This window comes from Oceanicola sp. 22II-s10i (assembly GCF_002210105.1).
GTDB lineage: Bacteria > Pseudomonadota > Alphaproteobacteria > Rhodobacterales > Rhodobacteraceae > Pseudooceanicola.
In genome coordinates this window covers 110,496-168,166 of sequence record NZ_AQQU01000005.1, presented here as the reverse complement: position 1 = coordinate 168,166, position 57,671 = coordinate 110,496, and the positions used below count along the sequence as shown (strand labels likewise).

The 57,671-nt window shown below is 66.8% G+C and carries 46 protein-coding genes and 1 tRNA gene (2 of these 47 cut by a window edge); 29 read left to right on the top strand and 18 right to left on the bottom strand.

What is annotated here, in order from left to right; translation table 11 throughout:
• Together ATO6_RS14275 and ATO6_RS14270 are read left to right on the top strand one after the other, a co-directional pair.
• Positions 1-1,230 carry the 3' portion of an ATP-binding protein gene (locus ATO6_RS14275; RefSeq protein ID WP_088624692.1) on the top strand. It extends 771 nt beyond the left edge of the window, so the window shows 1,230 of its 2,001 coding nt (coding positions 772-2,001); its start codon lies off the left edge, out of view; its stop codon occupies positions 1,228-1,230.
• 282 nt (positions 1,231-1,512) lie between these two features.
• Positions 1,513-2,160, top strand: a complete 648-nt coding sequence (locus ATO6_RS14270; RefSeq protein WP_141102005.1) for a helix-turn-helix domain-containing protein — start codon at positions 1,513-1,515, stop codon at positions 2,158-2,160.
• A 16-nt stretch (positions 2,161-2,176) separates the two neighbouring features.
• On the opposite strand, the gene ATO6_RS14265 is transcribed toward ATO6_RS14270, so the two are convergent.
• The 5 genes from ATO6_RS14265 to ATO6_RS14245 form a co-directional block, all read right to left on the bottom strand.
• A complete protein-coding gene (locus ATO6_RS14265; RefSeq protein WP_088624690.1) occupies positions 2,177-3,451 on the bottom strand; it encodes a cytochrome P450 in 1,275 nt (424 codons plus the stop codon).
• Positions 3,452-3,648: 197 nt separating this feature from the next.
• Complete coding sequence (locus tag ATO6_RS14260) at positions 3,649-4,236, bottom strand: GNAT family N-acetyltransferase (protein ID WP_217899006.1); 588 nt, start codon at positions 4,234-4,236, stop codon at positions 3,649-3,651.
• A complete protein-coding gene (locus ATO6_RS14255) occupies positions 4,233-6,131 on the bottom strand; it encodes an acyl-CoA synthetase (protein WP_088624688.1) in 1,899 nt (632 codons plus the stop codon). Before ATO6_RS14255 ends, ATO6_RS14260 begins: the two co-directional genes overlap by 4 nt.
• Before the next feature lie 136 nt (positions 6,132-6,267).
• A tRNA-Gly gene (locus tag ATO6_RS14250) sits at positions 6,268-6,341 on the bottom strand.
• Between the two features lie 246 nt (positions 6,342-6,587).
• Positions 6,588-7,628: a Hint domain-containing protein gene (locus ATO6_RS14245; protein WP_088624687.1), complete on the bottom strand. Its 1,041-nt coding sequence runs from the start codon at positions 7,626-7,628 to the stop codon at positions 6,588-6,590.
• 586 nt (positions 7,629-8,214) lie between these two features.
• Between ATO6_RS14245 and ATO6_RS25565 the strand changes: the two genes are divergently transcribed.
• The 5 genes from ATO6_RS25565 (at position 8,215) to ATO6_RS14220 (ending at position 14,503) form a co-directional block, all read left to right on the top strand.
• Entirely contained in the window at positions 8,215-10,572 is a 2,358-nt protein-coding gene (locus ATO6_RS25565; RefSeq protein WP_088624686.1) for a hypothetical protein, read from the top strand.
• Positions 10,573-10,838: 266 nt separating this feature from the next.
• Complete coding sequence (locus ATO6_RS14235) at positions 10,839-11,852, top strand: phosphotransferase (protein WP_088624685.1); 1,014 nt, start codon at positions 10,839-10,841, stop codon at positions 11,850-11,852.
• Complete coding sequence (locus ATO6_RS14230) at positions 11,842-13,056, top strand: GNAT family N-acetyltransferase (protein WP_141102003.1); 1,215 nt, start codon at positions 11,842-11,844, stop codon at positions 13,054-13,056. Before ATO6_RS14235 ends, ATO6_RS14230 begins: the two co-directional genes overlap by 11 nt.
• A 348-nt stretch (positions 13,057-13,404) precedes the next feature.
• On the top strand, positions 13,405-13,800 hold the full coding sequence (locus tag ATO6_RS14225; protein ID WP_088624683.1) for a TadE/TadG family type IV pilus assembly protein: 396 nt from the start codon (positions 13,405-13,407) through the stop codon (positions 13,798-13,800).
• The gene (locus ATO6_RS14220) at positions 13,787-14,503 is read left to right on the top strand and encodes a pilus assembly protein TadG-related protein (RefSeq protein ID WP_088624682.1); all 717 of its coding nucleotides are present in this window, start codon (positions 13,787-13,789) and stop codon (positions 14,501-14,503) included. The genes ATO6_RS14225 and ATO6_RS14220 overlap by 14 nt, the downstream gene beginning before the upstream one ends.
• A gap of 1,125 nt (positions 14,504-15,628) precedes the next feature.
• Here the strand turns inward: ATO6_RS14220 and ATO6_RS14210 are convergent.
• Positions 15,629-16,399 (bottom strand): L,D-transpeptidase, encoded by a 771-nt coding sequence (locus ATO6_RS14210; RefSeq protein ID WP_088624680.1) that lies wholly within the window; start codon positions 16,397-16,399, stop codon positions 15,629-15,631.
• Between the two features lie 198 nt (positions 16,400-16,597).
• Between ATO6_RS14210 and ATO6_RS14205 the strand changes: the two genes are divergently transcribed.
• Positions 16,598-18,634: an NADH:flavin oxidoreductase gene (locus ATO6_RS14205; protein WP_088624679.1), complete on the top strand. Its 2,037-nt coding sequence runs from the start codon at positions 16,598-16,600 to the stop codon at positions 18,632-18,634.
• A 105-nt stretch (positions 18,635-18,739) separates the two neighbouring features.
• Positions 18,740-19,054: a SemiSWEET family sugar transporter gene (locus ATO6_RS14200; RefSeq protein ID WP_088624678.1), complete on the top strand. Its 315-nt coding sequence runs from the start codon at positions 18,740-18,742 to the stop codon at positions 19,052-19,054.
• Between the two features lie 4 nt (positions 19,055-19,058).
• Here ATO6_RS14200 and ATO6_RS14195 read toward each other — a convergent pair whose 3' ends face one another.
• Both ATO6_RS14195 and ATO6_RS14190 read right to left on the bottom strand, forming a co-directional pair.
• On the bottom strand, positions 19,059-20,189 hold the full coding sequence (locus tag ATO6_RS14195; RefSeq protein WP_088624677.1) for an acyl-CoA dehydrogenase family protein: 1,131 nt from the start codon (positions 20,187-20,189) through the stop codon (positions 19,059-19,061).
• Positions 20,190-20,197: 8 nt separating this feature from the next.
• On the bottom strand, positions 20,198-21,733 hold the full coding sequence (locus tag ATO6_RS14190; protein WP_176440938.1) for a class I adenylate-forming enzyme family protein: 1,536 nt from the start codon (positions 21,731-21,733) through the stop codon (positions 20,198-20,200).
• A gap of 297 nt (positions 21,734-22,030) precedes the next feature.
• Here ATO6_RS14190 and ATO6_RS14185 point away from each other — a divergent pair, with 297 nt between their 5' ends.
• The 7 genes from ATO6_RS14185 (at position 22,031) to ATO6_RS14155 (ending at position 28,261) form a co-directional block, all read left to right on the top strand.
• Positions 22,031-22,525 carry a MaoC family dehydratase gene (locus ATO6_RS14185; protein ID WP_088624675.1) on the top strand — a complete coding sequence of 165 codons (495 nt, stop codon included), beginning with the start codon at positions 22,031-22,033 and terminating at the stop codon, positions 22,523-22,525.
• A 1-nt stretch (position 22,526) separates the two neighbouring features.
• The gene (locus ATO6_RS14180) at positions 22,527-23,765 is read left to right on the top strand and encodes an acyl-CoA dehydrogenase family protein (RefSeq protein WP_088624674.1); all 1,239 of its coding nucleotides are present in this window, start codon (positions 22,527-22,529) and stop codon (positions 23,763-23,765) included.
• Positions 23,762-24,241, top strand: a complete 480-nt coding sequence (locus ATO6_RS14175; RefSeq protein WP_088624673.1) for a MaoC family dehydratase — start codon at positions 23,762-23,764, stop codon at positions 24,239-24,241. The genes ATO6_RS14180 and ATO6_RS14175 overlap by 4 nt, the downstream gene beginning before the upstream one ends.
• A gap of 1 nt (position 24,242) precedes the next feature.
• The gene (locus ATO6_RS14170) at positions 24,243-25,481 is read left to right on the top strand and encodes a CaiB/BaiF CoA-transferase family protein (RefSeq protein ID WP_088624672.1); all 1,239 of its coding nucleotides are present in this window, start codon (positions 24,243-24,245) and stop codon (positions 25,479-25,481) included.
• Between the two features lie 75 nt (positions 25,482-25,556).
• Entirely contained in the window at positions 25,557-26,468 is a 912-nt protein-coding gene (locus ATO6_RS14165; protein WP_088624671.1) for a CoA ester lyase, read from the top strand.
• Positions 26,469-26,594: 126 nt separating this feature from the next.
• Entirely contained in the window at positions 26,595-27,476 is an 882-nt protein-coding gene (locus ATO6_RS14160; RefSeq protein WP_088624670.1) for an alpha/beta hydrolase, read from the top strand.
• Entirely contained in the window at positions 27,473-28,261 is a 789-nt protein-coding gene (locus ATO6_RS14155; RefSeq protein WP_176440937.1) for an SDR family NAD(P)-dependent oxidoreductase, read from the top strand. The genes ATO6_RS14160 and ATO6_RS14155 overlap by 4 nt, the downstream gene beginning before the upstream one ends.
• A gap of 169 nt (positions 28,262-28,430) precedes the next feature.
• On the opposite strand, the gene ATO6_RS14150 is transcribed toward ATO6_RS14155, so the two are convergent.
• Complete coding sequence (locus ATO6_RS14150; RefSeq protein WP_088624668.1) at positions 28,431-28,757, bottom strand: YnfA family protein; 327 nt, start codon at positions 28,755-28,757, stop codon at positions 28,431-28,433.
• A 106-nt stretch (positions 28,758-28,863) separates the two neighbouring features.
• On the opposite strand from ATO6_RS14150, the gene ATO6_RS14145 reads away from it, so the two are divergent.
• A complete protein-coding gene (locus ATO6_RS14145) occupies positions 28,864-30,651 on the top strand; it encodes a gamma-glutamyltransferase family protein (protein ID WP_088624667.1) in 1,788 nt (595 codons plus the stop codon).
• Positions 30,652-30,690: 39 nt separating this feature from the next.
• Entirely contained in the window at positions 30,691-31,860 is a 1,170-nt protein-coding gene (locus ATO6_RS14140; RefSeq protein ID WP_088624666.1) for an aminoacetone oxidase family FAD-binding enzyme, read from the top strand.
• Positions 31,861-31,864: 4 nt separating this feature from the next.
• Here ATO6_RS14140 and ATO6_RS14135 read toward each other — a convergent pair whose 3' ends face one another.
• Positions 31,865-32,893 carry a type VI secretion system-associated protein TagO gene (locus tag ATO6_RS14135; protein WP_088624665.1) on the bottom strand — a complete coding sequence of 343 codons (1,029 nt, stop codon included), beginning with the start codon at positions 32,891-32,893 and terminating at the stop codon, positions 31,865-31,867.
• Positions 32,894-33,042: 149 nt separating this feature from the next.
• Between ATO6_RS14135 and ATO6_RS14130 the strand changes: the two genes are divergently transcribed.
• Positions 33,043-33,699 (top strand): SGNH/GDSL hydrolase family protein, encoded by a 657-nt coding sequence (locus ATO6_RS14130; protein ID WP_088624664.1) that lies wholly within the window; start codon positions 33,043-33,045, stop codon positions 33,697-33,699.
• A 4-nt stretch (positions 33,700-33,703) separates the two neighbouring features.
• On the opposite strand, the gene ATO6_RS14125 is transcribed toward ATO6_RS14130, so the two are convergent.
• From ATO6_RS14125 to ATO6_RS14100, 6 genes are all read right to left on the bottom strand, one after another.
• A complete protein-coding gene (locus ATO6_RS14125; protein WP_088624663.1) occupies positions 33,704-36,148 on the bottom strand; it encodes a CaiB/BaiF CoA-transferase family protein in 2,445 nt (814 codons plus the stop codon).
• Between the two features lie 10 nt (positions 36,149-36,158).
• A complete protein-coding gene (locus tag ATO6_RS14120; protein WP_088624662.1) occupies positions 36,159-37,025 on the bottom strand; it encodes an SDR family NAD(P)-dependent oxidoreductase in 867 nt (288 codons plus the stop codon).
• A gap of 79 nt (positions 37,026-37,104) precedes the next feature.
• Entirely contained in the window at positions 37,105-37,968 is an 864-nt protein-coding gene (locus tag ATO6_RS14115; protein WP_088624661.1) for a MaoC family dehydratase, read from the bottom strand.
• A gap of 15 nt (positions 37,969-37,983) precedes the next feature.
• Positions 37,984-39,114: an acyl-CoA dehydrogenase family protein gene (locus ATO6_RS14110; protein ID WP_088624660.1), complete on the bottom strand. Its 1,131-nt coding sequence runs from the start codon at positions 39,112-39,114 to the stop codon at positions 37,984-37,986.
• A 15-nt stretch (positions 39,115-39,129) separates the two neighbouring features.
• Positions 39,130-40,317 (bottom strand): acyl-CoA dehydrogenase family protein, encoded by a 1,188-nt coding sequence (locus ATO6_RS14105; RefSeq protein ID WP_088624659.1) that lies wholly within the window; start codon positions 40,315-40,317, stop codon positions 39,130-39,132.
• Between the two features lie 760 nt (positions 40,318-41,077).
• Positions 41,078-42,289: an iron-containing alcohol dehydrogenase gene (locus ATO6_RS14100; RefSeq protein ID WP_088624658.1), complete on the bottom strand. Its 1,212-nt coding sequence runs from the start codon at positions 42,287-42,289 to the stop codon at positions 41,078-41,080.
• A gap of 245 nt (positions 42,290-42,534) precedes the next feature.
• Here ATO6_RS14100 and ATO6_RS14095 point away from each other — a divergent pair, with 245 nt between their 5' ends.
• The 5 genes from ATO6_RS14095 to ATO6_RS14075 all read left to right on the top strand — a co-directional run bounded on the left by ATO6_RS14095 (position 42,535) and on the right by ATO6_RS14075 (position 49,179).
• Complete coding sequence (locus ATO6_RS14095) at positions 42,535-44,586, top strand: ABC transporter substrate-binding protein (protein ID WP_088624657.1); 2,052 nt, start codon at positions 42,535-42,537, stop codon at positions 44,584-44,586.
• Positions 44,587-44,690: 104 nt separating this feature from the next.
• Positions 44,691-45,701, top strand: coding sequence for an ABC transporter permease (locus ATO6_RS14090; protein ID WP_088624656.1), 1,011 nt, complete (start codon positions 44,691-44,693; stop codon positions 45,699-45,701).
• A 115-nt stretch (positions 45,702-45,816) separates the two neighbouring features.
• Complete coding sequence (locus ATO6_RS14085; RefSeq protein ID WP_088624863.1) at positions 45,817-46,998, top strand: ABC transporter permease; 1,182 nt, start codon at positions 45,817-45,819, stop codon at positions 46,996-46,998.
• A gap of 157 nt (positions 46,999-47,155) precedes the next feature.
• Positions 47,156-48,163, top strand: coding sequence for an ABC transporter ATP-binding protein (locus ATO6_RS14080; protein ID WP_176440936.1), 1,008 nt, complete (start codon positions 47,156-47,158; stop codon positions 48,161-48,163).
• Complete coding sequence (locus tag ATO6_RS14075; protein ID WP_088624655.1) at positions 48,160-49,179, top strand: ABC transporter ATP-binding protein; 1,020 nt, start codon at positions 48,160-48,162, stop codon at positions 49,177-49,179. The genes ATO6_RS14080 and ATO6_RS14075 overlap by 4 nt, the downstream gene beginning before the upstream one ends.
• A gap of 89 nt (positions 49,180-49,268) precedes the next feature.
• On the opposite strand, the gene ATO6_RS14070 is transcribed toward ATO6_RS14075, so the two are convergent.
• Positions 49,269-49,751, bottom strand: coding sequence for a GNAT family N-acetyltransferase (locus ATO6_RS14070; RefSeq protein WP_088624654.1), 483 nt, complete (start codon positions 49,749-49,751; stop codon positions 49,269-49,271).
• A 48-nt stretch (positions 49,752-49,799) separates the two neighbouring features.
• Here ATO6_RS14070 and ATO6_RS14065 point away from each other — a divergent pair, with 48 nt between their 5' ends.
• A complete protein-coding gene (locus tag ATO6_RS14065) occupies positions 49,800-51,299 on the top strand; it encodes an alkaline phosphatase family protein (protein WP_176440935.1) in 1,500 nt (499 codons plus the stop codon).
• 347 nt (positions 51,300-51,646) lie between these two features.
• On the opposite strand, the gene ATO6_RS14060 is transcribed toward ATO6_RS14065, so the two are convergent.
• Positions 51,647-53,212 (bottom strand): 2-isopropylmalate synthase, encoded by a 1,566-nt coding sequence (locus ATO6_RS14060; RefSeq protein ID WP_088624652.1) that lies wholly within the window; start codon positions 53,210-53,212, stop codon positions 51,647-51,649.
• 410 nt (positions 53,213-53,622) lie between these two features.
• Between ATO6_RS14060 and ATO6_RS14055 the strand changes: the two genes are divergently transcribed.
• The 4 genes from ATO6_RS14055 to ATO6_RS14040 form a co-directional block, all read left to right on the top strand.
• Positions 53,623-54,288 (top strand): SDR family NAD(P)-dependent oxidoreductase, encoded by a 666-nt coding sequence (locus ATO6_RS14055; RefSeq protein WP_088624651.1) that lies wholly within the window; start codon positions 53,623-53,625, stop codon positions 54,286-54,288.
• Positions 54,282-55,811, top strand: coding sequence for a cryptochrome/photolyase family protein (locus tag ATO6_RS14050; protein ID WP_088624650.1), 1,530 nt, complete (start codon positions 54,282-54,284; stop codon positions 55,809-55,811). The genes ATO6_RS14055 and ATO6_RS14050 overlap by 7 nt, the downstream gene beginning before the upstream one ends.
• A 64-nt stretch (positions 55,812-55,875) precedes the next feature.
• Positions 55,876-57,162 carry a lipoprotein-releasing ABC transporter permease subunit gene (locus ATO6_RS14045; protein WP_088624649.1) on the top strand — a complete coding sequence of 429 codons (1,287 nt, stop codon included), beginning with the start codon at positions 55,876-55,878 and terminating at the stop codon, positions 57,160-57,162.
• A protein-coding gene (locus ATO6_RS14040) for an ABC transporter ATP-binding protein (protein ID WP_088624648.1) crosses the window boundary here: on the top strand, positions 57,155-57,671 show its 5' portion. Its footprint extends 167 nt past the window's final position; 517 of the gene's 684 nt are visible here — the first part of the coding sequence; its start codon is at positions 57,155-57,157; its stop codon lies off the right edge, out of view. Before ATO6_RS14045 ends, ATO6_RS14040 begins: the two co-directional genes overlap by 8 nt.

Sequence of the window (57,671 nt, the reverse complement as noted above, 5' to 3'; positions counted from 1 at the left end):
CTGGGCGGCGCTCCTCTGTTCCGCGGCGATTTCGGCAGGGTGCCGGGGGATCCGGTGTTCGATCAGGCGGGGGTCATGCGCGTGACCCTGCGCAACGGCGACGGACCCGAGCTTCTGGCGGCGCACCAGTGGTTCCGCGCCGGCGGGGGCGAGGGGGCGATGCGCTGGCTCGTCATCGCGGGCGAACCGGTGCGTGTCGCCCTTGCGCCGGTGGCCACGCAGGTCACCGTCATCGCGGCGATCATCGTGCTGGTGACCTGCCTCGCCTGCGCCGCCGGATGGTTGTTCGCGTCGCGCCTCGGCGCGCAGGTGGACCGGGTGGCGCAGGCCGCCCTGCGTGCGGCGGCGGGTGACCTTACCCAGACCGCGCAGGTCGCCGGACCCTACGAGGTCGCGGCGCTGGCGCGGGCTTTCAACGTGATGACCGCCCAGATCGGCACCCTGCTGGAAATCGAGGCTGACATGCGCAGGGCGCTCACGCAGGCCAACACCGGCCTCCAGCTCGCCAATACCGAGCTGGAGGGGTTTGCCCGCATCGCCGCCCACGACCTGCGCACCCCGCTCCGCGCTCTCGGCACGCTGACCCAGTGGATCGAGGAGGATATGGAGGACCTGCCCGATGTGGTGGCGGGGCACCTCAGCGACATGCACCACCAGGTCGGCCGGCTGGAGGCGCTGACGGACGGGCTGTTGCAGTATTCGATCCTCGGCAGCGACCGCCGCGCGCCGGACCGGTTCGATGCCGCCACGCTTGTGTCCGAGGTGATCGGCGGACTGGCGCTACCCGCTTCCTTCACCGTCGCGACGGCGGTCGAATGCCCCGAGATCGTGGCGGTGCCGACCGAGGTCGAGATCGTCCTGCGCAATCTGGTCCAGAACGCCGTCCGGCACCACGATCGCGACGCCGGTGCGATCACCATCCGCATCCGCGATCTGGGCGCCGAGTTCGCGGTCGAGGTCGAAGATGACGGTCCCGGCATCCCGGAGGAGCATCACCAGCGGGTGCTGCAGCCGCTTCAGACCCTCGGGGCACGGCGGGGACAGGCGGGGTCGGGGCTGGGGCTGGCCTTTGTCGCCCGGATCGCCGCCCGCTGGTCCGGTCGGGTGGAAATCCTGTCGTCTGAGGGACGGCGCGGCACGACCGTGCGCCTGATCCTGCCCGCGGTGCCCCGTGACGCTTGGCGGCCGCCGGACTCCGCCGCAGGCGCGACCGCGCCGCGTGCCGCCTGAGGCGCGGTGCCCTGGTGCGGTCCCGGCGCGTTACGATCTCCGTGGCATGAACGCGCCCCGGCTCACCCGTGTCCCGAGACCGCGCGGACCCGCGTGGCGTGATCTGCGATCCCCGCGCCCGTGTTTCGCAATGACTGACCCACCGATCCGGTGATGGCACCTCTTCTGGACCTCGCATCATATGCGGGGCCATCCGCGACCAGATTGATTTCATGCGGGGAGACAGGTATTAAACACAACATGTGGTAGCCCATAACCGGGGCGAGGCGAGGGGCAGGGCACGTGAGCGGCGGACGCAGTTACCAGGACGGTTGCCCGGTGGCCAGCGCGCTCGATCTGCTCGGCGAACGCTGGGCCCTGCTTGTGATCCGTGAGCTGATGTTCGAGCCGCGCCGCTTTTCCGATCTCAGGGCCGACCTGCCGGGCATCGCGACCAATATCCTGTCCCGTCGTCTGACCGAACTGACCGAGGCCGCACTGGTGCAAAAGCTGCCGCCCGACCATGGTGCCGGAGGCGGGGCCTATGCGCTGACAGAACAGGCCCGCGACCTCGCGCCGGTGTTCAAGGTGCTGGGCCGTTGGGGCCTGCGCGCACCCAATGCCGCCGGGTTGGCCCCGATGTCCCCCGCAGCCGCGGCCCTCGCGCTGACGCCCCTGTTTCGCCCGCAGAAGGCGCGGGGGCAGAGCCTTTGCATCGTGCTGTCGATGTCCGGCCGGGCGTTCACGGCCCGCGTCGCCGAGCGCAAGCTGGAGGTCGAGGCGGGCGCGGCGTCAGGGGCCCAGGCCCGGATCGAGGGCCCGCCCGCGGCGGTCCTGATGAGGCTGTCAGGTGACGGAACGGCAGCGGCCGACGGGGTCACGACCGACGGAGACCCAAGGGCCATAGAACGGTTCGCGGCATGTTTCCGGCAGATCGCCGGGGCGGAGTGACCTCCGCCCGCTTGGCTCAGTTCCGTGCGGGGATGCGCACCGGCAGGGTCTCGTAACCTTTGACGAACACCGAATGGGTGCGCGTCGGTTCCTCGACCAGTTCGATGACGGGGAACCGCTTCAGGATCTCTTCCCACAGGATCGTCAGCTGCAGCTCCGCGACGCGGTTGCCGAGGCAGCGGTGGATGCCGAAGCCGAAGGACAGGTGCGCCTTGGCGATGTCGCGACCGATGATGAACTCGTCCGGGTTCTCGATCCGGTCGGTGTCGCGGTTGCCCGAGGCATACCACATGATGACCCGGTCGCCCTTGCGGATGGTCTGGCCGTGCATCTCCACATCTTCCTGCGCGATCCGGGCCATGTGGGCCAGCGGGGTCTGCCAGCGGATCGTCTCGGAAACCATCTGGGGGATCAGCGAGGGATCGGCGCGCAGGCGGTCGTACTGGTCCGGGAACTTGTTCAGCGCATAGACCGAGCCCGACAGCGTGTTCCGCGTCGTGTCGTTGCCGCCCACGATCAGCAGCACCACGTTGCCGTGATAGATGTTCTTGGGCATGTCGCGCGTGCCCTCGCCATGCGCGAGCATCGAGATCAGGTCGAAGGACGGCGGCGCCGCCTTGCGCTGTTCCAGCAGCTCGTCGAAGGCGGTGAAGCACTCCATCGTCTCGTAGAACTTCTGGTCCCAGTCCTTGACCGGGCCGTGCGGCGGGGTGTTGGTGATGACGTCGGACCAGTGGGTCAGCTTGCGACGGTCCTCGAACGGGAAGTCGAAGAGCGTGGCCAGCGTCATGGCCGTGTATTCCTTGCTGACCAGATCGACCCAGTCGAAGGTTTCCCCGACGGGCAGGCTGTCCAGCAGCTTTTCGGCCCGTTCCCGCAGCAGCACGCGCAGCTTGTCGAGGCTGGGCGGCGTGAAGGCCGGCGCCACCTGCTTGCGCTGCGTGTTGTGCTCGGGATTGTCCATGGTGATGAAGCCCGCGCCCTTGGTGCCGCGGGTTTCGGAATATTCGCGACCCTCGGGGGTCTGCAGCGTGATGCCTTCGGCCGAGGAGAACCGGCGGTGATCGGTGTCGATCGCCATGATGTCTTCGTAGCGGGTCACCGACCAGTGCGATTCATAGCCGCCAGTGTTGCACCAGTGAACGGGTGCCTCTTCGCGCAGGCGCTGGAACCAGGGCCAGATCGTCTCGTTCGCAAACCGCTCGGGCTGCGCGACCGTGAACTGGTCGAGCGGCGTCGCATAGGCCGCCTCGCGGCTTTCGTCGAGCGAGCTGTGAAGTGCGTCTTTCATTGCTGGCCTCCCTTCCGGCACCATTCCAACGCAATGGAACAGATCCCGAGTGAACCAAGCCGAACGGCGTCCGACAAGGAGAGATTGGTCACAATCCGCGGAAGGGCGCTTATGACGGACAGGCGGGCGGGGGTGCGAAAGAGGTTAAGGCACTGACTCAAAAGGAATGCCCTGATACGGCGATGGCTCTTGTGACTTTACGTCAACGTCAGCCGCTTCTCCATCAGGTAGGCATGGGTCGCCTCGGGGGCCCAGTCACTAGGGACCAGTTCGGCAACATCCGCGTCCCGGTAGCCCAGATCGAAGTAGAGCGGCCGGGCCGCGTCGTTCGAGGACAGGGCGATCAGCGTCAGGCGGGGCAGGGCGCGGTCGCGGGCTTCGGCCTCGGCCTGCAGCATCATCGCGCGGGCCAGTCCTGCGCCGCGCGCCTCGGGCTGGACCGCCACGCTGTCGACATAGAGCGATCCGGCCGTGCCGGGCAGCAGCGACAGGATCGGGCGCAGCGGCACGGGGGTCTCGTCGTTGATCACGGGCGGGTCCATGTCCTGAAAGATCAGGATCGCCCCGGCGGCCCGCCCGCCGGTTTCCGCAACCCGCCAGTTGCGCCAGCACAGCTTGTCCGCGTCGTCACAGATCCGCGCCCGCGTATCCAGACCCCAGGCCTCGGCGGCCGCTTTCGGGTCGGGGATGGCCGCGCGGCGCAGGATGCTGCCGAAATGTTCGCTGGCCGTGGCCTTGGCCCAGACCAGCAGATCGGCGTCGTCGGCTACGGCGGGCCGGATCACTCCGCCCATTTCCACGGACGGGTGAAGGTCCCGATCAGCCCGTCGATCGCCGCCTCGTCCGCATCGCCGGTCTTGCGGATCATCGCCGTCAAGCCGAGCTTCTTGTCATCCACGACGCGCACCACTTCGGCGGGAATGCCCGCTTCGGTCAGCGCGGCGTTGTAGACGCGGGTGATCGCCATCTTGCGAAGGTCCGGCTTGAAGACCTTGCCGACCGCGGTCTTGGGCAGTTCGTCCATGACCTCGATATGCTTGGGGATCGCCGCGCGTTCATGCACGTGCCGTTCGGCGTGCTGCGTCAGTTCCTCGATCGTGACATCCGATCCGGCCACCAGTTCGACATAGACGCAGGGCAGTTCGCCCGCCCGCGCATCCGGCTGGCCGATGGCGCCCGCGAAGGCGACGGCGGGATGCGACAGCATGGCGTCCTCGATCTCGGCCGGGTCGATGTTGTGCCCGCCGCGGATGATGAGGTCCTTGGCGCGCCCTGTGATCCACAGGTAGCCGTCCGCGTCGACGCGCCCGAGGTCGCCGGTCCGGAGATAGAGGCGGTTGGTGTCGGGCAGGCCGTGGTAGAGGTCACGGTTCTTCAGTTCTTCGGTATAGGTCGAGCCTTCGTTGACACCGGGGTTCGAGACGCAGATCTCACCCACCTCGTCCACGCCGCATTCCCGCGCCTCGGGGGTGGTGTGGTCGATGATGCGGACGTCGCAATAGGGGAAGGGTATGCCGACCGAACCGATCTTCTTTTCCCCGTCGACCGGGTTACAGGCGACGAGGCAGGTCGCCTCGGTCAGGCCGTAGCCCTCGACGATGTTGATGCCGGCGGCCTTCTCGAACCGGTTAAACAGTTCGGCAGGAAGTGGGGCCGAGCCCGAGAAGGCGGTCTTGACGGTCGAGATGTCGGCGTCCACGGGGCGCTGCATCAGGGCCGAGATCGCGGTTGGCACGGTGATGATGAAGGTGATCTTCCAGCGCTCGCACAGCTTCCAGAAGTTGTCGAACACGCCATCGCCGCGATAGCCGGCCGGGGTCGGGAACACGACATGCGCGCCCGAGGATATGGCGGCCATCATGATGACGTGGCAGGCAAAGACGTGGAACATCGGCAGCGGACAGATGATGTTGTCCGTTTCGGTATAGAGCAGCGTGTGCCCGATCCAGCCGTTGTAGATGATGCCGGAATACTTGTGCTGCGCGACCTTGGGCATGCCCGTGGTGCCGCCGGTGTGGAAATAGGCCGCCACCCGGTCGCCGGTGCTGTCGGGGAAGCTCAGCGTCTTGGGCTGGCGCGCGATCTCGGCGTTGAAGCCTTTGACGTCCGCATGATGCTTGCCCGGCACCTTGGGGCGGATCAGCGGGACGATCCAGCTCTTGGGCGGGGTCAGGTAGCGGTTCAGGTCCACGGTCAGCACGGTGTGGACGTTGGGAGCGTGGCGCACCGCCTCGGCCGTTTTCTGGGCGATGTCCGTCTTGGGGAAATTGCGCAGGGTGACGACGACCTTGGCGTTCGTCTCGCGCAGGATGGCGCCGATCTGTTCCGGCTCCAGCAGCGGGTTGATCGGGTTGACGATCCCGGCGATGGCGCCCGCGATGGTGGCGATCACCGTCTCGGTCGAGTTCGGCAGGATCAGGGCGACCACGTCATCCTCGCCCACGCCGAGCGACCGGAACAGGTTCGCGGCCTGGCAGACCTTGTCGTGCAGTTCCGACCAGGTGAGCGTCTCGGCCTTGTCGTCGGGCCCGGATTCCAGCTGAAAACTGATCGCATTGTGCGAGGGGAACTTGCCCGCGGTCCGCGCCAGCAGGCCATAGAGGGTGGCCGGGACGTCGCGCTCCTGCCAGGGCATTTCGTTTTGAATCGCAAGCGCATCCGCGCAGCTGGCGAACGTCATCGTATCTCCTCCCCTTGGTGCCCGCACTTCCAGCGGGTCCATGGAAGATGCGTGCCGCAAAGGGTTAATGCAAGATTGACGCCGCGGCGATCGGGTGGATGTGCGGTTTTGCAGGGCGAGAAATCGGGGGAGAAGCTGGAGCGGGTAGCGGGAATCGAACCCGCACGACTAGCTTGGAAGGCTAGGGCGCTACCATTACACCATACCCGCTCGATGGAATGGACGAGTATTTTATCGCCGGTCCGTGGTCAAGAGTCTGCTCTTGAACAAACGGCTTGTGGCTTCCTCGACCAAGGTGGCGAGGTGGTGCCGAGCGCGAAGCCAATGGGGTTTGGGGTCAACACGGGAAGGTAGCAAAGCCAGCCCACGCTAGAGGACAGAAGGAATCGCCGGGATAGAGGTCTGAGCCAGGTCATGCCGCCAGAGGTCAGGACAGACCTTGCCACGAGGCAACTGTCAGGCGCAGACCGGGAGTGTATGGAAGTTCACCCGCGCATCGGACAGGCGTCGCCGGACGTCCTGCACCTTCATGCAATTTCTGGCCGGGGCCATAATGTCTGCGCCCATCCGTTTTCCTGCGAATACGGCCCTCAGGGCGGAACTTTGCAATGCGTTGAGACCGCGCTGCACCTGCTGCCCGATCAGCAGTGACTCCGTGAGCGCGCCGTTTGATGTGACGATCTCGTGCTGGTCAAAGGCGAAATGGACCCATGTGACCTGCTTCCGGCCGCGCATCTCCCGTATCCCGCGGTATCCGATCAATGCCTTGGCGGGAACGAGCGCCTCGGTACGAAAGATGTCCTCGAGCTGACCCATGCCGCCGACGAAAATGCGGTGCTGCGGCGACACGACCAGATCGCGGGACGGCGTGCGTCGACCGAGCGAGCCCGCCGGGATCAGTATGGGCATCTGGGGCCCCGCGCTCTGCTGCAGATCGTGTAGGCTCCGTCGCCTCCACTGCACGCGCATCGGCCCGTGGTCCAGGGTGCTGACCCAGTCACCGGGCTTCAGGTCCTCGACGCGGCGGGCTCCGGCAGGTGTATCGATTAGGGTGCCGGCGGCGAAACACGGGATCGTGCCGGGATTTGGCGAGCTCTGCGCAAAATAGGTCGCGCCGCCATCATCGGTCTGCAGCGACTGGCCGCCTGAGGTGATGCTGCCCAGGTTGGTGCTGGTTTCTCCGACGGCCGGACCGTCCGTGGCGGTGACCGTTGCATCGGAACTGAGGAACTGGATCACGTTGCCGCTGTCGTCCAGCAGCGCGACGGCCCAGTTCTTGCCCATGTCGGGCAATCCGTCGGACACGTTGACGAGGTAGCCATCGTTGCCGCCGGTATGGGCCACGAACTGGCCGGCGAGCGACTGCGTGTAACGCAGCTTGCCCGTTCCGTCGTACACCGCGACGAGATAGCCCGACAGGTCCTCGTCATTCGTGGCTACAATTTCGACGAAGTCGGCGTTGTTCTCGAAACGGATCTCCGAGATGTACACAGTCATGACCGGCAAGCGACACGCATTTCGTTTCCTCAATCGCTACAAATAACACTCGTTCACACAACTTTGCATTAACTGGAAACACTGTGGCGAAAATAAGGCGAAGGCGCCTTGTTTTGGCGGATTCAAAGGTGAATTGGGAATGTGCATTTGGTGCGGAGTTGGAGTTATCACCCAGGTTCATTCGCCTGAAGATAGATGTCAGTGCCCGAAGCGATCTGTGTGAATCCAAGTCTGTCCCGTCAAGCCACTGGCGTGAATGGCAAAGGGTCTCGCCGAAAGTTTTCTGGCATATCCCCCGATTCGGGGAGGGACCGGGTTTCGCCGGTTGTCCGGTTTCTGGCGTCAACAGGCGAGGCTTCACAATCCCATCAAGTTCTCGTTGTCCATGTATCGAGAACAGTCTCTGCTTCGGGGATTAATTGTGGTCAAAAATAATGTAAATCTCTGAGTTGAATGTAAAAAATTTGTTAAAAAAGTGTTCGTCTTGTGGCCCTATTACGAGAGACCGGTCGGGATGCCGCGTTAATCAGTTAAACGCCGAGGTGCCACGTCGAAGGCCCTCAGCCGCAGTAGGGTAATTGTCACGATGAAACTCTCCCATATCCATGCACCCAAAACTCACCATGCCAGCGGGCACGATACCGCCAGCTCGACGTCCTCCTACTACAATGGCGGGGTAGAGGGCGGCGCGTTCGAAAGCTGGTATTCGGATCACCTTGCCTCCAAAATCTCCAAGGTCGCCGAGGAGACCGGGAAAGGTCACCACCTGTTCGATCACGCCAAGGATTACCATTCCGGCGATGATTGCGACGATGACCAATCGGACGGGACCGGTGGCACGAAGGGAACCGGTGGGACCAAGGGGTCCAAAGGCACGAAGGGCGAGCACGGGACCAAGGGTTCCGGTGGCACCAAGGGCTCCGGCGGTAGCAAGGGTTCTGACGGGACTAAGGGCTCCGGCGGAAGCAAGGGCTCCGATGGCACGAAGGGTTCGGGCGGCACGAAAGGCTCCGGTGGGACGAAGGGCTCCGGTGGGACGAAGGGCTCCGGCGGGACGAAGGGCTCTGGCGGCACCAAGGGAACTGGCGGAACGAAAGGCTCCGGTGGGACCAAGGGTGATGGAGAGGACTGCGATCCGAAAGGGACGGGCGGCTCCAAGGGCTCGGGTGGCACCAAAGGCTCCGGTGGGACGAAGGGGTCCGGTGGCACTAAGGGCACCGGTGGAACGAAGGGTTCCGGTGGGACCAAGGGTGATGGAGAGGACTGCGATCCGAAAGGGACGGGCGGCTCCAAGGGTTCGGGTGGCACCAACGGCACCGGCGGGACGAAGGGTTCCGGTGGCACCAAGGGCACCGGTGGAACGAAGGGTTCCGGTGGGACCAAGGGCGATGGAGAGGACTGCGAGCCGAAAGGGACGGGCGGCTCGAAGGGCTCGGGTGGCACCAAAGGCGCCGGTGGGACGAAGGGGTCGGGCGGCACGAAGGGCTCGGGTGGGACCAAAGGTTCCGGCGGGGCGAAGGGCTCTGGCGGCACCAAGGGAGCTGGCGGGACGAAAGGGGCCGGTGGGACCAAGGGCGACGGAGAGGACTGCGATCCGAACGGGACGGGCGGCTCCAAGGGTGCGGGTGGCACCAACGGCCCCGGCGGGACGAAGGGTTCCGGTGGGCCCAAGGGCGATGGAGAGGACTGCGAGCCGAAAGGGACGGGCGGCTCGAAGGGCTCGGGTGGCACCAAAGGCGCCGGTGGGACGAAGGGGTCGGGCGGCACGAAGGGCTCGGGTGGGACCAAAGGTTCCGGCGGGGCGAAGGGCTCTGGCGGCACCAAGGGAGCTGGCGGGACGAAAGGGGCCGGTGGGACCAAGGGCGACGGAGAGGACTGCGATCCGAACGGGACGGGCGGCTCCAAGGGTGCGGGTGGCACCAACGGCGCCGGCGGGACGAAGGGCTCCGGTGGCACCAAGGGCTCCGGTGGGACGAAGGGCTCTGGTGGCACCAAGGGATCTGGCGGAACGAAAGGGTCCGGTGGGACCAAGGGCGATGGAGAGGACTGCGATCCGAAAGGGACGGGCGGCTCCAAGGGCTCGGGTGGCACCAAAGGTTCCGGCGGGACGAAGGGCTCTGGCGGCACCAAGGGATCTGGCGGGACGAAAGGCTCCGGTGGGACCAAGGGCGACGGAGAGGACTGCGATCCGAAAGGGACGGGCGGCTCCAAGGGCTCGGGTGGCACCAAGGGCTCCGGTGGGACGAAGGGGTCTGGCGGCACCAAGGGGTCTGGCGGAACGAAAGGCTCCGGTGGGACCAAGGGCGACGGAGAGGCCTGCGATCCGAAAGGGACGGGCGGCTCCAAGGGCTCGGGTGGCACCAAGGGCTCCGGTGGGACGAAGGGGTCTGGCGGCACCAAGGGGTCTGGCGGAACGAAAGGCTCCGGTGGGACCAAGGGCGATGGAGAGGACTGCGATCCGAAAGGGACGGGTGGTTCCAGGGGCTCGGGTGGCACCAAGGGCTCCGGTGGGACGAAGGGCTCTGGTGGCACCAAGGGATCTGGCGGAACGAAAGGGTCCGGTGGGACCAAGGGCGATGGAGAGGACTGCGATCCGAAAGGGACGGGCGGCTCCAAGGGCTCGGGTGGCACCAAGGGCACCGGCGGGACGAAGGGCTCCGGTGGAACGAAGGGCTCCGGTGGCACCAAGGGCTCCGGCGGAACGAAGGGCACCGGCGGAACGAAAGGCTCCGGTGGCACCAAGGGCTCCGGCGCGACGACTGGGTGCGACAGCTCCGGATACGAGCACCATGGTCTGCCGATCTTCACGCATTATGCGGAAGACGGGCACCACGGCTTCGGCGGGGACCTGATGGACCTGTTCTCGAAGGACTGCGAGGAAGACGAGATGCCGAGCGGAAGCTCCTCCGGCGGCACGGCCTGCGAAGAGATCGAGTTCCTCTGATCGGAAACACCCTGGATGGCCCGCCCCGTGCGGGCCATCCGCAAAGCGGCGACAGCCGCCCGCATCGGACCGGGCCGGACCGCAGGTTTCCCGCGTTCCGGGAACCCGCCATCCGGTGGATGGCTCGGACACCCACCCGAGCGCCACGGCTATCGAACAGGCGACCCAAGCCCCCGTTTTTCCTTACTTGCGTCCGAATTTGATGGCTTGATGTCCCCGGTAAGAGTGCCTTCGGAAAAAATCCGAAGTGAAGAGGGTAAGAGCAAATGGCAAAGACGTCCTCCCGTATTCAGAAGATCCTTTCCGCGGCCGAAGCGCATTTTGGCCGTAAGGTCGACGAAGTGACGACGCCGGGGGGCGAGGGGCGTTCAAGCTGCCGCCTGCACTTCGGCAATGTCACGGTGATCGCCACGCTGCGCCCGAACTACCGCCGTGCCCACCTGGAGGCCTACGCGCTTCACCGGCTTGCGCCCCATTGCGACGACGCGCCGAAGGTTCTGGGCGTGGTCGACAAGGTGATCTTCCAGTCCGACGTCGGCAGCCGCAGGCTGAACATGGAAATCGCGCGGTGCAGCCAGTCGCGGCGCATCGAGCTTGCCGAAGAGGCCGTCGGCGGGATCTTCCGGATACAGGCCGCGGCCCGCGCAGCCGGACTGGAAAAGGAAATGCCCCACCTCGGCGTGAATGACGAGTGGCTGGACAACCTGACCGGTGGGCTGGACGCGCTGAACAACTTCTCCTCCGTGCCGGCCGATGTCGTGGATCTCGAGGCGCTTCGGCAGTTGATCGCCACGCCCGCCCGGCAGTTCGTGAAATGGGACTGCCGGTCGGGCAATGCCGCCATTGGCGATGACGACAAGCTGCGCTGGTTCGACTTCGAATACAGCGGCGTCCGCCACGGGGCCGAGGACCTCGCCTGGCTGATCGGCGACGAGGCCTGGCCGCTCCGGCCCGACGTCATGGAAGATATCGTCCGTCAGGCCTTCGACCCGGCGACGGGACACACACTCGATGCCTATCTGGACTATCTTGCCGCCTACACGACCCTGCACTGCCTGCAACGGTTCCGGCTGATCCTCAAGGAAGCGCGCAAGCGGGGCTGGCTGTCCAAGACCAAGGTGCGCAAGTTCGACGATGCCGGCGTGCACCCCGAATTCGCGGCGCATCTCTGTGGAGTCGGGGCGTATTTCGCCGGGCGCAACCGCCTGACCTCGGCCCTCGTCCCGTATTTCGAAGCGGCGGAGCGCGCGTTCAAGGTGATGTTGAAGAATGCAGCTTGATCGACATATGGCCGCGACCGCACAGACGGTCCATGCCGAACGGGGCCTGCATGTGGCCTGCGTCACCACGCTGCCCGGTATCGACGCGATCCGCGAGGAATGGGAGGAGCTGTTCGAGAACGACCCCGACGCGAACGCCTTCCTGTCCTGGGCGTGGCTGCGTCAGACATTCGCCGAGAACCCGTCGCGCTGGCGGGTCCTGACCGCGCGGTCGCGGGCCGACGGGCGGCTGGTCGGGCTGTTCCCGCTGAAGTCCCGGATCCACTGGAGCACATCGCGCAAACGGTTCGAGACCGAACTGGAAGCCGCCGGGCGCCTGTCCAGCAGCAGCTACTCGGGCATGATCATCGCGCCGGACAGGGCGGCCGATGTACTCAAGGCGTTCGGTGAGGCTCTGGCCGACATGCATTGGACGCGGCTGTCCATGCTCTATTTCGTGCCGGAAACGCGGGCGCGGGCCCTCGGCGAGATTCTGGCGGCCTGCGGGCTCGAGGTCGCGTGGCGCGGCTACATGTCCGAGGATGGCAAGACGGACAAGCTGATGTCGGCCAATGTCCCCCTGCCTGCCACCCTGAACGATCTTCTGAACGGCATGCCCGACCGGAAATTCGCCAGGCAGTATATGCAGCTTCGTCGCGACCGGCGCGACTATTCGGTCATGCTCGTGCGCCCCGACAATATCGAGGCGAACATCGGGCGGCTCGGCCGGATGCTGGCGGCAGCCGGTTCCAGATCGGACCGGTCCCGTTTCAGCCGGTACACGCCGACCATCCGCACCGCCTGCGAGGCCGGGGCCCTGTTCATGCCAATACTGGTAAAGGAGCGCAGGATCGTCGCCTTCGCGGCCCATCTCCTCGATCCGGTGCTCGGCGACATGATCCGGATCGTGTCCGGGCGGATGGCGAACGAAGAAGGGGGCCGCGCGGAGCGACTTCTGACCCAGTACGCGATCGAGGCCGCCATCCGTTCGGACTGCTTCGCCTATGATTTCGGACGGGACGAGGCCACGGGGAACGAGGGGTTCTTTCACGAGGACGTCCGCAGCCTCTATATGTCGGTGAAAAAGGATCAGCCGGACGACCTGTCCTGCCTCAGTCCCGACGACGCGGGGCAGGCCCTTGACCGGATCGCCGAGTTCATTCGCAAGGACCGGCACGAGGACGCGCTGGCAGGGACCAGCCATCTGCGCAGGCTGTTTGGATAGGCATAGCGGCCAAAAGCCAAGCGGGTTGTCGCAACTGACGGGTCCGATGCATCCGGGCAGAGTGTCCTTGTCCGGTGTCCCGTTTTTTGCAATTTGAATCGCTTGCCACACTTCCTGCTCAGGTGGTGCCGTTGTTGCGGACGTGTGGGGCGCCGAATGCGCGCGCATTCTGAGCAATCAGAGGGCGAGAAACGCAATTTAAAAAACAAGCTCAGATTGTGGATGCGCGCGGCGCGCCGTTCAGCCGAAAAAATTTCACTTGGCGAACATATGGCCACCATTGTCAGACCATGATTCCGCCATAGTTCGAGCGCCTATTTATTAAGTGTTAATGAGTGAGGTGTTTCTATGCTCAGCAAGTACCTTAAATCGGAAAAAGGCAACGTCACCGTAGAGTTCGTGATCTGGGCGCCATTCTACGTCGCCGCGATTGCGATGACCACGAACGTGGCAATGACGCTCGCGACAATGACCGCGATGGTCGACGTTTCCCGTGACACGGCGCGCCGCGTCTCTGTGGGAGATCTTTCTGCAGAACAAGCCGTCGTCTACGCCGAAGGACGGTTGTCGCCCAGCTACAAGCCTCACATCGAAGTCAATGTCATCGACAACCGCGATGTGAAGGTCGAGATAACTGCGGCCCCCGGCTACATTCTCGTGCCGGCGATGAAGCTGTTCATTCCCGGTGGCCTGAGCGTCAACTACGTGATGAGGAAGGAAGGAACGACACATGTCGGTGTCTGACCTTCTTCGTCGCTACGGCGTCGAACAGCGTGGCAGCGTATCGATCCTGAGCGTCTTCACCGTCTTCAGTTTCTTCGTGATCGGGGGGCTGGCCGTGGATGTGGGGAACGCGTACCGGAACCGTTCGCTTCTCTCGGCGGTGGCGGATGCGGCCTCCACCGCGGCAGCGCTGGATCTTCCCGATACCCATGTGGCCAGAAAAACCGCGCTGGAATACATCAAGAAGAACTTCCCCGACACGAAGCACTCCCAGATCAAGGCGATGACCGATATCAGGTTCGGCGTCTGGGATGGCGAGAAGCGGGTGTTCACCGAAAGCAATGAGACGCCAACGGCCGTGCGGGTGACACTCTCCCGTCAGGCAGGAGGCGCGGGCAAGGTCGAACCGGTCGTCCTTCAGATCATCGGTTTCACAGGTTGGGACATCGGCGAGCCGAGTACGGCGGTCAAGGTGGTCAGCAAGCCGAAGTCGCCGATCGGGGAACTCAGCAAATACCTTCTGTTCTATTCCCAGGGGATATCGACGCCAACTGGCAGGCGGCCAACAAGGGATTTGTGGGCGATGTCGCGGTCAACGGTATCACGGCGTCCGAACGGACGTCCGGTAGCTTCGACTACTTCGGCACCATCTATACAAACGACAAGAGTATCGCTGGATGGAAGGACATCATCGAAAACAACACCTCCAGCGCCAGCGTCCTGATCAACGAAGGTGCGCGTATCGCGAACCTGACCAGTGACTTCGATAAAGCCGTAGGTGCGATCACCGAGATGCCGGTGACGCCAGGTTTCGAGGCGATGACCCCTGCCACCCTGAACGGGCTCAACACGAAGGACGGACAAGCGAAGACCTACGTGATCAACATGGTGGAACTGAAGGCCAGCTCGCCGATCGACATCACCGGTGATCGCGACGACATGTTCTACGTTCGCTGGGATGAGGAACCGCAAACACAGGGGCTTCAGGGGCAGGTCAAGTTCCAGGGCGGTGGCGGGATCAATCCGCTCGGCAATCTGGTGCCAACCAACTTCATCAACCTGGCCGGCGATATCAATTCGTCGGGCGGCGGCAGCAATCCAAGCGGATTGGCCAGCTATCTGGCCGGTATGCCCAACAAGGTGTCCGGAGGCGGCTTTTTCACCGGATATTGGCTGACCGTCGGAAATGCCTCGGGTGAAAGCGCTCCGCTCAGCAATGGCATCTTCGTCGGTGGCTGGTATTCCAATGTCCGCAAGTTCAGCATGACCTCGGGGACAAGCGGCATTTATGTTCCGCCGCCGCAGGTTGGGGAATACTCGGGATTTCTGGAGGCTTCCGGCACGTATCTGGTGGACTGAGTCTCGATTTCCAGACCGTGCGCGTGATGGATGAATGTTGGCTTGGTGCGGTTGAAGCAATTGCCCCATTCCAGAGGAAATGCGTCCAACACCCGCGCGGGCGTGGGATCGGGCCCCTGCGTCCCGACTGTCCATGACCGGTCCTTGTGATTGCAGAATCTCCCTGCTCGAAACGGCAAAACGAAATGAAGAGACATGCTTCACGCTGTGGCAGAACGTGCAGGCCGCCAGAATCGGCCGAAACGGTCGGACGTGTCTCGGAACATGTTTGGCGGAGGTGAGGGGAGGATACCGACTGCGGGTATCGCCCGGCGACCACGGCCCTTTGATTAGCATCAGGGAGACGACTCGTCCGTTTCACGGCAGTCCCCGGATTTGGCAGAGCGCTGCCTGATGACGGGCGGGCGGTCAGGCGGCCCTTCCACCCCCCGGAACGCAAACGGCGGGGCATGGGCCCCGCCGCAGCAGATGTTTCGTCATGCGCCCGCTGTCACTGTGCGGCGCGCTTGCGCTCCTGCTCTTCGACAGCCGCATAGATGACGTTCGGATCGACGATCGTCGGCGGCAGTTCGACGCCGCGGTTGGCCATCGCCTCGCCTTCCAGCGCGACCGATTCATCGTAGGTGCGGACGACGACCTCGGTGCCCATCGGGGTCCGGTCGAACAGTTCGATCACGTCCTGGTTGAACATGCGGATGCAGCCGGCGGTGCTGGAGTTGCCGATCGACGCCATGTCATTGGTGCCGTGGATGCGGAACGCGGTGTCGCGGCCGCCACGGTAGAGGTAGAGCGCGCGCGCGCCGAGCGGGCTGGCCACGCCGCCGGGGATGCCGCCCGCGAAGGGGCCGTAGACCTCGGGCTCGCGGCGCAGCATATTGCGGGTGGGGGTCCAGCCCGGCCAGTGCTCCATCCGGCGGATGGTGGCGCGGCCCTTGAAGCCGCGGCCCTCGCGCCCGACGGCCACGGGGTAGCGGACAGCAGTGCCGTCGCCGTTCACGTGGTAGAGGAACTTGGCATAGGGATCGACGACGATGGTCCCCGGCGCCTCGGTCCCGTTGTAGCTGACCTCGGTGCGGCGGTTCGGTTCGGTCAGATACTGGGAATCGACCGGCGGCAGGGTGATGTCGCCGTCCTGAAGCACGCCGTAGTGTCCGGTTTCCGCCTGCGTCACCGCAGTGTCTTCGTAAGGGCCGCTGGCGCAGGCGGCGAGCGTTCCGATCCCGAGAGTGAGAACGAAAGCGCGGACTATTCTGGTGGTCATGGAACTATCCCCATTGGTCTTTATCGTGCCGGCACCGTCTTGGCAGCAGGCGCCCTGTGGCTGTTGACGGATCGTGCGGCGGATTATGGTCCGGGATCAAGCGTTTGTCGGCACACAGGCAGGTTTGTGTGGCATGTGGGTCTGGTCAGCCCCACCCGGAACCTGTTTCAGTGGGCGCGCACACCGGATGGAGCCCGCATGTCACGCGATCCCCTGCTCGAACCCTACACCCTCAGGCACCTGACCCTGCGCAACAGGATCATGACCACCGCGCATGAACCGGCCTATCCCGAGGACGGCATGCCCAAGGATCGCTACCGGGCCTATCACGTCGAACGGGCGAAGGGCGGGGTGGCGATGACGATGACCGCCGGATCGGCGCTGGTGTCGCGCGACAGTCCGCCCGCGTTCAACAACGTGCTGGCCTACAGGGACGAGGTCGTGGGCTGGATGCGCAGGCTGACCGACGAATGCCACGATCACGGGACGGCGGTGATGATCCAGCTGACCCACCTTGGCTGGCGGTCCCGCTGGGACTGGGGCGACTGGCTGCCCACCGTGGCGCCGGGGCCGCTGCGCGAACCCGCGCACCGGGCCTTCCCCAAGGTGATGGAGGACTGGGACCTCGCCCGCGTGGTGCGCGACTATGCCGATGCCGCCGAGCGGATGCAGGCCGCCGGGCTCGACGGCATCGAGCTGGAGGCCTACGGGCACCTGCTGGATGCCTTCTGGTCGGGGCACCTGAATCACCTCGACGCGCCCTATGGCGGCGATCCCGAGGCGCGGATGCGATTCCCGCTGGAGGTGCTGGCGGCGATCCGCGACAGGGTGGGGCCGGACTTCATCGTGGGCGTCCGGTTCACAGCGGACGACGGGCAGCCCGGCGGGATTTCCGAGGCCGAAGGGCTGGCGATCGGTCATGCGCTCAAGGACAGCGGCATGGTCGATTTCCTGAACGTAATCAGGGGGCGGGTGGACACCGACGCGACGCTGACCGACGTGATTCCCGTGCAGGGGATGCGCAGCGCGCCGCATCTGGATTTCGCCGGGCGCATCCGGGCCGAGGTCGGTCTGCCGACCTTCCATGCCGCGCGAATCCCCGACGTGGCGACGGCGCGGCACGCGGTCGCCTCGGGGCTGCTGGACATGGTCGGGATGACCCGTGCGCATATCGCGGACCCGCATATCGTGCGCAAGATCGCCGAGGGGCGCGAGGACGACATCCGGCCCTGCGTTGGCGCGACCTACTGCCTCGACCGGATCTATGCCGGGGGGATGGCCCTTTGCATCCACAACCCCGCGACGGGGCGCGAGCTGGAGATGCCGCACGTGATTCCCTCCGCCGCGCAGGCGCGCCGGGCGGTGATCGTCGGCGCGGGCCCCGGCGGGCTGGAGGCGGCACGGGTCGCCGCCGAACGCGGCCATCGCGTGACGGTGTTCGAGGCGGCGGCGGAACCGGGCGGCCAGCTGCGGCTGGCGGCGCGGACGCGGCGGCGGTCCGAGATGAAGGGCATCGTCGACTGGCGCATGGCGCAATGCGCTGCGCGGGATGTCGCGTTCAGATTCAACGCCTTGGCGGACGCACCGGATGTTCTGGCCGAAGACCCGGACATGATCGTCATCGCGACCGGCGGGCTGCCCGAAGTTTCGATCCTCGACGCCGGAAACGAGCTGGCCGTAACCGGCTGGGACATCCTGTCGGGCGATGTTGCGCCGGGGGCGGATGTGCTGATCTACGACGACGTGGGCGATCACACCGCGATGCAGGCCGCCGAGGTCATCGCGGCGGCGGGTGGCCGGGTCGAGCTGATGACCCGCGACAGGGGCGTGTCGCCCGAGATCATGGGCATGAACCTCGTCCCCTATATGCGCAGCCTGCAAGGGAAAAACGTGACCTTCACCGTCGCCCGGCGGCTGACCGGGATCACGCGCGAAGGCAATCGGCTGGTGGCGCGGATCGGGACGGATTACTCGGACCACACGATCACCCGCGATTACGACCAGATCGTCGTCAATGCGGGCACGATGCCGCTGTCGGACCTCTATTTCGACCTGCGCCCCGGCGCCCGCAACGGGGGCGAGGTCGATCAGGCCGCGCTGGTCTCGGGCGAGGGCGCACTGTTCCCGGCGCGGCGGGACGGGGGCTATGACCTCTACCGGATCGGCGATGCGGTGGCGGCGCGGAACGTGCATGCGGCGATCTACGACGCGCTGCGTCACGGCATCCGCTGGTAGCGATGCGCGGAATGCGACGCACCGGTGTCGCCGGGGACGTAGCGCCGGAACGGGAAGGGGGGCAAAGGGCATCGCAGCACCCCAACTCCTCCGGAGATCACGCATATGGGCGATCCCGTCGAAATCCTCGGCTACGTCGCGGCCGCGCTCGGCACCGTCAGCTGGCTGCCGCAGACGATCAAGACATGGCGCACCCGTGCCGTTAAGGACCTGTCGTTCTGGGCGCTGCTGCTGGTCTTTGCCACGGTGTCGTCGTGGCTGGTCTATGGCCTGCTGATCGTGAACTGGCCGCTGATCGTCGCCAACGTGATCTGCGTGATCCTCGTCGGCCTGCTGGTCATCGCCAAGCTGCGGTTCGAACCGCGCGCGGTGACACCGGCCGCGGCCCCGGCTGACACCGGGACCGCGCCGCTGGTCTGAAGGCTCAGAGCGTGCGCGAGATGATCTCGCGCATGATCTCGGAGGATCCGCCGTAGATGCGGAACACCCGCGCATCGGCCCAGTCACGCCCGATGTTGTATTCGCGCGTGTAGCCGTAGCCGCCGTGCAGTTGCAGGAAGACGTCCAGCCACCGGCCCAGCATCTCGGTCGACACGAGCTTGGCCTTGGCCGCCTTTTCGGGGCTGATCTTTTCCTCAAGGTGCTGCGCCAGCACCGCGTCGACATAGGTGCGCAGCATGTCGGCCTCGGCCGCCGCTTCGGCCAGGCGGAACTTGTTGGTCTGGAATTCGAACACCGGCTGTCCGAAGGCCTGGCGGGTCTTGGTGTACTCCACCGCCTCGGCCAGCGCGTTCTCCAGCATCGCGGCCGAGCGGATCGCGATGATCAGGCGTTCCTGCCCCAGCTCCTTCATCAGGTAGCTGAAACCCTTGCCTTCCTCGCCCAGACGGTTCGTCACCGGAACGCGCACGTTGTCAAAGAACAGCTCTGCCGTGTCCTGTGCATGCTGGCCCATCTTCTCGATCGAGCGCCCGCGCGAAAAGCCCGCGCGCTCCTCCTCGACGAGGATCAGCGACACGCCCTTTGACCCCGCCGCCGGATCGGTCTTGCACACGACGATGTAGAGCCCGGCGTTGTGGCCGTTGGTGATGAAGGTCTTCTGCCCCGAGATGACGTACTCGTCACCTTCGCGCCGGGCCTGCGTCTTGATGCTCTTCAGGTCCGAGCCGGTGCCGGGTTCGGTCATGGCGATGGCGGTGATCACCTCGCCCTGCGCCATCAGGGGCAGCCATTTCTTCTTCTGCTCTTCGGTGCCGAAGTTCATCAGGTAGGGCGCCACGATGTCGGAATGCAGCGAGAAGCCGGGGCCGCTGGCGTGGATCTTGGCCAGCTCCTCCATCATCACCGCGGAATGGCCGAAATCGCCGCCGCCGCCGCCGTATTCCTCGGGGATGGCGGCCAGCAGGTAGCCGTTCTGCCCGGCCTTGCGCCAGACCTCCTTGGGGACGATGTGGTTGCGTTCCCACTCGTCGTGGTAGGGCGCGATCTCGGTCTCGCAGAAGCGGCGGAAGCTGTCGCGCAGGGCTTCGTGGTCGTCACGGAAAGGGCGGGTCATGGTCGTTCTCACAGTTTCGGCTTGAGGGCGGTCTTGAGGATTTTCCCCGTCGGACCGACCGGCATTTCATCCAGAACGATCACCTCGCTCGGGACTTTGTAGGGTGTCAGGGTGCGGCGCGTGAAGTCGCGCACCTCGGCGGGATCGAGCTTCCGGCCGGGCAGGGCGGTGACGAAGCCCACGATCTCCTCGTTCCCCGGAACGGAACGGCCCAGAACGGCGGCCATGTTGACGTCCGGGTGGGCGGTCAGCGCGGCCTCGACATCGGTCGGGTAGACGTTGAAGCCCGAGCGGATGATGATTTCCTTCTTGCGTCCGGTGATCGCCAGCATCCCGTCGCGCATGACACCGATGTCGCCGGTGGCCAGCCAGCCGCCGTCGCGCATCACTTCGGCGGTGGCCTGCGGGTTGCGGAAGTAGCCCGCCATCATGAACGGTCCGCGCACCCAGATCTCGCCATCCTCGCCGTCGGGCAGGTCGTTGCCCGCCTCGTCCACGATGCGGCACTCGACCCCGGCCTCCAGCTTGCCGACCACGTTCGGCGCGACCTCGGCCCCCGGCGGCACGCGCGAGGCGGGCACGAATTCGGTCGAGCCGTAGCCGTTGCCAAGGATGACCCCCAGCCGGTCCAGTGCCCGCGCCTTGAGCGCGGGGTCAAGCGGCGCGCCGCCGCAGCCCGCGATCCTGAGACGCGCGCCGGACAGGTCGATCCCCTCGCGATCCGCGTGATCCAGCAGGCCGTTGTAAAGCTGCGGAACGCCGACCAGCACCGTCACCTCGCCATCGGCGACCATCCGCACCAGCAGGTCCGGGTCGTGACGGGGCGGCAGGACCATGCGCGCCCCCGCGCAGATCGAGGAAATGACGCTGCCCGACAGGCCGATCTGGTGGCTCATGGGCGAGACGACATAGAACGTGTCCTCGGGCCCGATGGCGCGCGTGAAGCACTGGGATTTCGCCTGCGCAAGCATCGTGTCGTTGGTGATCATCACGCCCTTGGGCGTCCCGGTGGTGCCCGAGGTGAACATGATCATCGCGATGTCCGCGCCGGTGCTGCCGCGGTCCTCGTTCGGCTCGGCCTTCGCATTGCCGGGGAGGACGCGGATGTCGCCGCCCACGGTATCGAGGTTCAGCGGTTTCGCCCCAAGCGCCTCGGCATGTTCGGCGGTCTTGGGCGATCCCTCGGTCGCGAAGACCGACAGCTTCGGGTCGCCAAACCCTTGCAGCACCTCGATTTCCGAGGTCTGCATCCGCGCGTTGACCAGCGTCAGCGAGGCGCCGATGCGGTTCGCGGCAAAGACCAGCAGGACGGCGCCGACCGTGTTCTCGCCGACCGCGAACATGCGGTCGCGGGGCCCGAGGCCGAGGTCCGACAGCGCATCCGCCAGACGCGCCGCGTCGCGGGCCAGTTCGCCGAAGGTCAGCGATACGTCGCGGTTGACGATGGCGACGCGGTCGGGGGCCGTCGCGCCCCAGTGGTCCAGCATCTCGGAAAAGCGACTGACCTCGCCGGCCAGCCAGCCATGGGGTTTGTCCTGTGTCATGTCTCCTCCCACGGTGCGCATTCTGTATCAGGAATGGCTTTCTTTACCAGCATCGCATGATCGTTAGCAAGCTACCAAAATTCATCCGTGGCATCTCCCCCCGGAAAGGTCCGACCTAATTGACGCTTCGGTAAAAAGACTGTTCGATGGGTCAGCATGGCGGACTTACCGCCGCTGGATGCCCGAGGGAGGAGACCCGGCAGCCGTGAACGATGCGCGAGGCGAGGGGCCATTGGCCCGCGCCCGCATCCGTGTCGGCGCCGCTTTCCCGGACGCAGGAGACGCAAGGATGACCGCATGAGCGAGGATATCGTCAACCGCCTCAAGTCCGAGGCGACTTACTGGACCCGTGGCAACCGCTACGGCGACTTTCACGAGGGCCTGCACTTCGACCACCACTGGGGCCGCACGATCACCGAAGGGGACAACACGCTCTTCACCGTGCTGACGATGCACTACAACCCCCGCTACACCAACGCCGAGGCCGCGCGGGCCGAGGGGCATGACACGACGCCGGTCAACCCGCTCTTGGTCTTCAACACCGTCTTCGGCCTGACGGTCGAGGACTGTTCCGAAGGCGGCGGCCCGTTCCTGGGTGTCGACGACCTGGTCTATGGCGCGCCGGTCTATCCGGGCGACACGGTCTATGCCACCAGCGACACCGTCGACTGCCGCGAGAGCGAGAAGCGCCCGGCCTTCGGCATCGTCACATGGGCCACGCGCGGCGTGAACCAGCGCGGCGAGGAAGTGATCCGCTTCCGCCGCACCAACCTCGTCAGAAAGGAGCGCTGAGATGGACGGCACCTATTCGCAGGACGGCAGAGGCTATTTCACCGAGGAGCGGATCATGATCCGCGAGTCGGCGCGTGAATTCACCATGCGGGAGGTCCTGCCGGTCGCCAACGAACTGGACGGCCCGGATGGAGAGATCCCGATGGATCTTCGCCAGAAGATGGCCGACATGGGTTACTTCGGGATTACCATCCCGGAAGAATTCGGCGGTCTCGGGCTCGGAGCGTTCGAATACTGCCTGATTGCCGAACAGCTGGCGCGCGGCTGGATGTCCGTCGCTTCGATCATGGCGCGCGGGCAGGGCGGGATGATCCGCCGGGTGATGACGCCCGAGCAGCAGAAGCAATACCTGCCGCGCGTGGTCCGGGGCGAGTTCCTGAACGCCTCGTCGCTGTCGGAACCGGGGACGGGGTCGGACCTCGCCTCGATTTCCTGCCGGGCGGTCAAGGACGGCGACGACTGGGTCATCACCGGCAACAAGTACTGGTGCACCTTCGCGGACGGATCGGATTTCATGACCGTCTTCGCCCGCACCTCGCCGCCGCCCTCGTCGGACAAGCGGTGGATGGGCATCTCGTGCTTCATGATCGAGAAGCCGCGCGGCGAACTGCCGAAAGGCGTTTCGGGCTCGAAGATCCCCAAGATCGGCTATTTCGGCTGGAACACGCTGGAGCTGTCCTTCGACGGCTGCCGCGTGCCTGCCGCAAACCTTCTGGGGCAGGAGGGCATGGCCTTCCGCATCATGGCCAAGGGGCTGGAGACGGCGCGCGCGCATACGGCCGCGCGGGCCATTGGCCTGGCGCAGGGCGCGCTGGAGGATGCGACGGCTTACGCTCAGGAGCGGATCCAGTTCGGCCGCCCGATCACCGAGTTCCAGGCCATCCGGTTCAAGCTGGCCGAAATGGCCGCCCAGATCGAGGCGGCGCGGCAGCTGCTCTACCATGTCTGCAACGAGATCGACCAGGGCCGCCGCTGCGACAAGGAAGCGAGCATGGTCAAGTACTTCGCGACCGAAATGGCTGAGCGGGTGACCTCCGAAGGGCTGCAGATCCTCGGCGGCGCGGGCTACACCAAGCTGCACGCGATGGAACGCTACTGGCGCGACGCGCGGCTGACGAAGATTTTCGAGGGGACGTCGGAAATCCAGCTCAGGATCATCTCGGACAACATGCTGGGCAAGTCGGACGTGGACAAGTGGATCACCGAAACGGCCTTCGAAAAGGCATGGGGGAACAAATGAGCGGGTCTCCGGCGCCGGTGAGCGCGAACAACTATTTCGAGGATTTCCAGCCCGGTCAGGTCTTTCGCCACGCGCGCGGCAAGACGGTGACCGAGATGGACAACGTCCTGATCACCAACATGGTGATGAACACCGCCGAGGGGCATTTCAACGCCCACCGGATGCAGGGCGGTCAGGGGCATGGGGTGTTCACCGACCGGGTCGTGTTCGGTGGGATCAACCTGTCGATGGTCATCGGTCTGGCCGCGCAGGACACGGCGGAGAACGCGGTGAAGGAGATCGGGATGACCAACATCCGGTTGAAGAACCCGGTCTATCATGGTGATACCCTTTACGCTTTCTCCGAAGTGCTGACGGTCGAGGACGGCGATATCGAGGGCGCGGGCGTGGTCACGTTCCGGCACTACGGCATCAACCAGGAAGACAAGCTCTGCGTGATGGCCGACCGGACCGTCGCGCTGCGGCGGCGGGGCTGAGATGCCGCCCAAGCATTACTCCGGCGCGCTGGAAGGCGTGGTCGTGCTGGACCTGACGATGATGCTGGCGGGGCCCTTCGCCAGCATGATGCTGGCCGATCAGGGCGCGACCGTCATCAAGATCGAACCGGTGGGGGGCGACAACACCCGCCGGATCGGACCGCATATGGAAGGCGAGATCAGCCGCGAGGATGGCGGTTACGGCGGCTACTTCGGTTCGATCAACCGCAACAAACGCTCGATATGCATTGATTTCAAAACGAAAGAAGGCGTGGCGCTGTTCCACGACATGGTCCGGCAGGCCGACGCGGTGATCGAGAACTACCGTGGCGGCGTCGCGGACCGGCTGGGCAACAGCTACGAGGTCCTGCGCGAGGTGAACCCGGCGCTGGTCTACGCCTCGGTCCGTGGCTTCGGCGACCAGCGGGGCGGCAAGTCGCCCTACGGGCACTGGCCGGCCTACGACCCGGTCGCGCAGTCGATGGGCGGGATCATGGCGATCACCGGCGCCGAGCGCGGGGCGATGCCCACCAAGGTAGGTCCTGGCGTGGGCGACATCATTCCGGCGATGTATGCGGCCTTCGGCCTCGTCTCCGCCGTCCTGCGGGCGCGGGCCACGGGCGAGGGGCAATATGTCGACATCGCCATGGTCGACGCGATCATGGCGACCTGCGAGCGGTCGATCTTTCAGCTCAGCTTTACCGGGAACAATCCGGGGGTGGAGGGCAATCACCATCCGCTCTTCGCCCCGTTCGGGCTGTTCCGGGCCAAGGACGGCTGGGTCACGATCACCGCACAGAGCGAGAAGTTCTGGGAGATCCTGACGCGGCTGATCGGGCGGCCCGAACTGGCCGCCGATCCGCGCTATCTGACGGGCGACCTGCGCGGGCAGCACCGCGACGAGGTGATTGCGATCGTGGAGGAATTCACCCTGCCGCGCACCCGCGCCGAGATTGCCGAGGTTCTGGGCGGCAACGTGCCCTTTGGCCCGGTCTACCTGGCCGCCGACCAGTTCACCGATCCGCATTTCGCGGCCCGCGACATGCTGGTGACCTACGAACATCCCGGCACCGGGCGCCAGACCACCATCGCCAATACGCCGGTCAAGATGACCGGTACTCCGGGCGGGGTGCACAGTCGTGCACCGCTGCAGGGGGAGCACACTGATGCGATACTGCAGGAGTTCGGGTTAAGTCCCGAAAGAATATCGGAATTGCGCGCGTCCCGCGTCGTGGAGTGAGGATGCGCGGGGCATTTCACGCGACGCGTTGAAGCCTTCGTGCAACCATTTGAAAATAAGGAAGGATCAGAGATCATGAGCCAACGTCCCAAACGCCTGCGCCGCTGCCAGCTGTCCGTGCCGGGATCGAGCGAGAAGATGATGACCAAGGCCGCCGGCCTCGACGTCGATTACATCTTCCTCGACCTTGAGGACGCGGTGGCGCCCGACGCCAAGCGGCCCGCGCGGAAAAAGATCATCGACGCGCTGAACAACCTCGATTTCGGCAAGTCCACACGCTGCGTGCGGATCAACGACCTGACCACGGAATACGCCGCCGAGGACATCATCGAGGTGATGGAAGGCGCGGGCGAGAACCTCGACGTCATCATGCTGACCAAGTGCCTTGGCCCGGATGACATCACCTTCTGCGACAAGCTGATGTCCCAGATGGAGAAGAAGCTGAAGCTGAAGAAGCGCATCGGTCTGGAGACGTTGATCGAGGAAGTCGAGGCGATGCAGAAGGTCGACGAGATCGCCTGCGCGTCGGACCGGCTGGAGGCGCTGATTTTCGGCATGGGCGACTACTCGGCCAGCCAGGGCGTCAGCACGAAGGACATCGGCGGTGAGTCGGGTTATCCCGGCGACATCTGGCACTACCAGCGGCAGAAGATGACGATCGCCGCGCGGGTGAACCGGATCGACGCGGTGGACGGGCCGTTCGCGAACTTCAGCGACCCGGATTTCTACCGCGAGGAATGCCGCCGGTCGATGATCCTCGGCATGGTCGGGAAATGGGCGATCCATCCCAGCCAGGTCGAGATCGCGCAGGAGGTCTTCTCTCCCACGCCTGAGGATGTGGACCGGGCCCGGCGGATGCGCGAGGCCTTCGATGCCGCCATCGCACGCGGCGAGGGCGCAGCGCAGTTCGAGGGGCGGATGATCGACATCGCCTCTATGCGGATCGTTGACCGGATCGTTGACCGGGCGAACATGATCGGGATGTGAGACGGCGCGGCGATGGGAGGTCCTCGGGTCGTGACCCGAGGATGACGGGCGCAGCTGAACGCCGTCATCGCCGGGCCTGACCCGGCGACCCCGTGCCGCGCGACGAACCTCGGACGGGAGGGGGCGATGCTCTGGCGACACTACGCGACGGCGGAACAGATCAACTGGCAGTATGACGTCGGCACCCACCATCCGCCCGCGCGCGGAGTGATCCGCCGCAAGGAGACGCTCTCGGCCTCCGCCCGCGCGGACTATCCCTGCACGCTGAACGTCCCCTACGGCGACACGGCACGGCAGGTGCTGGACATCTTTCCAGCCGAACAGGAGAACGCCCCGGTCATCGTGTTCATTCACGGCGGCTACTGGCGCAGCGTGACATCGACCAAGGACACATCGTCCTTCGTGGCGCATGGCACCCGGCCGCGGGGCTACACGCTCGTCACCGTGGAATACGATCTCTGCCCAAATGTGACGCTGGAGGCGCTGATCGCGCAGGTCCGCGCCTCGGTCGAATGGGTGATCCGGAACATCTCCGCTCACGGCGGTGATCCGGCGCGCATCCATGTCACCGGCACCTCGGCGGGCGGGCATCTGACCGCCATGGTCGCGGCGACGGACTGGGCGGCGCGGGGCCTGCCCGCCGATGCGGTAAAGGGGGCGACGGCGCTGTCGGGGCTCTATGACCTGACGCCGTTTCAGTGGGGATTTCTGGCCGGGGATCTGAAGCTGGACAAGGCGCGGATCGCCGCCTGTTCGCCGGTGACGCAGGTGCCCGAGGGGGGCTGCCCGATCCAGCTACTCTGGGGCGGGCTGGAGCCGCCGGAGTTCGAGTGGCAGGCGCGCCAGCTGGAGGGCGCGTGGAGCCGCGCGGGGAACCCGGTCGTGACCTGCGCGATCCCGGAGCGGGACCATTTCACGATCAGTTTGGGCTTTCTGGAAGGGGACGACACGGCTTTCGGTCGGGCGTTCTGGCCGTTCGTGGCCCGATGCAACGGAGGGACACCATGAGCCGCGCGATACCGAACCCCGAGGGGCTGCACCTGCACCGGCTGGACGACAAGGTGGCGCTGGTCACGGGGTCGGGCCAGAACATCGGGCGCGCCATCGCGCTGCGGCTGGCCGAGGCCGGCGCGGCGGTGGTCGTGAACGGGGCGCGGAGCCCGGAGAAGGTTGACGAAACGGTGCACCTGATCCGCGAGGCCGGAGGGCGGGCGCATGGCATCATGGCGGATGTCAGCGATGCTGAAGCCGTGGGGCGCATGGTGGCCGAGGCGGCGGAGGTCTTTGGCCCGGTCGACATCGCGGTGTCGAACGTGGGGCGGCGGCTGCACAAGCCGTTCGAGGATATCACCATCGCGGACTGGGACGAGTCGATCCGGATCAACCTGTCGGCGTCGTTCTACCTGGCCCACCATGTCGTGCCGGGCATGAAGGAAAAGGGCTGGGGGCGGATCATCCATGTCTCGGGATATGACGGGTTCACCGGACACCTGACGGAACGCGCCTACAACATCGCGGCGAAGGCCGGGATGCACGGGTTTTCCAAGGCGGTCGGCAAGGAGCTGGGGAAATACGGGATCACCGCGAACACGCTGGTGCCCGGCGCGATCGACACCGACCGGGACTGGTCGCAGTATCCCAACACCCATGTCGACGCCAAGCGCGAGGCGATCCCGCTGAAACGCTGGGGGCATGTGGACGACCTCGCCTATGCGGCGGTCTACCTCTGCACCACGGGCGGGTTCGTGAACGGACAGGCGATCCATCTGAATGGCGGAGATTACATGTTCTGAGGGGGCGCTCGCCGGACCTTACGGTCCGTCTCGCTTCGGGACGGGCGGGGGCGAGGCGGTCCGTGAGGGCCGATGAGCGGTTTGCGCGTGGGACGGGCATCGAGCCCGTCCCATGCGGCCTCCGGCGGGAGTTTATCCGGCCAGATGAAGGGATCGGGCTGGCGCGGGCTCAGCCGCCGCGCGGGCCCCAGAGGATGATGGCAGCGCCGATCAGCGTGACGGTCGCGCCGATGGCGTCCCAGCGGTCGGGGCGCTGGCCCTCGACACCCCAGAGCCAGAGCAGCGAGGCGAGGATGTAGATCCCGCCGTAGACCGCGTAGGCGCGGCCCGCGTGCTCGACCGGGCTGAGCGCGAGGATCCACGCGAAGGCGGCGAGCGAGGCTATGCCGGGGATCAGCCAGAGCGGGTTCTGGCCGAGGCGGAACCACGCCCAGAAGGCGAAGCAACCCGCGATCTCGGCCAGTGCGGCGGTGAAGTAGAGCGACAGGAGATACATCCGCCCGTTATGGCGGCCGCGCTCGTGTTCTGTCCAGCGCAGGGCGGCGCTGGCCCTCGGGCAGGCGGGGTCCTAGAGTAGTCGGAACCACAGCAGAGGCGCCCCCATGACCTTCACCACCCGTCCGCAGATCACCGGCACCTTCGGTGTCGTCACCTCGACCCACTGGATCGCTAGCGCCGTCGGCATGTCGATGCTGGAGCGGGGCGGGAACGCCTTCGACGCCGCCGTGGCGACCGCGCTGACCCTGCAGGTGGTGGAGCCGCATCTGAACGGGCCGCTCGGCGATATGCCGGCGATCTTCCGCAAGGCGGGGGAGGACCGGCCGACAGTGCTCTGCGCGCAGGGGACGGCCCCGGCGGGCGCGACGATCGCGCATTACCGGGCCGAGGGGCTGGACATGGTGCCGGGTTCGGGGATGCTGGCGACGGTCATTCCGGGGGCCTTCGACGGCTGGATGCTAATGCTGCGGGACCACGGCACGCTGGGGCTGCGCGAGGTGCTGGAACCGGCGATCCACTACGCGCGCCACGGGCATCCAATCCTCGCCAACGCGGCGAACGGGATCGCGTCGCTGGCGGACCTGTTCCGCGAGGAATGGCCGACCTCGGCCGCCGTCTGGCTGCCGGGCGGGCAGGCGCCGAAGCCGGGGAGCTTGTTCCGGAACCCGGACCTCGCCGACACCTGGGACCGGGTGCTGGCCGAGGCCGAGACGGTTTCCGGCCGCGAGGCGCGGATCGACCGGGCGCGGGACGTGTTCTATCGCGGTTTCGTGGCCGAGGCGATCGACGCATGGGTGCGCGAGGCCTGCGTGATGGACGCCGCCGGGGGCCGCCGCAAAGGCGTTCTGACCGGGCAGGACATGGCCGGGTGGAGCGCCAGCTACGAGGCGCCTCTGTCGGTGGATTACGGCGACTGGGAGGTTTTCAAGACCGGACCATGGGGACAGGGGCCGTCGCTGTTGCAGGCGCTGCGGCTGCTGGACGGGACCGGCGTGGGCGAGATGGACCCGAACGGGGCCGAGTTCGTGCATACCGTGACCGAGGCCATCAAGCTCGCCTTCGCGGATCGCGAGGCCTATTACGGCGATCCGGCGTTCAATGACATCCCGATGGAGGCGCTGCTGTCGCGCGACTATGCCGATGCGCGGCGGGGGCTGATCGGGGCCACCGCCTCGCGCGAGCAGCGGCCGGGGACGGTGCCGGGGTGCGAGCCCTGGGTGCAGGCGATGCTGGACCGCGCGGCGGCGAAGGTCGAGGAGGCGGGGGCAGGTGCGGGCGAGCCGACCATGGCGCATCTGACGGACCGGCGCGGGGATACGGTGCATCTGGACGTCATCGACGCGGCGGGGAACATGGTGTCGGCCACGCCGTCGGGCGGGTGGTTGCAGTCTTCGCCCGTCGTGCCGGGGCTGGGGATGCCGCTGAACTCCCGCGCGCAGATGTTCTGGCTGGAGGAGGGGCGGCCGTCCTCGCTGAAGCCCGGCGCGCGGCCCCGGACGACGCTGACGCCCTCGATCGCCAGCCTGAAGGGAGAGCCGCGGCTGGCCTTTGGCACGCCGGGGGGCGACCAGCAGGACCAGTGGCAGCTGATCCTGTTCCTGCGGCGGGTGCATGCCACGGCGAACCTGCAGGCCGCCATCGACGCGCCGCTGTTCCATTCGTTCCACGTGCAGGGTTCGTTCTATCCGCGCGCCTCGCGTCCCGGTCACCTGATGGTCGAGCCGTCGTTCGGCGAGGATGTGATCGCGGACCTGAAGCGACGCGGGCATGACGTGGAGGTCGCCGCGCCGTGGACCGTGGGGCGGCTGACGGCGGCGGAACGGGGCGAGGACGGGCTGCTGCGGGCCGCCGCGACGCCGCGGATGATGCAGGCCTACGCCATCGGGCGCTGAGGGGCTTTCCGCCGCGCGGGCCGCGGGGTAGAGGGCGGCATGGTGTATGACGCGATCATCCTCGGGGCCGGCGGGGCAGGGCTGCTGGCGGCGGCGACCGCCGGGCAGGCCGGTGCGCGTGTCGTGGTGATCGACCATGCCGAGAAGGCGGGAAAGAAGATCCTGATCTCGGGCGGCGGACGCTGCAACTTCACGAACATGGGGGTGGAGGCGGGGTGCTATATCTCCCAGAACCCGCATTTCGCCAAGTCGGCGCTCAGTCGCTATACCCAGTGGGATTTTTTAGGACTGGTCCAGGCTTACGGGATCGCGTGGCACGAGAAGACGCTGGGGCAGCTCTTCTGTGACGGCTCGGCCCGGCAGATCGTGGCGATGCTGATGGAGGAATGCCGCAAGGGCGGGGCCGAGGTCGTGCTGAACACGAAGATCGGCGAGATCGGCCATGCGGACGGGCTGTTCCGGGTGGCGGGGCGGACCGCGCGGCAACTGGTGATCGCGACCGGCGGGCCGTCGATCCCCAAGATGGGCGCCTCGGGCATCGCCTATGACATCGCGCGGCGTTTCGGGCTGGAGATCGTGACGCCGCGCCCGGCGCTGGTGCCGATGACCCTGGGCGAGGGGGATGCGGCGTTCAAGGCGATCTCGGGCGTCGCCTGCCCGGTGACGGCGCGGGTCGGGGCGGTGTCCTTCGACGAGGCGGCACTGTTCACCCACCGGGGACTGTCCGGGCCCTCGATCTTGCAGGTGTCGTCCTACTGGACACCGGGCGATCCGGTGGAGCTGAACGTCCTGCCGGGGGCGGGCGCGCTGCTGCGCGAGGCGCGGGCGAAGATGCCGCGCGCGCATCTGCGGGCGGCGCTGTCCGAGCATCTGCCGAACCGGCTGGCCGAGGTACTGGCGGCACGGATCCCGTTGGGGCAGGAGCTGGGGAACACCTCGGACGCCGACATCGACCGGGTGGCCGGGGCGCTGGAGGCGCTGACCTTCCATCCGACGGGAACCGAGGGCTATGCCAAGGCCGAGGTGACGGCGGGCGGGATTTCAACCGCCGGTCTGTCGTCGCGGACGATGGAGGCGACCGCGGTGCCGGGGCTCTATGCCATTGGCGAGGCGGTGGACGTCACGGGATGGCTGGGGGGCTACAACTTCCAGTGGGCGTGGTCGTCGGCGGTGGCCGCCGGGCAGGCGATCGCGGCCCGGCGGGGGTAACCGTTCAGAACGACCAGTTGCAGGTTTCGGCCAGCAGACCCAGCACGCTGCGCAGGCCGGTGATGTCGAAGACCGCGAGGCTGGGGTTTTCGCCGTAGGGCGTGGTCTGCAGCACCAGCCGGTCCTGATCGAGCAGTTCCTTCAGGAAATTGCCTGCCCAGCCGGGGGCGAAGGCTGCCTTGCGGTCGGTGGAGACGCCCCATTTCTCGGTCCGCATGGGAGCCTCACCGACGCGGACGTTGACGTATTTCCACTCGGAATACACATCGCGGCTGTCGTCGCCGAGGTAATCGCCCCAGTTCACGTAGAGCTCGGTCTTGTTCGACTTGCAGCGCGCCACGAGCGTGATCGGTTCGCCCCATCGGGACTGGCCGCTGGTCGCGGTGAGCGCGAGGAAGACGGTCGTGCTGTCGTCGAGCGGGTTCGTTTCGCGGCTGGTCCGCCATTGACTGGCGGAGGGTGCTGGGGCGGGGTCCTGGGCGGCGTCAGGCGTCGCGGTGCCGGCGACTGCGGGCACGGCGGCCGGTTCTGCGTCGTAGCCATAGGTGCCGCAAAGGCCGGGGCTGTTGATATCGTGCGGTGGCTCCTGCCCCTCGAAAGCGGCCATCACCAGCATTGCGTTGCCGAGAATGTCACGGTCTTCGTGAAAGACCAGATAAAGCGGCTGGTCCGTGCCCTCCATCCCGCAGAGGCGGTTGCCGTTTTCCAGGGGACCGGGATCGCCGGCCATGCGAAAGACCTCGGCGGTCTGCTTGCCGGTGCCGGAGACGCTCCAGCTGCGCCATGACGCGCCGACCGAGGTCAGTTGCACCGGCGCTGCCGTCCCGAAGGCGATGGACATCGTGCTGCCCTCGGAGGCGAAGTCCGGGTTGCCCGACAGGGTGATCGGCCCGGTGATCGCGGCGGCGGTGCGGCTGTAGGGTTCGAACGTGCGGGCGTCCTGCCAGACGTGGCGTTCGACGGCGGATTGCGCGTGTGCGTGGCCGCTGAGAATGACGGCCACGGCGGCGAGAAAAACGGGAAGGCGGGGCATTTACGGATCGAACTCTCGGATTGGTCTCAAATTGTTTCAATCAGCCATGTCTTAAGAATGTGGAAATTTCTGGTCGTTCACCCGCGAATTCCTGCCGGGCGGCGGGGGTGTGGCTTGATTGCCGGGGCGTCCGGATCAAGTCACTCCAGATGAGATACATTGTCCTTCTTGTCTTCGGTCTGCTTGCCGCCTGTTCGACCGGCGTGCCGGACGGCGCGCGCGTGGTCGTGGCGGGCGATTCCGTCATGGCATGGAACCGGGTCGCGGGCGGATCGGTCGCGGACCGGCTCCAGTCGAGGCTCGGGGAACCGGTGGGCGATGTGTCGATCCCGCTGGCGCAGGTGACGGGCGGGGTCGGATCGCTGAACATTCCCGCGCAGCTCCAAGGGCTCCGGGTTCCGGTCGTCGTCGTGAACGGCGGGGCGAACGATCTGGGCGTCGGATGCTCCTGCCCCGACTGCGGGGCGGTGCTGGACCGGCTGATCTCGGAGGACGGGCGAAGCGGCGCGATACCGGCGCTGGTGGCGGACCTGCGCGGGCGCGGATCGCGGGTGATCTGGGCGGACTACTACACCTCGCCGCGCTATGCGGGCACGACCTGCGAACAGACCTACCGGGTGCTGGAACGGCGTCTGGGGCGGATGGCTGACGCCGATCCGGGCGTCACGCTGGCCGACATGGACGACGTGTTCAGCCCCGACGACCCGACGCTCTTCGCGGCGGACCGGACGCACCCGTCCGAGCTGGGATCGGACCGGATCGCGGGGCTGATCGCCCCGCTATTGGCCCCGCTTCTGACGAGGTAGGGCGTCAGCCCGCCTTGCGGGCGCTGGTGTCCGGCCAGACCACCGGCTTGGGCCGCGCCGTCGTCGCCTCGGTCCCGATCACGCCGGCCTCTTCCAGCGCGGCGAATTCGGCGTCGGACATGCCCAGTTCCCCGATCAGCACCTCGCGGTTGTGCTGCCCCAGCGTGGGCGCGACCCGCCGGTTGGCATAGCCGCGCTTCGCGTCGCCCTCCAGGTAGATCGGCACCGGCATGACATGGCCGCCGACAAAGGGCCGTTCCAGCGACTCGTAGCGGGTGACGGCCATCATGTGGGGGTCGAGCAATATGTCCATCGGCGCACGGACGGTGCCGGCGGGCACGCCGTTGACCTGCAATTCGTTCATCGCGACCGCCGATTTCACCGTCAGCGCCCAGGCCCGGATCGCCTCTTCGATCTCGTCCTCGCGGGCGCGGCGACCCTCCACCGTGGCGAGCGACGGGTCATCGCCCAGATCGGGACGTCGCATCACGCGGCAGAGCGCCTGCCATTCCTCGGTCGAGCGGACCTCGATCGTCAGGAACTGCTGCGTGCCGAGGCAGGCATAGGTGTTGTGCGGGAAATGGCGCAGGTGGCGGTTGCCGATCCGGGGCAGCTGTTCGCCGGTAACGCCGTAGTGGCAGATATGCGGCGCGAAGAGCGGCAGGATCGCCTGCGCCTGCGCGATGTCGACGTACTGGCCCTCGTCGGTTCGCTTCTGGTGCAGGATCCCGACCAGCATCGACACGGCGGCGGTCAGTCCGCCGATCGGGTCGCCGAAGACCGAATGTGACATCATCGGCGGCTGTTCGGGCCGTCCGTTGATGACCGGCAGGCCCGAGGCCTGTTCCAGCGTCGAGCCATAGGCGCGGCCGTTGCGCCAGCTGGTTTCCATGCCGAAGGCGGGCATCGAAACGACCACGAGGCGCGGATTGGCCGCCTTGATCACATCGTAGGTCAGCCCGAACTTGGGCATCGCGTCGGCGGCATAGCCGTCGATCACCACGTCCACCCGCTTGGCGAGTTCGAGGACCAGTTCGCGGCCCTCGGGGACAGAGATGTCGATGGTGATCCCGCGCTTGTCGAGGTTCATCGGCAGCCACTGGAACTGCTTCTCGTACATCCGGTCCGCATGATACGGCGGGCGGTAGTCGAGACCCCGGAACCAGTCCGGCACGCGGGTGCTTTCCACCTTGATGACGTCGGCGCCCATCTGGGCCAGTTGCCGGACGGACATCGGCCCGGCCCAGCCCATGGTCAGGTCGAGGATGCGCAGCCCTTCCAGCGGGCGGCCGCCCGCGCGTTCGGCGGGGGCAAGGCGCTGGTGCTGCGGCAGGGTGCCGGTGTCGGCGGAACCGGGCAGGGGGGCCGTGCCGTGACGGACCGGCGGCGTGCCGCGCAGGGCGGTCGGCAGGATCGGCGCGTCGAAGGTTTTGTCGCCCACCGTGACCGTGCCGAAGCTGTCGCGTTCGCGGTGCAGTTTCAGGCCCTTGAGGTCGCGGACCTCGGGCATGATCGCCAGCGGGACCTTGTGTATCAGGCCCAGTTCGAACCATTCCTCGGCGGTCTTCTTGGCCAGTTCGGCCTCGATCATCGGCTCCAGCATCTGGCGGTGCGCCTGGCGGCCCGCGACGTTGTCGAAGCGCGGGTCGGATTTCCATTCGGGCTTGTCCAGCGCGTCGCAGAAGCCCAGCCACTGGGCGTGGGTCATGACCGAGACACCCAGCCAGCCGTCCTTCACCGGCATCGGATGCGCGGGGTAGGAACGGCCGAAGTTGTTCCACATCGTCCGCGGCTTCTTGTTCATCTCGGTCTGCATGCCGACGTCGTATTCGGTGACATGGGTCAGCGCAGACAGGATGCTGAGCGACCAGCGCCGCCCGCCGCGTTCGGCGGACCAGAGCGAGGCGGCGGCGGGGATGAAGGCGGACATGCCCGCGATCGCAGCGGCCTGTCCTTCGCGCGTCAGCATCGGGGTCTCGTCAACGGCGTTCGTCTCGTAGACGCTGCCGGCGAGGGAACGGGCCACGGCCTCGGTCCCGTGATAGTCGCGATAGGGGCCGATGGGGCCGAACCACGACAGGCTGACGGTGGTCAGGCCGGGATCCTCGGCTTCGAGCCTGCGGTGCGCGAGGGCGGAGGCCTCCATGTCGGAGGGTTTGCGCCCGTCGATCAGCAGGTCGCAATGTGCGAGCAGGGCCCGGATCGTGTCCGCGCCCTGCGTCGTGCGCCAGTCCGCGGTGACCGACAGCTTGTTCGTGTTCAGGAAGGCCCAGTAGGCGGCGGTGCCCGGCACGGCCTCGGTGCCGATGGCCCGGCGGGGATCCCCGCCGGGGTCTTCTACCTTTATGACTTCTGCGCCGAAATCGGCGAAGAGCTTGCCGCAATAGGCCAGGGCGTCCCCGGAGCCGAGTTCGAGTACACGGATATGGGAGAGCGCGCCCTGGGTCATTGTCTTGGCCTTATGCGTTGTCGGGGAAGAAGATCTCGTCGTAGTGGTCCGCGATTTCCTGCGCGGTGTAGCCATGCGTCGGCGCCCAGCCGGGGGCGCGCATGACTTTCAGCTCGGCCACGCCCTGACGGGCGACGTGCATGAACTTGCCGGTCTGGTCGCCGCTGAGGTCCGAGCACATGTAGAGCATCGCCTGCGCGATGGTCTCGGGCTGGCCGGTGATCGGGAACTCCTCGCCCTTGTCGGCCATCTCGCGGTAGCGGGGCAGGTCCTCGGTCATCCGGGTCAGCGCGCCGGGCGACATGCCCCAGACACGGATCTTGTACTTGCGGCCCTCGATGGCGAGGTTGCGGGTCAGCCCCGCGATACCGGCCTTGGCCGCGCCGTAGTTGGTCTGGCCGAAGTTGCCGATCAGGCCCGAGGTGGAAGTGGTGTTCACGACCACGCCGCCGCCGTTGTCGCGCATCCACTGCCAGACCGGCTTGGTGCAGCAGTAGGTGCCCTTGAGGTGGACCTTCAGCACCAGGTCCCAGTTCTGCTCGGTGCCTTTGTGGAACGTCTCGTCCCGCAGGATGCCGGCGTTGTTGATCAGGATGTCGACCTTGCCCCATTCGCCGATGGCCTGGTCAAAGATCGCCTGGCCGCCTTCCATGGTGGAGACGTCGTTGCCGTTGGCGATGGCTTCGCCGCCGGCCGCCTTGATCTCGTCCACCACGGCCTGCGCCGCGCCGATCGAGCCGCCCGAGCCGTCGCGCGCGCCGCCGAGGTCGTTGACGAGGACCTTCGCGCCCTCCTTGGCGAAGAGCAGGGCATATGCCTTGCCCAGACCGTTGCCGGCGCCGGTGATGATTGCGACCTTACCGTCGAGAAGTCCCATGGTGTCTCCGTCTTGCTGTTTGGATTCGGTTTTGCCCCGCCGGGGTGCGGCGAGGCGGCCCGCGAGGGCCGATGAGCAGTCAGCCCAGTTCGGTCAGCCCGTGCTTGACCACAGTCACGCCGCGCGCCTTGACGCGGGCCTCGAAGCTGATGGTGCCGCCGTCCTTCCACATGTCGACCGTGATCGTCTCGCCCGGATAGACCGGCGACCGGAACTGCGCCGCGTGGCGGCGGAAGGCGTTCGGATCCCAGTCGGCGAAGGTCGACAGCACCGCGCGGCAGGTGATGCCGTAGGTGCACATGCCGTGCAGGATCGGCCGCTCGAACCCCGCCTTGGTCCCGAATTCCGGGTCCGAATGCAGCGGGTTGCGGTCGCCAGCCAGGCGGAAGATCAGCGCCTGTCCCGGCGTCGTCGGGATGTCGACGGTCAGGTCCGGGCTGCGGTCCGGCGCCTGGTGCGGTTCCGGATTGCCCTCGGTCGGGCCGCCGAAATTGCCGTCGCCGCGGGCGAATGACATGCCACGGATCGTGCAGACCGGATCGCCGGTTTCGTCCTTCACCACCGATTCACGCTGGATGATCGCGCCCTTGTCGCCCTTGTCCCAGGCCCCGGTATAGGTGCTGTCCGCCGTCAGCTTGGCGGTGATCGGCATCGGCTTGTGGAACAGGATGTCGCGCGCGGCGTCCACCACCTTGACCCGGTTCACCGGCAGCACCGGCGGGCGGGCGAAGTAGCCGAAGGTCGAGGCGAAGGTCGGCACGACCTTCAGCGTCGGTTCGCGCGGGGTCAGCCAGCCCTCGTTGACGAAGGCCAGTTCGTCCTCGTTCAGCGGGTCGGTGCCCATGCCGATCCCGAGGGCGTAGAGCATCACCTCGCGGTCGGTGTAGGAACAGTCGTCGCCCTTGGACGACATCGACAGAAGGTCGGGATAGGGAACACCCATGTTGGTCTAATCCTCTCAGTAGCCGCGCATCTGCGCCCAGCGTTCGACGTGCTGGGCCTGGTTGCCGAAGGTCGCCTCGAGCGCGCGCGACCGCTTGATGTAGAAGCCCGCGTCGTATTGATCCGTCATGCCGATCCCGCCGTGCAGCTGGATCATCTGGCGGGTCATCCGGTTGGACACGTCCCCGACGAAGCCCTTGGCGAGCACCGCCGCTTCCTCGGCATCGTCGGATCCTGCGTCGATCGCGCGGACCGCGTGTTCGACGACCGAGCGTGCCAGTTGCAGTTCCATGAACAGGTCCGCCATGCGGTGCTGCAGGGCCTGGAACTGGGCGAGGATCGTGTTGAACTGGACGCGCGTCTTCAGGTAGGCGAGCGTCGTGTCGAAGGCCTGCTGGCACATGCCGAGCATTTCCGCCGCGATGCCCACGCGGGCCACGTCGAGCACCTTTTCGAGCGGCGCGTGCGCCCCGCCGACGGTGCCGAGGACCGCGTCCTTGCCGACCGTCACGCCGTCGAAGCTGACCTTGGCGTAGCCCCGGTAGTCGAACACGGCGAGCGGCGAGCGGGTCACGCCCTTGGCGTCCGCCGGGACGAGGAACAGCGTCAGCCCGTCCGTGTCACCGGCCGCGCCGCCCGTGCGGGCGAGGACCAGCATCGCATCGGCGGCCATGCCCTCGATCACCATCGTCTTGGTGCCCGACAGGCTATAGCCGTCGCCCGAGGCCTTCGCCTCCAGCTTGGTCCTGGCCGTGTCGTGCCGGGTGCCTTCGTCCACCGCCAGCGTCACGATGGCCGAGCCGTCGGCGATCTTGGGCAGCCATTCGGATTTCTGCGCGTCCGAGCCCATCTCCTTGAGCGCGGTCGCGGCCACGAGGCCCGAGATGAAGAGCGGCGAGGCGGTCAGGGTCTTGCCCGTCTCCTCCAGCACCAGCCCCATGCCGGTCAGGCCGAAGTCGGACCCGCCGTATTCCTCGGGGATCACGATCCCCGCCCAGCCCATTTCCGCGATCTCCTTCCAGAGCGCCTTGTCCGTCGTCTCGCCGCTGTCCCGCATCTTGCGGAAGGCCGAGACCGGCGCGCGGTCGGTCACCCAGTCCTGCGCGCCGTCGCGCAGCATCTGCTGTTCTTCGTTGAGAACCGCCATTGTCCCGTCCTCCGCTTACTGGTGATCCAGCATCCCGAGGATGCGCTTGGAAATGATGTTGTTCTGGATTTCGTAGGTGCCGCCGTAGATCGAGTTGGCCTTGTTCTGCAGCATCTGGCGGGCCTGTTCCTTTTCGACCTGCGTGTAGTCGTCGCCGTCCCAGCCGATGCCCTGCGTGCCCATGATCTCCATCAGCAGCTCTTCACGGGTCTGGATCGAGACGGAGCCCGCGTTCTTCATCACCGAGGTCGCCTCGGACGGGCCCTGTTTGCTTTCGGCGACGACGCGCTCGACCGTCAGGCGCTGCGCGCGCTCCCACATCTGGTGGCGGGCGATCCGGGCGCGCAGATCGGCATCCGCGATCCGGCCCTGGTCATCGGTGCCGATGTATTCGATGGCCACCTCGTGCACCGGGCGCAGTTCGCCCTGGCTCGCCTTGCGCGCGCCGATGCCGTTGCGTTCGTGCTGCATCAGGCGCTTGGCGATGGTCCAGCCCTGCCGCAGTTCACCGACGAGGTTGCCCTTGGGCACTTTCACGTCAGTAAAGAACACCTCGGCGAAGGTCTGCTTGCCGCTGATCAGGGTGATCGGGCGAACCTCGACGCCGGGGGTTTTCATGTCGATCAGCAGGAAGGAGATGCCTTCGTGCTTGTGGTCGTTGTTGGTCCGCACGAGGCAGAAGCACCAGTCGGCGTACATCGAGCCGGAGGTCCAGATCTTCTGCCCGTTGACGAGGTAGTGGTCGCCCTTGTCCTCGGCCTTGGTCTTGAGGCTGGCGAGGTCGGACCCGGCGCCCGGTTCGGAGTAGCCCTGGCACCAGCGGATGTCGCCCGTGACCACCGGCGGGATGTGCCGTGTCTTCTGTTCCTCGCTGCCGTATTCCAGCAGCGTCGGCCCGAGCATGTTCACGCCCATGCCCATGATCGGGTTGAAGCCGCCGATGCGTTCGATCTCGTCGTTCAGGATGCGGGCCTCGGCCTTGCTCAGGCCGCCGCCGCCGTATTCGGCGGGCCATGTGGGGGTGCCCCAGCCCTTGCCGCCCATGGCGGTCTTCCAGGCCGCCCAGTCCTCGCCCTCGGGATAGAGGGGGGCTGCGTCCATCAGTTCCTCGCGCCGTCCGGCAAGGCTCTTGGGGAAATTCCGGTCCAGCCATTCCCGCGCCTCGGCGCGGAAGGCTGACAGCTGGCTGTCCTGCACGTTCATCGGTCTGACCTCCCTGGTTCGCACCCGCTCCTGCGATGCTGGCAGCGCATCGCGCGTTCCTCCCGGACCGGGCTGTCGGAGGCATGAGACCGGTCAACTGACCGATCGGCAAGCACGCTTTGGCCGATCACACGCATGTGGAGCGAGTCGCATTCAACCTGCCGGTCGGATGGTTGTAAAGCCACGGGCTACGCCGCAGGTGCGAAGATCGGCGGCGGGTTGCGTGGGGGAGATGATGCTTTGGCTGACCGGAGCGGCACGCAGTAGAAATCGTCGTGTTTGGCTCGGCTGTTCCGGCGGGCAGGGGAACTGGACGGTTGGATGCTGTATGGGCGGATACGCCGGGTGCAGTTCCCGACCGGGCGCGGAATCAAGGCGAAGCCGCCGCGCCTAGCGCCTGCCCGTCCCTGCGGGTAGGCGCTGTGTCATCCGCGCGATGACTTTCGGCAAAGGATGGGTGTGGCGGGATAAAGCGCGCCGTTCAACCGTTGGAGCGCCCACCCACGGGCAGGCTACCGACCGTTTGAATGCGTGAAGGGTCGATCCGCCGGTTGCGGTTCCCGACCGGGCGCGGAACAAGGGCGAAGCCCGCCGCGCCGAGCGCCTGCCCGTCCCGGCGGGTAGGCGCTGTGTCACCCGCGCGCTGACCTTGGCAGAGGAGGGGCGTGGCCCGGATAAAGCGCGCCGTTCAATCGTCGGAGCGCCCACCCACGGGCAGGCTCCCGGACGTTTCGAATGCGGCCACGAGGCAAGCGCGCGCCTACCAGCAGGCTTCCAGCACAGCCGCGATCCTGTCCTTCTCGCGCCGGAACTCCCGGTTCGGGTCGGCGTTGAAGTTCGACAGCGCGTTCTCCAGCATGGCCTCCGCGCTGTCCCTCGGGATCGCCAGCGCCGTGTAATCCGTGGCATGCCCGAGCGAGGCGAAATCCCCGGCCATCCGGTCCGCGAGCGCCGCCGCCGTCGCCTCGGCCCCCGTGAACGGCATCCCGAGCGCGTCGGCCATACCTTCCACCGCCTTCGGATCGCGCGGCCCCATCATCCGCATCACGGTCGGCCCGACCGCCGCCGTAGCCGCCCCCTGCGCAAGATGGCCATGGGTGTGAAACAGCGCCACCGCGAAGGCGTAGCTGACCCGCGACACCCACGTGTTCACCCCGCGGGCGCCATCGTCCGCCGCCCGGTTCTGCAGCCATGTCGCCACGCAGAGGTCCGCCCGCACCGCATCGCCCGCATCCCCCGCCGCCAGCGACCGGCGGATGCGGTCCGAGATCGCCAGCACCTCGCGCCGGTTCAGGTCGGCCAGCACCGTCGCGCGGGAATAGCCCATGTCCAGAACCGACCGCCACCATGTCATCGCGACGGTGGCCTTCAGCATCCCCTCCGGCGCGGTGGCCAGCGCGGCGCGGTCCCAGAACAGGGCCGCAGGCCGCGTCTTGGGGTCGAAATACTCCAGCCGCCGCCCCAGCGAGGGCGCGCGGACGGGCGAGCCGCCGCGATCCTGCGCGGTGGTGCCGATGGTGGGGACGTTCACGATCGGCAGCTTGTCGGCCAGCAGCCGGGGCGAGATCGCGGGGCCGTCGTCGGGATACTGCGTCGCCAGTTCGACCGGCGTGCCTTTCTCGGCCAGCAGGATCGCGCTGACCCGCGCGCCCTGGATCACGCTGCCGCCGCCGAGGGCGATCAGCCCGTCCGCGCCTTCCTCGCGCGCCAGCGCCACGGCCGCTTCCACATCATCGAGGGGGGTGTCCTTGCCCATCCGGTCGAACACGGCGGCGATCCGGCCTCCCGCCGCCTCCCGCAGCCGGTCGGGCAGGTCCGTGCCGCCCGCGATGCTCCGCCCGGTCAGGACCAGCGCGCGGGACACGCCGGCGCGCTTGAGTTCCTCGCCCAGCCGGTCCAGCGCGTTCTCGCCGCTGTGGATCCGGCAGGGGCGGCTGACCGCCCGGAAATCGTAGGTGATCGTGCGCTGCATTCTCGGGGTCCTCTCCTCGCTCCGGGGCGGAGCCTAGCGCCGGGCAGGGGGCTCCGCCAGTGCCGCCGGAATTTGACTGCCCAATCAATAATCGCTTCCCCGGCGGCCTGCCGATTTGCGAAGCGCGCGCTTGACGCGCGAACGGATCGCCGTCCAACATCCCGCTTGAGGCGCGGGTGGTGTCATAAAACCATAAACAAGGCCGGGGTAGAGCCGGGCCGTTTACGACAGGAACGGAGCGAAGAATGACCAGACACACCAGAACGCTGCTGCTTTCGGCGGCCGCCACCTGCCTGATGGCGGGGACGGCATGGGCCGAATGCAAGCCCGTCACCATGGCGGACATGGGCGGCGTGGCCCCCGGAGACTTCCCGCAGCAATACGACCTGAGCGCCTTCGAGGCGGCGGCGGGCTGCGAGATGACCTTCTCCGCGAACCCCGAAATCGAAACCCTCAATGCCGAGATCAAGGGCAACCCCGACCTGCCGCCGCTCGAAGAGCGCCTGCCGGAAGAGCCGCTCGTCGTGGTGCCCTACGATGCGATCGGCACCTATGGCGGCACGCTGCGCGCGATCTCGAACGCGACCGAGGCGGGCACCTCCGACTTCCTGTCGGTGCGCCACGTCAACCTCGTGCGCTATGCCGACGACCTGCAGACCATCGTGCCGAACGTGGCGAAGTCCTGGGAATGGAACGACGATTTCACCCAGCTGACCTTCAAGCTGCGCAAGGGCCACAAATGGTCCGACGGCGCGCCGTTCACCTCGGCCGATGTGAAGTTCTGGTACGACAACATCGCGCTGGACTCGAAAGTCATCGAAAAGCCCAAGGGCTATGCGCTGGTCGCCGACAAGCCGATGACCGTCGACACGCCGGATGACGAGACGGTGGTCTTCAACCTGCCGTCGCCCAAGCCCGGCCTGCTGGCCAGCTTCGCGACCGTCTACGCGCAGCCCTTCCTGCCCAAGCATTTCCTCGGCGAATACCACCCGGATCTGAACGCCGATGCCGACACGCTGGCGGCGGAATGCGGGTTCGCCACGGGGCTCGAGGTGATCTCGGCCTATTACGGCAACTCGGACTGGACCGACACGCCGACGCCGATGCTGAAGAACCCGGACCAGGTCGACTGCCTGCCGAAATCGACCTACCCGACGCTCGAGTCGCACATCTACACGGCCGAGACGACGGAAGGCCGCAAGCTGGTCGCCAACCCCTACTTCTTCATGGTGGACCCGACCGGCCAGCAGCTGCCCTACATCAGCCGCCAGGACGAGACCTATGCCAACGACAACGAGGTGCGTATCCTCAAGCTCGTGAACGGCGAGGTCGACTACAAGTCCCAGTCGCTGACGCTGGCCGCCGCGCCGATCCTGCTGGAGAACCAGGAGAAGGGGAACTTCACCGTCCAGCTGGCGCCGACCATCGCGATGCCGACCTTCAGCTTCAACGTGACGAGCGAGGACATGGCCAAGCGCGAGCTGTTCGGCAATGTCGAGTTCCGCAAGGCGATGTCCGTCGCCATCAACCGGGACGAGCTGAACGAGACGGCCTTCTTCGGCCAGGGCGTGCCGAAGCAGTTCATCGCCTTCTCGCCGACGCCGAGCTTCGTCGATCCCGAGACCGAGAAGATGTACACCGAATATGACCCCGACGGCGCCAAGGCGATGCTGGACGGGATCGGCATGGTGGACACTGACGGCGACGGGTTCCGGGAACTGCCGGGCGGCGCCAAGTTCGTGCTGAACGTCCAGTTCGCCACGCAGGGCATCGGCGGCGAAGTCGTCGAACTGGTCGCGCAATACTGGTCGGACGTGGGCGTGCAGACCACGGTCAAGGAAGTGACGCCGGACGAATACCGCTCGGCCCAGTCCTCGAACCAGCTCGACGTGGGCGCATGGGAAAAGGGTCAGCCGACCGCGATCATCATGGGCAACAAGGAACTGTTCGTTCCGCCGTTCGAGAACTACTTCGCGCACCGCACGGGCATGCTCTGGGCCGAATGGGTCGACAGCAACGGCGCAAGCGGTGTCGAGCCGCCGGAATGGGTCAAGACCATGATGGCGGATGCGGATGCGTTCCAGGGCGCGATGCCCGGGTCGGACGAGCAGGCGGCGGCGGGCGCGAAGCTAGCCAAGGCCACGGCCGAGAACGTGCTGTTCATCGGCACGGTGCAGGCGCCGAACGTGATCTATCACCGCAACGCCGTGAAGAACTTCACCGAGTTCAAGACGCAGTCCTACGAATACTACCGGACGTTCCCGTACCTTCCGGCACAGTGGTTCATCCAGGAATGACACCGGGCCTTCGGGCCTGACGACACCGGACCGGGCGGCGCAGACCGCCGCCCGGATCCACACCACAAGCGCCGGACAACCGGCCGGGGGAAGACAGGGACGACATGCTGCAATTCGCAAGGTTCGCCGCGATCCGCGCCGCGATGGCGCTGTTCACGCTGCTCTTGGTGTCGTTCATCGTCTTCTCGCTGATGGAGCTGGTGCCGGGCACCTGCGCCGAACGCTACCTCGCCTTCAAGAACACCCAGGGCTCGGGCATCTCGGTCGCGGACATCGCGGCCGAGGAAAAGCGCCTCGGCCTCGACCGGCCCTTCGTCGTCCGCTGGGGATCGTGGGTCGGCAACGTGTTCCTCAAGGGGGAATTCGGTGACAGCTGCATCCTGCGGCTGAACATCAACGACCTTCTGGGCGACAAATTCCTGATCTCGGCGGGTATCTGCGTGGCGGCGCTGATCCTCGCCTACCTGATCGCGATCCCGGTGGGGATCATCGCGGCCTCGTCGAAATCCGCGCTGCTGAACGGATCGCTCAGGTTCGTCAGCTACCTCGGCCTCGCCATGCCGAACTTCCTGCTGGCGCTGATCATCATGCTGGTATCGACGGTGGTCTGGGGGGACAGCCTGACCGGGCTCTTCTCGAACCAGTATCGCGATGCGCCGTGGTCCTTCGACAAGCTGCTCGACTTCCTCAGCCGGGCGTGGCTGCCCGTCTTCATCCTCGGCTGGTCCGCCACCGCCTTCGCGCTGCAGACCGTCCGGGCCCTGATGCTGGACGAGAACGGCAAGCTCTACGTCACGGCGGCGCGGGCGCGGGGCCTCTATGGCCGCCGCCTGCTGTGGCGCTATCCCGCGCGGCATGCGCTCGGGCCGATCATCAACTCGCTCGGCTTCGACTTGAACCGCATCTTCAACGAACTGCCCATCGTGGCGGTGATCCTGACGCTGACCGAGGCCGGATCGCTGCTGCTGGAAAGCCTCGCCCGGTCGAACGACCAGCAGCTGGCGGGGGCGATCATCTTTCTGCTGACGGCGACCATCGTCGGGCTGAACTTCCTGACCGACATCGCGCTGGCCCTGATCGACCCGCGGGTCCGCAAGTCGGTGATGGGCGGATGAGGGCGGCGATCCACACCCCGGTCACTCGTCCCGCCCTGACGCGCGGGCCTCGCGAGACGGACGCGCAAGGGGCCGACGCGCGGCCCCGCCACCAAGCGGAGGACAAGGCATGAGCATGACCCCGCCCGAGGGCGTTCCCGCCACCACCGGCCCCCATGTCGATGTGGTCGAGACCGAGGACGCGGTCAGCCGCCGCGCCCGCGAGGCCTATTTCACCGCCTCGCAATACCAGCTGATCTGGGCCCGCTTCCGCCGCAACACCAGCGCCATGGTCGCGGCGACGATCCTCGTCGGGCTGATTGTGATCGGCATCCTCGCGCCCTTCCTGTCGCCGCACAATCCGACCATCGCGGGGCGTGACAAGGACTATACCAACGGCGCGCCCCAGATCCCGCGTTTCTGCGACGACGCGGGCTGTTCGTGGCGGCCCTTCATCTATGGCGTGAAGCGCGAGCGGTCGATGGCCACCAACTTCCGCTGGGTGACGACCATCGACACCGAGGACCGGCGCTATGTCCAGTTCTTCGTCCGGGACTGGGATTATTCCATCGGGCCGATCAGCTCCGACATCCATCTCTTCGGCGTGGACAAGGGGTTTATCCACCTCTTCGGCACCGACGACACCGGCAAGGACATCTTCAGTCGCACGCTGCACGCGATCTACACCTCGCTGGCGGTCGGGACCCTGGGGGTTCTCATCTCCTTCGTCATGGCGCTGATCATCGGGGGTGTGGCCGGCTATTTCGGCGGCTGGATCGACGGGGTGATCCAGATGGTGACGGACGCGATACGGACGATCCCCATCATCCCGCTGTTCATGGCCATCGCCGCCTTCATCCCTCAGGAATGGTCCTCCGAGACGAGGTTCTTCTTCATCTCGATCATCATCGGCTTCATCAACTGGCCGACACTGGCGCGGCGGGTCAGGACGCACCTGCTGGTCGAGCGGAACCAGGAATACGTGCTGGCGGCCCAGCTTCAGGGCGCGGGCGCGGGGCACATCATCCGGCGGCATCTGCTGCCGTCGTTCACATCCTACATCATCGTCGACCTTGTGATCTCCTTCCCCTACATCGTGCTGTCGGAAACCGCGCTGTCCTTCATCGGGCTGGGGCTGAAGGACCCGGTGAACTCGCTGGGGGTGATGCTGCAAAACACGACCTCCGCCGACGTGCTGCTGAACTACCAGTGGTATTTCATCCCGGTATTCTTCTTCATCGCGCTGGTGATGGCCTTCGTCTACGTGGGCGACGGGCTGCGGGACGCGGCGGATCCCTACGGGGGGTCGAAGAAGTGAATGTAACGTCAGTTCAGTCCCGATCCCCGCTTCACGGCCGAACGATGAGGACGCTGCCGAGGAGAGGGGCGGGCACGGCGCACGGCTGTCCGCTCCGCGCCAACGCCTGTGACGACCGTCCCGCACCTGCCTGCCAGTCCAAGTCGAAGACCCGCCCATGCCCCTGATCTCCGTCCGCGACCTCGCCATCCGCTTCCGCACCGACGAGGGCCTGATCACCGCCGTCGAGGACGTCTCCTTCGACATCGCCCCCGGCGAGGTGCTGGGCCTCGTCGGCGAATCCGGCTCCGGCAAGTCGGTCACCGCCAAGTCGCTGATGCGCCTGAACGGCGACAACACCGTCTACGGCGACACGTCCAAGATCACACTCGACGCCGGCAACGGCCCCATCGACGTCCTCGCCCTGCGCCGTGAACGCGATATGGAGCAGGTGCGCGGCGGCTCCGTCTCGATGATCTTCCAGGAGCCGATGGCCAGCTTCGCCCCCGCGATCACGGTGGGCGAGCAGATGGTCGAACAGCTGCTGATCCACACCGACATGACCAAGGCGCAGGCCAAAGCGCATGCGATCGACATGCTCGCCCGCGTCGGCATCCCCGCGCCGGACAAGCGGTTCGACCAGTTCGCCTTCGAATTCTCGGGCGGGATGCGCCAGCGCGCGATGATCGCCATGGCGCTTTCGACCTCGCCCAAGCTGCTGATCGCGGACGAACCGACCACCGCGCTCGACGTCACGATCCAGGCGCAGGTGATCGACCTGATGAAGGACCTCGTGACCGAATTCGGCATGGGAATCCTGTTCATCACCCACGACCTCGGCGTGATCGCCCAGACGGCGGACCGCGTGGCGGTGATGTATCTCGGCCGGATCGTGGAAACCGGCACCGTCCGGCAGGTCATCCGCGACCCGCGCCATCCCTACACGCGCGGCCTGATCGACGCGCTGCCCAAGCTCGAGGATCTCGACGCACCGCTCACCCCGGTGCCGGGCGACATCCCCTCGCCGCTGAACCGCCCGGCGGGCTGCGTGTTCCACACCCGCTGCGGCATCGCCCGCGCGGGCCATTGCAACCGGGTGGTCCCCGAGATGCGCAGCACCGGCGAAGGCCACGCGGTCGCCTGCCACTACGCCCCCGGACTGCCCGCAGCGGAGGAGCCCGCATGAACCGCGACACGCTGATCGAAGCGAAGAACCTCTCGGTCCGCTACCCGCTCGGGCGCTCCATGTTCGGCGCCAAGGCCTTCCTGAACGCGGTCGACAACGTCTCGCTCTCGATCCGCAAGGGATCGTTCTTCGGCCTCGTGGGCGAAAGCGGCTCCGGCAAGACCACGCTCGGGCGCGCGCTGCTCAAGGCCGCGCCGATCTCCGAAGGCGAGGTGACCTATCACGACGGCGAAAAGGGCTTTGACCTGAACGGTCTGAAGGGCGCGGCGCTCAAGGACTACCGCAAGCGGGCGCAGCTGATCTTCCAGGACCCCTATGCCGCGCTGTCCCCGCGCATGACCGTGCGCGACATCATCGCCGAACCGCTCGAGGTCATGGGGATCACCAGGAACCGCGCCGAAACCGACGCCCGCGTGCGCGAGATCGCGGCAAAATGCCGGCTGAACCTCGAACACCTGCGGCGCTTCCCGCATGCCTTCTCGGGCGGGCAGCGCCAGCGGATCTCGATCGCCCGCGCGCTGGTCTCGGGGCCGCGCTTCATCGTCGCCGACGAAAGCGTCGCGGCGCTCGACGTGTCGATCCAGGCGGATGTGCTGAACCTGCTCAAGCAGATCCAGAAGGACATGGGGATCGGCTTCCTCTTCATCAGCCACGACCTGAGCGTCGTCGCCCATGTCTGCGACGAGGTCGCGGTGCTCTACCTCGGCCAGATCGTGGAAACCGCCCCGACGCGCCAGCTCTTCGCGCGCCCGCGCCACCCCTACACCTCGGCGCTGCTCTCGGCGATTCCGGCGCTCGACCCCGACGCGCCGAAGACGGCGGAAAAGCTCGAAGGCGAAATCCCCAGCCCCGCGAACCCGCCGCCCGGTTGCAAGTTCCACACCCGCTGCCGCTTCGCCCGCGCCGAATGCAAGACCACCGTCCCCGCCCTGCGCGAAATCGCCCCCGGCCACCGGGCCGCCTGCCACTTCGCCGAGGAGTTCGACTTCACCCGCTCGGCCGCCGCCTCGGCATGACGCGAACGGGCTCCCCTTTCATCTTGCCGAAAATATGCCACGGGGGTCCGGGGGTGTGAAACCCCCGGCGCTCACCGCCAACACACACCTCACCGCTCCAGCAGATACCTCACCGTCGGCGCCCCATGCAGCGTGACCTCACCGTCCTCGCGGAACCCCAGCTTCACCAGCACCCGCGCCGAGGCCGGGTTCGCCCGGCGCACCAGCCCCCTGATCCCCGGAGCGCGGAGTTGCCCGAACCCATGCGCCACCGCCCGCGCCGCGATGGCCGAGGCCAGGCCGCGGCCCCAACTGTCCGGATGGACATGGTAGGAGATGTTCAGATCATCCGCGTCTTCGACCACCGTCAGACCGCCGAACCCGACCGGCGCGCCACCGTCCAGCACGGTCCAGCGGCCAAATCCGTGCGCGTCCCAGTGCGCCATGTCCCGCTCCAGCTTGTCGGCGCAGATCGCCCGGCTGTCGGGCGTGGGATCGGGGCGGTGCGCGACCACTTCGGGGCGGGAAAAGAGGTCGGCCATGAAGTCCAGGTCGCCCTCGTTCACGGGGCGGAAAAGAAGCTGCCGTGTCATGCGGAATGCCCCGTGCGGGCGGCGAAAATCTGAGGCATGGTGCCAGCCATGACAGCAAAGACCCGCCCCGGCAACGTCCTCTTCATCACGCTCGATCAATGCGTGGCCTCGGTGCTGACCGGGCCGCTCGCGCCGCATGTGCCGACGCCGAATCTCGACCGGCTGGCGGCCTCCGGCACGCTGTTCGAGAAGCACTTCACCGTCACCGTGCCCTGTGGTCCCGCCCGCGCCTCGCTGCTGACCGGGCTCTACGCGATGAACCACCGCTCGATCCGCAACGGTACGCCGCTGGCGCGGCATCACGCGACGCTGGCGACCGAGGCGCGCAAGGCGGGATACGAGCCGCTGCTCTTCGGCTATACCGACACATCGCCGGACCCGACCGGGATGGCTCCGGAGGATCCCGATCTCAGCGTCTACGAGGGCGTCGCGCCGGGGTTCCGCGAGGTGGTCGAGATGCGGATGGAAGTCGGGCGCGAATGGCCGGCCTTCCTGCGCAAACAGGGCTACGACATCCACCTGCGCACGGATGGCTGGCCCAGCTACTACGTTCCCGCCGGCAATGGCGGGCCGCGTGATCCCGCGATTTTCGCGGCGGAGCATTCGGACACCGCCTATCTGACCGACAAGACGCTGGAATCGCTCGATTACTGGCGCGAGTTCGGGCCGTGGTTCGCGCATCTGACATGGATCCGCCCGCATCCGCCCCTCGTGGCGCCCGCGCCCTACAACCGGATGATCGACCCGGCCGGACTGCCGCTGCCGGAACGGGCCGCGCCGGATCATCCCTTTGTGGATGCGTGGTTTTCGCGTCCCGTGAACCGGCACCTGTTCCATGGCCATGACGGCGACAACCGGGGCCTGTCGGATGCGATGACCCGCGACCTGATCGCCGTGTATCTCGGGCTGGTGGCGGAGGTGGACCATCACCTCGGTCGCGTGCTGGACTGGCTGGAGGAGACCGGGCAGGCGGACAGCACGCTGATCGTCGCCACCGCCGATCATGGCGAGATGCTGGGCGACAAGTTCATGTGGGGCAAGGAAAGCGTCTTCGAAGCCGCGTTCCACGTGCCGATGATCGTCCGGGTGCCGGGGCAGGCGGGCGGTGGCCGGGTCAGCGCGCTGACCGAGAGCGTGGATGTCGCGCCCACGGTGCTGGACTGGATCGGCGCCGAGGTGCCCGAGGCGATGGACGGGCGGTCGCTGCTGCCCTTCACGCGGGGCGAGGCGCCGGAGGCTTGGCGTGACGCGGTGCTGCTGGAGGCGGATTTCGGGCATCCCAAGGATCCGACCCGGTTCATGGAGCACATGGGCCTGCCGCTGAATGCGTCCGGGGTGTCCATGCTGCGCGAGTCGCGGTGGAAATACGTGCATTTCGGCGGGGGTGTGCCGCCGATGCTGTTCGATCTTGAGAGCGATCCGGGCGAGACGGTGAACCTCGCCGGGGATCCGGCCTATGCGGACGAGGTGTCGCGCATGGCGCGGCGGCTGCTCGACCGGATGACCGAGCGGCGGGACCGGAGGCTGACGCAGCACGCGTTCGATTGAATTGGGGCGGCGGGGCGGTGCGTGGCGAGCACGCACCCTACGCCGGATGCTTTCCCGACCGGGCGCGGAATCAAGGCGAAGCCGCCGCGCCTGGCGCCTGCCCGTCCCGGCGGGTAGGCGCCGTGTCGCCCGCGCGATGAGCTTTGGCAGAGGAGGGGTGTGGTCGGGATAAAGCGCATCGTTCAGTCGTTGGCTGCGCCTACCCACGGGCAGGCTCGCACACCGGGCACTTGCGTTGAGGGGTGCCAGACCGAACACAAGCTCTCAGCGCACAACCGCACCACCCACAACAGAAAACCCCCGGCCATCGCTGACCGGGGGCATATTCCGTCACACAGGAAGACCCGTCAGGACACGTCCTTGTACGAGATTTCCTTCTGGTCCGACCCGCTCTTCCCGCGCCGCACCAGCAGGCGGTTCAGCGCGTGGATGTAGGCCTTCACGCTGGCCACCACCGTGTCGGTATCCGCCGACGACCCGGTCACGATCCGTCCGTCCTCGGCCAGCCGCACCGACACCGTCGCCTGCGCGTCGGTGCCCTCGGTCACGGCCGCGACCTGGTAGAGCTGGAGCCGGGCGGCATGCGGGAACAGCTGCTTCACGCAGTTGAAGGCCGCGTCGACCGGACCGTCGCCGGTGGATTCGCAGGACTTCTCCTCGCCATCCACGACCATCGTCATCTCGGCCGACTGGCCCTCGGTCCCGCAGACCACGCGGAGCCGCTTGAGCGACAGCCGGTCCGCACCCGCGTCCTCGGCCACCTGCACCAGCGCGATGAGGTCCTCGTCGTAGACCTCCTTCTTGCGGTCGGCGAGGTCCTTGAACCGGACGAAGACGTCCTTGAGCTGGTTGTCCCCGAGCTCGATCCCGAGCCCCTTGAGCTTGGAGCGCAGCGCGGCGCGGCCCGAATGCTTGCCCAGCACGATGTTGTCGGCGTTCAGGCCGATGTCCTCGGGCTTCATGATCTCGAAGGTCTCGACGTTCTTCAGCACGCCGTCCTGGTGAATGCCGCTCTCGTGGAGGAAGGCGTTCTTGCCGACGACGGCCTTGTTGAACTGGACCGAGAAGCCCGACACGGCCGCCACGCGGCGCGACAGGTTCATGATCTTGGTGGTGTCGATGCCAGTGGAGTAGGGCATGATGTCGTTGCGCACCTTCAGCGCCATCACGACTTCCTCGAGCGCGGTGTTGCCCGCCCGTTCGCCGAGGCCGTTGATCGTGCATTCGATCTGACGCGCGCCGGCCTCGACGGCGGCAAGGCTGTTCGCCGTCGCCATGCCGAGGTCGTTGTGGCAGTGGGTCGAGAACACGACCGTTTCCGCGCCCGGCACCCGCTCCAGCAGTTCGCGGATGATCTCCGCGCTCTCACGCGGGGCGGTGTAGCCCACGGTGTCGGGGATGTTGATGGTCGAGGCGCCGGCCTTGATCGCGATCTCGACCACGCGGCAGAGGTAGTCACGCTCGGTCCGGGTGGCGTCCATCGGCGACCACTGCACGTCCTCGCAGAGGTTGCGGGCATGGCTCACGGTCTGGTGGATCCGCTCGGCCATCTGGTCCATGTCGAGGTTCGGGATCGCCCGGTGCAGCGGCGAGGTGCCGATGAAGGTGTGGATCCGGGGCCGCTTGGCGTGCTTGATCGCCTCCCAGTTCCGGTCGATGTCGGGCAGCTGCGCGCGGGACAGCCCGCAGATCACCGAGGTCTTGGCGTTCTTCGCGATCTCGGACACGGCGCGGAAGTCGCCTTCGGAGGCGATCGGGAACCCGGCCTCGATGATGTCGACGCCCATCTCGTCCAGAAGCGCCGCGATCTCGAGCTTTTCCTCGTGGGACATGGTCGCGCCGGGGCTCTGTTCGCCGTCGCGGAGGGTCGTGTCGAATATCAGGACGCGGTCCTGTTTGGATGTGGTGTTCATCTGTAAATCTCTCTTTTCTCCTGAAGCCATGGCGCGGAACGGCTTGCCCTCTGAGCGGTCGCGCCGGATGGCACGCTCAGAGGCGGATTAGGAGAATCAGGCCAAGGCAAAGCGCGCCGGTGGAGCGGCGTGCGTCTGCGGAAGTGATGGGGCCCATGGTCATCATGCGGCCTTCTATACGCCGCGTCATCCGCGTTGAAAACCCGGCAATTTCGCTGCGCGTGCAGCATGGTGTGTGGCGGCGGCAGGGGAGCGGTCATCCTCGGGCTTGACCCGAGGACCTCGGAGGGCGGCGCTTCGTGTGGAGGTCCTCGGGTCAGGCCCGAGGATGACGGGGCGGGGAGGGGCCGTTGCGCGGGGTAATGCGGTTAAAGGATGAACCACCTTCCGGCCTCGCGCGTATTGCCGTCATGAAACGTGCACTCATCATCGGCAGCTCCGGCGGGATCGGCGCGGCGCTGGCATCCGCGCTGGAGGCCCGCCAGGTCGCCGTCACCGGCCTGTCGCGGTCGGGCGACGGGCTGGACCTGACCGATCCTGCCTCTATCGAAGCCGCGCTGGACGGTCTCGAGCCGGGGTTCGACCTGATCTTCGTCGCCACCGGCGGGCTGGAGATCGCGGGGCAGGGACCGGAAAAGGCGCTGTCCGACATCGAGGCCGAAACGCTGGCCGCTCAGTTCGCGCTGAACGCCATCGGTCCCGCGCTGGTGATGCGCCATCTGCCGCGCCTCATACCGCGCGACCGGCGGGCCGTGTTCGCGGCGCTGTCGGCGCGGGTCGGGTCGATCGGGGACAACCGGCTGGGCGGCTGGTACGGCTACCGCGCGGCCAAGGCGGCGCTGAACCAGCTGGTGCACACCGGGGCGATCGAGATCGCGCGGACCCACAGGCAGGCGATCTGCGTCGCGCTGCATCCCGGCACTGTCCAGACCGACCTGACCCGGCGATACCTCGGGCGGCATCCCTCGGTCACGCCCGACGAGGCGGCGGAGAACCTGCTCGGCGTTGTCGAAGGGCTGACGACGGAACATACCGGCGGTTTCTTCGACTGGCGCGGCGACCGGGTGGTCTGGTGAGTCGACTTGTCCTGATCCTCGGTGACCAGCTGTCGCCCGACATGGCCTGCCTGCGAGATGCCGACCGCGCGCGCGACACCGTGGTCATGGCCGAGGTGCGGAGCGAGGCGACCTATGCCCCGCACCACCCCAAGAAGATCGCGCTGATCTTCTCCGCCATGCGCCACTTCGCCGAGGAGCTGCGCGGCGATGGCTGGACGGTCGCCTACACGCGCTACGACGATCCGGAGAACGCCGGGTCGATCCCCGGCGAACTGCTGCGCCGGGCCGATGAGACGGGCGCGACCGAGGTCATCGCGACCGAGCCGGGGGAATGGCGGCTGATCGAGGCGATGCGGGACTGTCCGCTGGAGGTGAAGCTGCTGCCGGACGACCGGTTCGTCTGTTCCCGAAAGGACTTCGAGGCATGGGCGGAGGGCCGCAAGGAACTCAGGATGGAGTGGTTCTATCGCGAAATGCGGCGGCGGACCGGCTACCTGATGAAAGGCGACGACCCGGCGGGCGGCAAGTGGAACTACGACAAGCTCAACCGCAAACCCGCCGCGCGCGACCTGCTGCGCTCCGCGCCGATGTCCTTCACGCCGGACGACATCACGGAGGAGGTGCTGGCCCTCGTCCAACGGGAATTCCCGGACAATTTCGGCAGCCTCCGCCCCTTCGATTTCGCGGTCACGCGGGGGGACGCACGCCGGGCGCTGTCACATTTCGTGCGCCGCCTGCTGCCGGAGTTCGGGCCCTACCAGGACGCGATGCTGACGGGCGAGCCCTACCTGAACCACGCCCTGATCTCGCCCTACCTGAACGTCGGCCTCCTCTCCCCGCAGGAGGTCTGCGACGCCGTGCAGGCGGCGTGGGAGGCGGGCGAGGTGCCGATCCAGTCGGCCGAGGGCTTCATCCGCCAGATCATCGGCTGGCGCGAGTTCGTGCGCGGGGTCTATTTCCTCGAAGGACCGGACTACCCGCACCGCAACGCGCTGAACCACCAGCGCAAGCTGCCGCCGCTCTACTGGGGGGCCGAGACCAGGATGGCCTGCCTGCGCGAGGTCGTCGCCCAGACCCGCGACAACGCCTATGCGCATCACATCCAGCGGCTGATGGTGACGGGCAACTTCGCCCTGATCGCGGGCATCGACCCGGCCGAGGTGCATGAGTGGTATCTGTCGGTCTATGCCGACGCCTTCGAATGGGTCGAGGCGCCGAACACCGTGGGCATGAGCCAGTTCGCGGATGGCGGCGTGGTGGGGTCCAAGCCCTATGCCTCGTCGGCCAATTACATCGACAGGATGTCCGACTACTGCACCGGCTGCGATTATTTCGCCGAGAAGAAGACCGGCAAGGGGGCGTGCCCGTTCAACCTGCTCTACTGGCATTTCCTGAACCGCCACCGCGACCGGTTCGAAAAGAACCACCGGATGGGCGCGATCTATGCGTCATGGGACCGGATGGACGAGGCGAGGCGCGAGACGATCCTCGAAGAGGCCGACGACTTCCTCACGCGGATGTCGCGGGGTGAGGCGGTCTGAAACCTTGACGCCGCCGCGCGCCTCGCCCAACGTCCCGCGCAACGAAAAACACCGAGGAAGCAGCATGGCAGGACGCACGCCCCCCTTCGCGCCGTTCGAGTTCCTGATCGCCTGGCGCTACCTGCGCGCGCGCCGGGCCGAGGGCGGCGTGTCGGTGATGACGTGGATCTCGCTGATCGGGATCGCGCTGGCCGTCTTCGCCCTGATCGCCACGCTGGCGGTGCGCTCGGGTTTCCGGGCGGAATTCGTGGACACGATCCTTGGCGCGAATGCCCATGTGACGCTCTACCCGCAGGCTGTGGCGGACGAGAACGGGCGGATCAGCCGGGTGATCGCGGACTACGATGCGATGGCCGAACGGGTCCGCGCGGTGGACGGCGTCACCCGCGTCGCGCCGCTGGTGCGCGGGCAGGTGATGGCCAATGCGCGCGGCAGCAACGCGGGGGTCGAGGTCTTCGGCATTGCGCAGGCCGACCTCATGACCATCCCGCGCGTCGCGACGCCCGAGGACTCGTGGGGCGACATCGCACGCTTCGACGAGGGGATCGCCATCGGGTCCGGCGTGGCCCGCGAACTGGGCGTGACCATCGGCGACAAGGTCCGGCTGATCTCGCCCGACGGGGTCAAGACCGCCTTCGGCACCAGCCCGCGCGTCTCGGCCTACGAGGTCGTCTATGTCTTCACCGCCGGGCGCTACGACATCGACCGGACGCGGGTCTACATGCCGTTCTCCGAGGCTCAGATCTACTTCAACCGCGAGGGTGTGGCGGACGAACTTGAAGTGATGGTCGAACAGCCCGACAGGGTCGACCAGATGGCCATCCCGCTGGCGGTCGCCGCCGGGGACGGGGTCCTGACCTGGACCTGGCGCGATGCCTCGGGGGCCTTCCTGCGCGCGCTGGATATCGAGGACAACGTGATGTTCGTCATCCTGTCGATCCTCGTGCTGATCGCGGCGATGAACATCGTCTCGGGGCTGATCATGCTGGTCAAGAACAAGGGCCGCGACATCGGCATCCTGCGCACCATGGGCCTGACCGAAGGCTCGGTGCTGCGGGTGTTCTTCATCTGCGGGGCCTTCACCGGGGTGATCGGAACCGTGGCGGGGGTGATCCTCGGCTGCGCCTTCGCGATCTGGATCGACCCGATCTTCTCCTTCGTGAACTACGTGGCCGGCGGCGGGGTCTGGGACCCCTCGGTGCGGGGGATCTACCAGTTGCCCGCCAAGCTGCAGTTCGGCGACGTGCTGTCCGCCGTGGCACTGTCGCTGGGCCTGTCCTTCGTCGTGACGATCTTTCCCGCCCGCCGCGCGGCGCGGATGAACCCGGTGGAGGCGCTGCGTTATGAGTGAGGCGGTGCTGTCCCTGTCGGGACTGGTCAAGACCTACAACAAGGGCCAGCCGGGCGAGATCCGGGTGCTGCGCGAGGTCGGGCTGGAGGTGCAGCCGGGCGAGGTCGTGGCGCTGGTCGCGCCATCGGGCGCGGGCAAGTCGACGCTGCTGCATATCGCGGGGCTGCTCGACACGCCGGACTCCGGCACCGTGCGGATCGGGGGCGAGGACGTGACCGGCCTGAACGACCGGCGGCGGACGGCGATCCGGCGCGCGGACGTGGGGTTCGTCTACCAGTTCCACCACCTGCTGCCCGAGTTCACGGCGCTGGAGAACATCGTCCTGCCGCAGCTGGCCAACGGCATCGCGCGGGGCGCGGCCGAGACGCGGGCGCGCGACCTCTTGACCCGCGTGGGGATCGAGGGGCGGGCGACGCACCGCCCCGCGCAGCTGTCGGGCGGCGAGCAGCAGCGGGTGGCCTTCTGCCGGGCGCTGGCCAATGCACCCAAGCTGCTGCTGGCGGACGAAC

Excerpts from the sequence above, each read along its gene's own strand:
- ATO6_RS14110 (WP_088624660.1), bottom strand. The coding sequence starts at position 39,114 with ATGGCGGTTCTCAACGAAGAACAGCAGATGCTGCGCGACGGCGCGCAG.
- ATO6_RS14265 (WP_088624690.1), bottom strand. The coding sequence starts at position 3,451 with ATGAAAGACGCACTTCACAGCTCGCTCGACGAAAGCCGCGAGGCGGCC.
- ATO6_RS14175 (WP_088624673.1), top strand. The coding sequence starts at position 23,762 with ATGAGCGGGTCTCCGGCGCCGGTGAGCGCGAACAACTATTTCGAGGAT.
- ATO6_RS14190 (WP_176440938.1), bottom strand. The coding sequence starts at position 21,733 with ATGACACAGGACAAACCCCATGGCTGGCTGGCCGGCGAGGTCAGTCGC.
- ATO6_RS14155 (WP_176440937.1), top strand. The coding sequence starts at position 27,473 with ATGAGCCGCGCGATACCGAACCCCGAGGGGCTGCACCTGCACCGGCTG.
- ATO6_RS14120 (WP_088624662.1), bottom strand. The coding sequence starts at position 37,025 with ATGGGACTTCTCGACGGTAAGGTCGCAATCATCACCGGCGCCGGCAAC.
- ATO6_RS14100 (WP_088624658.1), bottom strand. The coding sequence starts at position 42,289 with ATGCAGCGCACGATCACCTACGATTTCCGGGCGGTCAGCCGCCCCTGC.
- ATO6_RS14065 (WP_176440935.1), top strand. The coding sequence starts at position 49,800 with ATGACAGCAAAGACCCGCCCCGGCAACGTCCTCTTCATCACGCTCGAT.
- ATO6_RS14200 (WP_088624678.1), top strand. The coding sequence starts at position 18,740 with ATGGGCGATCCCGTCGAAATCCTCGGCTACGTCGCGGCCGCGCTCGGC.
- ATO6_RS14180 (WP_088624674.1), top strand. The coding sequence starts at position 22,527 with ATGGACGGCACCTATTCGCAGGACGGCAGAGGCTATTTCACCGAGGAG.
- ATO6_RS14105 (WP_088624659.1), bottom strand. The coding sequence starts at position 40,317 with ATGAACGTGCAGGACAGCCAGCTGTCAGCCTTCCGCGCCGAGGCGCGG.
- ATO6_RS14145 (WP_088624667.1), top strand. The coding sequence starts at position 28,864 with ATGACCTTCACCACCCGTCCGCAGATCACCGGCACCTTCGGTGTCGTC.
- ATO6_RS14140 (WP_088624666.1), top strand. The coding sequence starts at position 30,691 with ATGGTGTATGACGCGATCATCCTCGGGGCCGGCGGGGCAGGGCTGCTG.
- ATO6_RS14255 (WP_088624688.1), bottom strand. The coding sequence starts at position 6,131 with ATGACGTTCGCCAGCTGCGCGGATGCGCTTGCGATTCAAAACGAAATG.
- ATO6_RS14115 (WP_088624661.1), bottom strand. The coding sequence starts at position 37,968 with ATGGGTGTTCCCTATCCCGACCTTCTGTCGATGTCGTCCAAGGGCGAC.
- ATO6_RS14075 (WP_088624655.1), top strand. The coding sequence starts at position 48,160 with ATGAACCGCGACACGCTGATCGAAGCGAAGAACCTCTCGGTCCGCTAC.
- ATO6_RS14170 (WP_088624672.1), top strand. The coding sequence starts at position 24,243 with ATGCCGCCCAAGCATTACTCCGGCGCGCTGGAAGGCGTGGTCGTGCTG.
- ATO6_RS14070 (WP_088624654.1), bottom strand. The coding sequence starts at position 49,751 with ATGACACGGCAGCTTCTTTTCCGCCCCGTGAACGAGGGCGACCTGGAC.
- ATO6_RS14185 (WP_088624675.1), top strand. The coding sequence starts at position 22,031 with ATGAGCGAGGATATCGTCAACCGCCTCAAGTCCGAGGCGACTTACTGG.
- ATO6_RS14130 (WP_088624664.1), top strand. The coding sequence starts at position 33,043 with ATGAGATACATTGTCCTTCTTGTCTTCGGTCTGCTTGCCGCCTGTTCG.
- ATO6_RS14210 (WP_088624680.1), bottom strand. The coding sequence starts at position 16,399 with ATGACCACCAGAATAGTCCGCGCTTTCGTTCTCACTCTCGGGATCGGA.
- ATO6_RS14125 (WP_088624663.1), bottom strand. The coding sequence starts at position 36,148 with ATGACCCAGGGCGCGCTCTCCCATATCCGTGTACTCGAACTCGGCTCC.
- ATO6_RS14220 (WP_088624682.1), top strand. The coding sequence starts at position 13,787 with ATGTCGGTGTCTGACCTTCTTCGTCGCTACGGCGTCGAACAGCGTGGC.
- ATO6_RS14055 (WP_088624651.1), top strand. The coding sequence starts at position 53,623 with ATGAAACGTGCACTCATCATCGGCAGCTCCGGCGGGATCGGCGCGGCG.
- ATO6_RS14230 (WP_141102003.1), top strand. The coding sequence starts at position 11,842 with ATGCAGCTTGATCGACATATGGCCGCGACCGCACAGACGGTCCATGCC.
- ATO6_RS14195 (WP_088624677.1), bottom strand. The coding sequence starts at position 20,189 with ATGACCCGCCCTTTCCGTGACGACCACGAAGCCCTGCGCGACAGCTTC.
- ATO6_RS14085 (WP_088624863.1), top strand. The coding sequence starts at position 45,817 with ATGACCCCGCCCGAGGGCGTTCCCGCCACCACCGGCCCCCATGTCGAT.
- ATO6_RS14245 (WP_088624687.1), bottom strand. The coding sequence starts at position 7,628 with ATGACTGTGTACATCTCGGAGATCCGTTTCGAGAACAACGCCGACTTC.
- ATO6_RS14160 (WP_088624670.1), top strand. The coding sequence starts at position 26,595 with ATGCTCTGGCGACACTACGCGACGGCGGAACAGATCAACTGGCAGTAT.
- ATO6_RS14095 (WP_088624657.1), top strand. The coding sequence starts at position 42,535 with ATGACCAGACACACCAGAACGCTGCTGCTTTCGGCGGCCGCCACCTGC.
- ATO6_RS14235 (WP_088624685.1), top strand. The coding sequence starts at position 10,839 with ATGGCAAAGACGTCCTCCCGTATTCAGAAGATCCTTTCCGCGGCCGAA.
- ATO6_RS14205 (WP_088624679.1), top strand. The coding sequence starts at position 16,598 with ATGTCACGCGATCCCCTGCTCGAACCCTACACCCTCAGGCACCTGACC.
- ATO6_RS14090 (WP_088624656.1), top strand. The coding sequence starts at position 44,691 with ATGCTGCAATTCGCAAGGTTCGCCGCGATCCGCGCCGCGATGGCGCTG.
- ATO6_RS14150 (WP_088624668.1), bottom strand. The coding sequence starts at position 28,757 with ATGTATCTCCTGTCGCTCTACTTCACCGCCGCACTGGCCGAGATCGCG.
- ATO6_RS25565 (WP_088624686.1), top strand. The coding sequence starts at position 8,215 with ATGAAACTCTCCCATATCCATGCACCCAAAACTCACCATGCCAGCGGG.
- ATO6_RS14165 (WP_088624671.1), top strand. The coding sequence starts at position 25,557 with ATGAGCCAACGTCCCAAACGCCTGCGCCGCTGCCAGCTGTCCGTGCCG.
- ATO6_RS14225 (WP_088624683.1), top strand. The coding sequence starts at position 13,405 with ATGCTCAGCAAGTACCTTAAATCGGAAAAAGGCAACGTCACCGTAGAG.
- ATO6_RS14060 (WP_088624652.1), bottom strand. The coding sequence starts at position 53,212 with ATGAACACCACATCCAAACAGGACCGCGTCCTGATATTCGACACGACC.
- ATO6_RS14135 (WP_088624665.1), bottom strand. The coding sequence starts at position 32,893 with ATGCCCCGCCTTCCCGTTTTTCTCGCCGCCGTGGCCGTCATTCTCAGC.
- ATO6_RS14080 (WP_176440936.1), top strand. The coding sequence starts at position 47,156 with ATGCCCCTGATCTCCGTCCGCGACCTCGCCATCCGCTTCCGCACCGAC.
- ATO6_RS14045 (WP_088624649.1), top strand. The coding sequence starts at position 55,876 with ATGGCAGGACGCACGCCCCCCTTCGCGCCGTTCGAGTTCCTGATCGCC.